The 56,864-nt window shown below is 61.2% G+C and carries 53 protein-coding genes and 1 tRNA gene (2 of these 54 only partly in view); 33 read left to right on the top strand and 21 right to left on the bottom strand.

Features of this window, described 5'->3' with window-relative positions; genetic code table 11:
- The 4 genes in view from NKH22_RS14640 to thrC are tightly spaced (at most 14 nt apart) and all read right to left on the bottom strand, a layout consistent with a single transcriptional unit that may run on beyond the window.
- On the bottom strand, window positions 1–2,766 hold the 5' portion of the coding sequence (locus tag NKH22_RS14640) for an EAL domain-containing protein (RefSeq protein ID WP_352909949.1). It extends 123 nt beyond the left edge of the window; 2,766 of the gene's 2,889 nt are visible here — the first part of the coding sequence; it begins with the start codon at window positions 2,764–2,766; its stop codon lies off the left edge, out of view.
- A gap of 3 nt (window positions 2,767–2,769) precedes the next feature.
- Window positions 2,770–3,366, bottom strand: coding sequence for a GNAT family N-acetyltransferase (locus NKH22_RS14635; RefSeq protein ID WP_023668403.1), 597 nt, complete (start codon window positions 3,364–3,366; stop codon window positions 2,770–2,772).
- 14 nt (window positions 3,367–3,380) lie between these two features.
- Entirely contained in the window at window positions 3,381–4,673 is a 1,293-nt protein-coding gene (locus NKH22_RS14630) for a M16 family metallopeptidase (protein WP_023668402.1), read from the bottom strand.
- Between the two features lie 14 nt (window positions 4,674–4,687).
- Window positions 4,688–6,085 (bottom strand): threonine synthase, encoded by a 1,398-nt coding sequence (thrC, locus tag NKH22_RS14625; RefSeq protein ID WP_023821037.1) that lies wholly within the window; start codon window positions 6,083–6,085, stop codon window positions 4,688–4,690.
- Window positions 6,086–6,213: 128 nt separating this feature from the next.
- Here thrC and NKH22_RS14620 point away from each other — a divergent pair, with 128 nt between their 5' ends.
- From NKH22_RS14620 to NKH22_RS14590, 7 genes are all read left to right on the top strand, one after another.
- Entirely contained in the window at window positions 6,214–6,945 is a 732-nt protein-coding gene (locus tag NKH22_RS14620) for a hypothetical protein (protein WP_023692064.1), read from the top strand.
- A 199-nt stretch (window positions 6,946–7,144) separates the two neighbouring features.
- The gene (locus NKH22_RS14615; RefSeq protein ID WP_023692063.1) at window positions 7,145–7,468 is read left to right on the top strand and encodes an ArsR/SmtB family transcription factor; all 324 of its coding nucleotides are present in this window, start codon (window positions 7,145–7,147) and stop codon (window positions 7,466–7,468) included.
- Window positions 7,465–7,890: an SRPBCC family protein gene (locus NKH22_RS14610; RefSeq protein WP_023692062.1), complete on the top strand. Its 426-nt coding sequence runs from the start codon at window positions 7,465–7,467 to the stop codon at window positions 7,888–7,890. The genes NKH22_RS14615 and NKH22_RS14610 overlap by 4 nt, the downstream gene beginning before the upstream one ends.
- A 57-nt stretch (window positions 7,891–7,947) precedes the next feature.
- Window positions 7,948–8,340 carry a VOC family protein gene (locus tag NKH22_RS14605; RefSeq protein WP_023692061.1) on the top strand — a complete coding sequence of 131 codons (393 nt, stop codon included), beginning with the start codon at window positions 7,948–7,950 and terminating at the stop codon, window positions 8,338–8,340.
- Between the two features lie 25 nt (window positions 8,341–8,365).
- The gene (locus NKH22_RS14600; RefSeq protein WP_023668396.1) at window positions 8,366–8,587 is read left to right on the top strand and encodes a hypothetical protein; all 222 of its coding nucleotides are present in this window, start codon (window positions 8,366–8,368) and stop codon (window positions 8,585–8,587) included.
- Window positions 8,588–8,590: 3 nt separating this feature from the next.
- Entirely contained in the window at window positions 8,591–9,049 is a 459-nt protein-coding gene (locus tag NKH22_RS14595) for a DUF1801 domain-containing protein (protein ID WP_023692060.1), read from the top strand.
- A 13-nt stretch (window positions 9,050–9,062) separates the two neighbouring features.
- On the top strand, window positions 9,063–9,494 hold the full coding sequence (locus NKH22_RS14590) for a DUF1801 domain-containing protein (protein WP_023807490.1): 432 nt from the start codon (window positions 9,063–9,065) through the stop codon (window positions 9,492–9,494).
- 5 nt (window positions 9,495–9,499) lie between these two features.
- On the opposite strand, the gene NKH22_RS14585 is transcribed toward NKH22_RS14590, so the two are convergent.
- On the bottom strand, window positions 9,500–10,186 hold the full coding sequence (locus NKH22_RS14585; protein ID WP_352789216.1) for an HAD family hydrolase: 687 nt from the start codon (window positions 10,184–10,186) through the stop codon (window positions 9,500–9,502).
- Window positions 10,187–10,374: 188 nt separating this feature from the next.
- On the opposite strand from NKH22_RS14585, the gene NKH22_RS14580 reads away from it, so the two are divergent.
- Window positions 10,375–11,508 carry a site-specific DNA-methyltransferase gene (locus NKH22_RS14580; protein WP_023687165.1) on the top strand — a complete coding sequence of 378 codons (1,134 nt, stop codon included), beginning with the start codon at window positions 10,375–10,377 and terminating at the stop codon, window positions 11,506–11,508.
- Between the two features lie 48 nt (window positions 11,509–11,556).
- On the opposite strand, the gene NKH22_RS14575 is transcribed toward NKH22_RS14580, so the two are convergent.
- Window positions 11,557–12,168 (bottom strand): HAD family hydrolase, encoded by a 612-nt coding sequence (locus NKH22_RS14575; protein WP_023692058.1) that lies wholly within the window; start codon window positions 12,166–12,168, stop codon window positions 11,557–11,559.
- Window positions 12,169–12,190: 22 nt separating this feature from the next.
- Window positions 12,191–13,312: an A/G-specific adenine glycosylase gene (mutY, locus tag NKH22_RS14570; RefSeq protein WP_023692057.1), complete on the bottom strand. Its 1,122-nt coding sequence runs from the start codon at window positions 13,310–13,312 to the stop codon at window positions 12,191–12,193.
- Window positions 13,313–13,362: 50 nt separating this feature from the next.
- Between mutY and NKH22_RS14565 the strand changes: the two genes are divergently transcribed.
- The 4 genes from NKH22_RS14565 to NKH22_RS14550 all read left to right on the top strand — a co-directional run bounded on the left by NKH22_RS14565 (window position 13,363) and on the right by NKH22_RS14550 (window position 19,832).
- Window positions 13,363–13,869, top strand: a complete 507-nt coding sequence (locus tag NKH22_RS14565) for a DUF721 domain-containing protein (protein ID WP_023687168.1) — start codon at window positions 13,363–13,365, stop codon at window positions 13,867–13,869.
- 167 nt (window positions 13,870–14,036) lie between these two features.
- Window positions 14,037–14,765: a DsbA family protein gene (locus NKH22_RS14560; protein ID WP_023692056.1), complete on the top strand. Its 729-nt coding sequence runs from the start codon at window positions 14,037–14,039 to the stop codon at window positions 14,763–14,765.
- A 69-nt stretch (window positions 14,766–14,834) separates the two neighbouring features.
- Window positions 14,835–18,293: a chromosome segregation protein SMC gene (gene smc, locus NKH22_RS14555; RefSeq protein WP_352909943.1), complete on the top strand. Its 3,459-nt coding sequence runs from the start codon at window positions 14,835–14,837 to the stop codon at window positions 18,291–18,293.
- Window positions 18,294–19,523: 1,230 nt separating this feature from the next.
- Window positions 19,524–19,832, top strand: a complete 309-nt coding sequence (locus NKH22_RS14550) for a hypothetical protein (RefSeq protein WP_352909940.1) — start codon at window positions 19,524–19,526, stop codon at window positions 19,830–19,832.
- A 117-nt stretch (window positions 19,833–19,949) separates the two neighbouring features.
- Here the strand turns inward: NKH22_RS14550 and NKH22_RS14545 are convergent.
- Both NKH22_RS14545 and NKH22_RS14540 read right to left on the bottom strand, forming a co-directional pair.
- Window positions 19,950–20,024 (bottom strand) — tRNA-Gln (locus NKH22_RS14545).
- A gap of 110 nt (window positions 20,025–20,134) precedes the next feature.
- Window positions 20,135–20,479, bottom strand: coding sequence for a VOC family protein (locus tag NKH22_RS14540; RefSeq protein WP_023670692.1), 345 nt, complete (start codon window positions 20,477–20,479; stop codon window positions 20,135–20,137).
- Window positions 20,480–20,694: 215 nt separating this feature from the next.
- Between NKH22_RS14540 and ppdK the strand changes: the two genes are divergently transcribed.
- From ppdK to NKH22_RS14525, 3 genes are all read left to right on the top strand, one after another.
- Window positions 20,695–23,400 (top strand): pyruvate, phosphate dikinase, encoded by a 2,706-nt coding sequence (gene ppdK, locus NKH22_RS14535; RefSeq protein ID WP_023670693.1) that lies wholly within the window; start codon window positions 20,695–20,697, stop codon window positions 23,398–23,400.
- Between the two features lie 174 nt (window positions 23,401–23,574).
- Window positions 23,575–24,675, top strand: coding sequence for a glycosyltransferase family 9 protein (locus tag NKH22_RS14530; protein WP_023670694.1), 1,101 nt, complete (start codon window positions 23,575–23,577; stop codon window positions 24,673–24,675).
- Window positions 24,676–24,764: 89 nt separating this feature from the next.
- On the top strand, window positions 24,765–25,535 hold the full coding sequence (locus NKH22_RS14525; protein ID WP_050485822.1) for a polysaccharide deacetylase family protein: 771 nt from the start codon (window positions 24,765–24,767) through the stop codon (window positions 25,533–25,535).
- Between the two features lie 165 nt (window positions 25,536–25,700).
- Here NKH22_RS14525 and NKH22_RS14520 read toward each other — a convergent pair whose 3' ends face one another.
- A complete protein-coding gene (locus NKH22_RS14520; protein WP_023670696.1) occupies window positions 25,701–26,090 on the bottom strand; it encodes a DUF427 domain-containing protein in 390 nt (129 codons plus the stop codon).
- Window positions 26,091–26,249: 159 nt separating this feature from the next.
- The gene (locus NKH22_RS14515; protein WP_023670697.1) at window positions 26,250–26,609 is read right to left on the bottom strand and encodes a hypothetical protein; all 360 of its coding nucleotides are present in this window, start codon (window positions 26,607–26,609) and stop codon (window positions 26,250–26,252) included.
- 342 nt (window positions 26,610–26,951) lie between these two features.
- Here NKH22_RS14515 and NKH22_RS14510 point away from each other — a divergent pair, with 342 nt between their 5' ends.
- Both NKH22_RS14510 and NKH22_RS14505 read left to right on the top strand, forming a co-directional pair.
- Window positions 26,952–28,580 (top strand): fatty-acid--CoA ligase, encoded by a 1,629-nt coding sequence (locus NKH22_RS14510; RefSeq protein ID WP_352909936.1) that lies wholly within the window; start codon window positions 26,952–26,954, stop codon window positions 28,578–28,580.
- Window positions 28,581–28,702: 122 nt separating this feature from the next.
- The gene (locus NKH22_RS14505; RefSeq protein WP_352909933.1) at window positions 28,703–29,485 is read left to right on the top strand and encodes a DUF1499 domain-containing protein; all 783 of its coding nucleotides are present in this window, start codon (window positions 28,703–28,705) and stop codon (window positions 29,483–29,485) included.
- A 4-nt stretch (window positions 29,486–29,489) separates the two neighbouring features.
- Here NKH22_RS14505 and NKH22_RS14500 read toward each other — a convergent pair whose 3' ends face one another.
- Window positions 29,490–30,398, bottom strand: a complete 909-nt coding sequence (locus NKH22_RS14500; protein ID WP_023692735.1) for an MBL fold metallo-hydrolase — start codon at window positions 30,396–30,398, stop codon at window positions 29,490–29,492.
- Window positions 30,399–30,515: 117 nt separating this feature from the next.
- On the opposite strand from NKH22_RS14500, the gene NKH22_RS14495 reads away from it, so the two are divergent.
- From NKH22_RS14495 to NKH22_RS14460, 8 genes are all read left to right on the top strand, one after another.
- The gene (locus tag NKH22_RS14495) at window positions 30,516–31,109 is read left to right on the top strand and encodes a biotin transporter BioY (RefSeq protein WP_023692736.1); all 594 of its coding nucleotides are present in this window, start codon (window positions 30,516–30,518) and stop codon (window positions 31,107–31,109) included.
- 270 nt (window positions 31,110–31,379) lie between these two features.
- On the top strand, window positions 31,380–32,261 hold the full coding sequence (rfbA, locus tag NKH22_RS14490) for a glucose-1-phosphate thymidylyltransferase RfbA (protein WP_023692737.1): 882 nt from the start codon (window positions 31,380–31,382) through the stop codon (window positions 32,259–32,261).
- 1 nt (window position 32,262) lies between these two features.
- Window positions 32,263–32,817, top strand: a complete 555-nt coding sequence (rfbC, locus tag NKH22_RS14485) for a dTDP-4-dehydrorhamnose 3,5-epimerase (protein ID WP_023692738.1) — start codon at window positions 32,263–32,265, stop codon at window positions 32,815–32,817.
- 25 nt (window positions 32,818–32,842) lie between these two features.
- Window positions 32,843–33,967 (top strand): dTDP-glucose 4,6-dehydratase, encoded by a 1,125-nt coding sequence (gene rfbB / locus NKH22_RS14480; RefSeq protein ID WP_352909929.1) that lies wholly within the window; start codon window positions 32,843–32,845, stop codon window positions 33,965–33,967.
- Window positions 33,968–34,213: 246 nt separating this feature from the next.
- Complete coding sequence (locus NKH22_RS14475) at window positions 34,214–35,080, top strand: SDR family oxidoreductase (RefSeq protein ID WP_023692740.1); 867 nt, start codon at window positions 34,214–34,216, stop codon at window positions 35,078–35,080.
- A gap of 11 nt (window positions 35,081–35,091) precedes the next feature.
- Window positions 35,092–36,381, top strand: coding sequence for a rhamnosyltransferase WsaF family glycosyltransferase (locus NKH22_RS14470; protein WP_023808025.1), 1,290 nt, complete (start codon window positions 35,092–35,094; stop codon window positions 36,379–36,381).
- A gap of 7 nt (window positions 36,382–36,388) precedes the next feature.
- On the top strand, window positions 36,389–37,174 hold the full coding sequence (locus tag NKH22_RS14465; RefSeq protein WP_081725575.1) for an ABC transporter permease: 786 nt from the start codon (window positions 36,389–36,391) through the stop codon (window positions 37,172–37,174).
- 2 nt (window positions 37,175–37,176) lie between these two features.
- The gene (locus tag NKH22_RS14460) at window positions 37,177–37,896 is read left to right on the top strand and encodes an ABC transporter ATP-binding protein (protein ID WP_023692743.1); all 720 of its coding nucleotides are present in this window, start codon (window positions 37,177–37,179) and stop codon (window positions 37,894–37,896) included.
- Window positions 37,897–38,015: 119 nt separating this feature from the next.
- Here the strand turns inward: NKH22_RS14460 and NKH22_RS14455 are convergent, their stop codons facing one another.
- Genes NKH22_RS14455 through NKH22_RS14445 form a run of 3 tightly spaced genes read right to left on the bottom strand, consistent with a single transcriptional unit; the run spans window position 38,016 to window position 41,656 of the window.
- Window positions 38,016–38,969 carry a hypothetical protein gene (locus NKH22_RS14455; protein WP_155921553.1) on the bottom strand — a complete coding sequence of 318 codons (954 nt, stop codon included), beginning with the start codon at window positions 38,967–38,969 and terminating at the stop codon, window positions 38,016–38,018.
- A gap of 16 nt (window positions 38,970–38,985) precedes the next feature.
- Complete coding sequence (locus NKH22_RS14450) at window positions 38,986–40,458, bottom strand: hypothetical protein (protein WP_023692745.1); 1,473 nt, start codon at window positions 40,456–40,458, stop codon at window positions 38,986–38,988.
- A gap of 16 nt (window positions 40,459–40,474) precedes the next feature.
- Complete coding sequence (locus NKH22_RS14445; protein ID WP_196814131.1) at window positions 40,475–41,656, bottom strand: acyltransferase family protein; 1,182 nt, start codon at window positions 41,654–41,656, stop codon at window positions 40,475–40,477.
- Window positions 41,657–42,256: 600 nt separating this feature from the next.
- Between NKH22_RS14445 and NKH22_RS14440 the strand changes: the two genes are divergently transcribed.
- From NKH22_RS14440 to NKH22_RS14430, 3 genes are all read left to right on the top strand, one after another.
- Complete coding sequence (locus NKH22_RS14440) at window positions 42,257–44,245, top strand: nucleoside-diphosphate sugar epimerase/dehydratase (RefSeq protein WP_031197947.1); 1,989 nt, start codon at window positions 42,257–42,259, stop codon at window positions 44,243–44,245.
- 138 nt (window positions 44,246–44,383) lie between these two features.
- On the top strand, window positions 44,384–45,316 hold the full coding sequence (locus NKH22_RS14435; RefSeq protein ID WP_023821040.1) for a glycosyltransferase family 2 protein: 933 nt from the start codon (window positions 44,384–44,386) through the stop codon (window positions 45,314–45,316).
- 17 nt (window positions 45,317–45,333) lie between these two features.
- The gene (locus NKH22_RS14430) at window positions 45,334–45,873 is read left to right on the top strand and encodes a sugar transferase (RefSeq protein WP_023692750.1); all 540 of its coding nucleotides are present in this window, start codon (window positions 45,334–45,336) and stop codon (window positions 45,871–45,873) included.
- Here the strand turns inward: NKH22_RS14430 and NKH22_RS14425 are convergent.
- Window positions 45,861–46,796 carry an NAD-dependent epimerase/dehydratase family protein gene (locus NKH22_RS14425; protein WP_023692751.1) on the bottom strand — a complete coding sequence of 312 codons (936 nt, stop codon included), beginning with the start codon at window positions 46,794–46,796 and terminating at the stop codon, window positions 45,861–45,863. The two genes, NKH22_RS14430 and NKH22_RS14425, sit on opposite strands and share 13 nt — an antisense overlap.
- Window positions 46,793–47,893 (bottom strand): O-antigen ligase family protein, encoded by a 1,101-nt coding sequence (locus NKH22_RS14420; protein WP_245260540.1) that lies wholly within the window; start codon window positions 47,891–47,893, stop codon window positions 46,793–46,795. Before NKH22_RS14420 ends, NKH22_RS14425 begins: the two co-directional genes overlap by 4 nt.
- Here NKH22_RS14420 and NKH22_RS14415 point away from each other — a divergent pair.
- The 4 genes from NKH22_RS14415 (at window position 47,871) to cysQ (ending at window position 52,137) form a co-directional block, all read left to right on the top strand.
- Entirely contained in the window at window positions 47,871–48,419 is a 549-nt protein-coding gene (locus tag NKH22_RS14415) for a hypothetical protein (protein ID WP_245260541.1), read from the top strand. The genes NKH22_RS14420 and NKH22_RS14415 overlap by 23 nt on opposite strands.
- Before the next feature lie 73 nt (window positions 48,420–48,492).
- Window positions 48,493–49,398 (top strand): sulfate adenylyltransferase subunit CysD, encoded by a 906-nt coding sequence (gene cysD / locus NKH22_RS14410; RefSeq protein WP_023692754.1) that lies wholly within the window; start codon window positions 48,493–48,495, stop codon window positions 49,396–49,398.
- 2 nt (window positions 49,399–49,400) lie between these two features.
- Window positions 49,401–51,338 carry a sulfate adenylyltransferase subunit CysN gene (gene cysN / locus NKH22_RS14405; protein WP_023670718.1) on the top strand — a complete coding sequence of 646 codons (1,938 nt, stop codon included), beginning with the start codon at window positions 49,401–49,403 and terminating at the stop codon, window positions 51,336–51,338.
- Between the two features lie 10 nt (window positions 51,339–51,348).
- The gene (gene cysQ / locus NKH22_RS14400; RefSeq protein ID WP_031196090.1) at window positions 51,349–52,137 is read left to right on the top strand and encodes a 3'(2'),5'-bisphosphate nucleotidase CysQ; all 789 of its coding nucleotides are present in this window, start codon (window positions 51,349–51,351) and stop codon (window positions 52,135–52,137) included.
- A gap of 1 nt (window position 52,138) precedes the next feature.
- Here the strand turns inward: cysQ and NKH22_RS14395 are convergent, their stop codons facing one another.
- The 4 genes from NKH22_RS14395 to NKH22_RS14380 all read right to left on the bottom strand — a co-directional run bounded on the left by NKH22_RS14395 (window position 52,139) and on the right by NKH22_RS14380 (window position 56,172).
- Complete coding sequence (locus tag NKH22_RS14395) at window positions 52,139–53,281, bottom strand: DegT/DnrJ/EryC1/StrS family aminotransferase (protein WP_023698144.1); 1,143 nt, start codon at window positions 53,279–53,281, stop codon at window positions 52,139–52,141.
- 297 nt (window positions 53,282–53,578) lie between these two features.
- Window positions 53,579–54,502: a carbohydrate kinase family protein gene (locus NKH22_RS14390; RefSeq protein WP_023708422.1), complete on the bottom strand. Its 924-nt coding sequence runs from the start codon at window positions 54,500–54,502 to the stop codon at window positions 53,579–53,581.
- Window positions 54,499–54,945, bottom strand: a complete 447-nt coding sequence (locus tag NKH22_RS14385) for an RbsD/FucU family protein (protein ID WP_023684581.1) — start codon at window positions 54,943–54,945, stop codon at window positions 54,499–54,501. Before NKH22_RS14385 ends, NKH22_RS14390 begins: the two co-directional genes overlap by 4 nt.
- Window positions 54,946–56,172, bottom strand: coding sequence for an ROK family transcriptional regulator (locus NKH22_RS14380; RefSeq protein ID WP_352909921.1), 1,227 nt, complete (start codon window positions 56,170–56,172; stop codon window positions 54,946–54,948).
- Window positions 56,173–56,436: 264 nt separating this feature from the next.
- Here NKH22_RS14380 and NKH22_RS14375 point away from each other — a divergent pair, with 264 nt between their 5' ends.
- On the top strand, window positions 56,437–56,864 hold the 5' end (the start) of the coding sequence (locus NKH22_RS14375) for a sugar ABC transporter substrate-binding protein (protein WP_081725578.1). It continues 550 nt past the right edge of the window; the window shows 428 of its 978 coding nt (coding positions 1–428); its start codon is at window positions 56,437–56,439; its stop codon lies off the right edge, out of view.

Below are 56,864 nucleotides of genomic sequence, written 5' to 3'. Positions count from 1 at the left end.
GCTTTCGTCGGAGATGCCCTCGGCCACCACCGACAGGCCGAGTTCATGCGCCATGTTGACCATGGATTTGAGCAGCACCGCCCGCTTCGGCGTCGCGTCGTCGACGAAGCTCTTGTCGATCTTGATGGTGTCGAAGGGGAAGCGGGTCAGATAGGCGAGCGAGGAATAGCCGGTGCCGAAATCGTCCAGCGACAGGCCGATGCCGAGCTGCTTGAGCTTGGTCAGCACATGCGAGGTCTGCTCTGGATTGTCCATGACCAGCGATTCGGTAAGTTCGAGCCGGAAGCAGCGCGGCTTCAGATTGGCGCGGGCGATGACCGAGCGGACATCGCTGACCAGGTCGCGGCGGATCAGCTGGCGGCTGGACAGATTGACCGACACCGACAGCGGGGTGTCGCCGATCTGCTTTTGCCAGCCGGCGAGGTCTTCGGCAGCCTGCTGCATGGCAAACAGCCCAAGCTGCACGATCAGGCCACAGCTTTCGGCGACCGGAATGAAATCGCCGGGCGGGATCATGCCGCGGCGCGGATGGTCCCAACGCAGCAGCGCTTCGAAGCCGGCAATGCTGCCGTCCTCCAGCCGCACGATCGGCTGGTAGGCAAGGGTGAATTCGCGCCGCTCGATGGCGCGGCGCAGATCGGATTCGAATTGCAGCCGGTCGGTGCCGACGGTGCGGAAGGCCGGCCGGAACGGCTCGATCCTGTCGCCGCCGAAGCGCTTGGCCTGGTGCATGGCAAGCTCGGCGTCCTTGACCATGTCTTCTGCCGAAGTCTGCGCCGAGGTCCAGGTGATCAGGCCGATCGAGGCAGTCAGCACGATCTCGCGCTTGGCGAAGGTGATCGGGTTGTTGATGGCGTGCTTGATGGCGTCTGCCACCGCCGCGATGCGGGAGGGTTCCTGTTCGGAGAGCAGCATCAGGGCGAACTGGTCACCGGCAAAGCGCGACAGCGAATCCTTAGGTTTCAACAGCCGGTGCAAGCGGCGCGCAATGGTGAGCAGGATGGTATCGCCGGCCGAGATGCCAAGCCCGTCATTGACCTGCTTGAAACGGTCGATGTCGATGACGAAGACGGTGGGGCGCACCTTCTCTTCGGTGCGCGCGATCGAGATGATGGCTTCCAGCCGGTTCATCAGAAGTTCGCGGTTGGGCAGGCCGGTCAGATTGTCGTGAACGGCATCGTGCAGCAGCCTTTCCTCGGACTTTTTCTGCTCGGTAACGTCGACCATGGTGCCGACGCAGCGAATCACTTCGCCATCCGAGCCGATCACCGGCCGCGCCCGAAGCAAGAACCAGTGGTAGTGCCCGTCGGCGCCGCGCAGGCGGAAATTCTGCGAGACCCGGCCGCGCCGATGTTCGAGCACCACGTCGAGGGTGGTGCGGAACGTGTCGCGGTCGTCGGCATGCAGCACCGGCAGCCAGTTGCGGGCCGCACCCCCCAGGCTGTTGGGCGCCAGGCCAAGCTGGATGCTGACGTCGGGCTTGGTGACGACGCGGTCGCGCAGCACGTCCCAGTCCCACACCGTGTCGCCGGAGCCGGCGACGGCCAGCGCCTGGCGCTCGAGATCGGAGAACAGGCCCTGATGCAGCGCGCCGCCGGCAAAGGCATGCTGCATGACGGTGAAGCCGATCAAAAGGATGATCAGGATCAGCCCGCCGCCCAATGCCGGCTGGGCGATGTCGTTGTCGAGCATGCCGGCGATCGCCATCCACGACCCGCACAGCCATAGCAGCACCATCACCCAACTGGGCACCAGCATGATCGCACGGTCGTAACCACGAAGACCGAGCAGGATGATGAGGCCGAGCCCGGTCAGCGCGGTGGCGGCAAAGGACAGCCGGGCAATACCGGCGGCGACGGCCGGATCGATGATGGCCACACCCGCGATCAGCACCAGGCCGAGAATCCAGACCAGCGCGCCATAGCTGAAATGCCCGTGCCACCGGTTGAGGTTGAGATAGGCGAACAGGAACACCACGAAGGTCGCCGCAAGCGCCACCTCCGTTCCCGCCCGCCACATCTGCTCGTTGCCGGGCGATATCTCTATGATCTTGTTCAGAAAGCCGAAATCGACGCAGATATAGGCAAGTACCGCCCACGCAAGTGCGGCTGTCGCCGGAAACATCGAGGTTCCCTTGACGACGAAAAGGATGGTCAGGAACAGCGCCAGCAGCCCGGCGATGCCGATGACGATGCCGCGAAACAGCGTGTAGGAATTGACCGAGTCCTTGTAGGCTTCCGGCTCCCATAGATAGACCTGCGGCAGCTTCGGCGAGGCGAGTTCGGCGATGAAGGTGATCACCGTTCCCGGGTTCAGCGTCACCCGGAACACGTCGGCGTCGGAGCTTGACTGGCGGTCGAGCGCGAAGCCCTCGCTGGGTGTGATCGCGGCGATGCGGGTGGCGCCGAGATCGGGCCAGAAGATGCCGGAATTCACCAGCCTGAAATGCGGCGCCACGATCAGCCGGTCAAGCTGCTGGTCGGTGGTATTGGCGAGCGCGAACACCGCCCAGTCACCGCTCGAGCGCGCGTCATTGGCCTCGACCTCGATGCGCCGGACGATGCCATCGGGGCCGGGTGCGGTCGACACCTGGAAGTTTTCGCCCTGGTTGCGGTAAATCTCGACGGCGCGCGACAGGTCGAGCGCGACATCGTCGCGGGCAATCTTGATCGGTTCGACGGCGAAGGCCGGGAGCGCCGCGCAAAGCGTGACGACAACCGCCAGAACAAAGGCCAACAGCGACCCGTTTCGCAGGAAATTCGTCAAAAATCAGTCCTTCGTTCCAGCGCCCGGCGGATCGTCCGCGATCCGGGCGTAGAGGTAGTGGTCCTGCCAGATGCCGTTGATCCTGAGGTAGGATCGCAGAAGTCCTTCGCGCCGGAATCCGGCTTTTTCAAGCACGCGGATCGACCGGACATTGTCGGGAATACAGGCAGCTTCGATCCGGTGCAACCTCAGCGTATCGAAGGCGAAGCGGCAGACCACCTTGACCGCGTCGGTCATCAGGCCGCGGCCGCCAAACCGCTCCCCGATCCAGTACCCGACATGGCCGCTTTGCGAGACGCCGTGGCGGATATTGCCGAGCGTAATGCCGCCGGCAAGCTTGCCGCTCGCCTTCTCGAAGATGAAGAAGGCGATGGCTGTCCCCTGCGCATAGTCTTCGCGGTAGCGGCCGATGCGCAGCCGCCAGGCGGTGCGGTCGAGTTCATCGGGCGTCCAGCGCGGCTCCCACGGTTCGAGGAAGGCACGGCTTTCGCCGCGCACCGCTGACCATTCGCGATAGTCGTTGGTGTAGGGCACGCGCAGCATGACCCGGTCGCCTTTCAGTGCCGGCAGGTCACGGCGAAAGAAAGGGAGCGCGAACACCGGCGCTTGAAGGCTTAGACGGCGAGCTTGCGGGCCGTGGTGTGCGTGCCCGCAAGCGAATCGAGAATCGCCTCATAGGGCGCGAGCGTACCCACCGGTCCAACCGCGGTCAGCGTCGGCTTGGTCGAAAACAGCCGGGACGAAAGGTCGGTCAGCCGCTCGACGGTCAGCGCCGACAGCCGTTCCATCAATTCCTCCTTGGCGATCGGCCGACCGAACAGAAGCAGCTGCCTGGCGATCTGCGAGGCGCGGCTGGCCGGGCTTTCAGCCGACATGATCAGGCCGGCGCGATATTGCGCGCGGGCGCGGTCGAGCTCTTCCTGAAGGATATTCTCGCCGGCCTTCTGCAGCTCGTCGATAATGACCGGCACCAGTTCGGCAATGTCGCTCTGCCCGGTCGCGGCATGAACGCCGAAGATGCCGGTATCGGAAAAACCCCAGTGGAAGGCATAGACCGAATAGCACAGGCCACGCTTTTCGCGGACCTCCTGGAACAGCCGGGACGACATGCCGCCGCCGAGGATCATCGACAGCACCTGCGAAGCGTAGAAATCGCGCACATGATAGGCTCGGCCTTCGAAGCCGAGCACGATCTGCGCGTCCATCAGGTCGCGATCCTCGCGGAAATCGCCGCCGACATACTGCGCATATTGCGGCATCGTGCTGTCGGACTTGCTGCGGAAACCGCCGAGCTGCTTTTCGACCTCGCGCACGAAATTGTCGTGCTTGATGTCGCCGGCCGCCACGATCACCATCTTCTCGGCGCCATATTGGCGCTCGATGAAATCATGCAGCTGTTTGGAGGTGAAGGATTTGACGGTTTCCGGCGTGCCGAGGATCGAGCGGCCGATCGTCTGGTGGCGGAAGGCGGTCTCGGTGAAACGGTCGAAGACGATGTCGTCGGGTGTGTCGTGCGCGGCGCCGATCTCCTGCAGGATCACATGCTGCTCGCGCTCCAGTTCCTCCGGGTCGAATTCGGACTCCTGCAGGATATCGGCAAGGATATCCACCGCCAGCGGCACATCGTCGGACAGCACCCTGGCGTAATAGGACGTCGTCTCGACTGATGTGGCGGCATTGATCTCGCCGCCGACATCCTCGATTTCCGAGGCGATCTCGAAGGCCGTCCGCCTTTTCGTACCCTTGAAGGCCATATGCTCGAGCAGATGGGCCATTCCGTGCTCGTCGTCACGCTCATTGCGGGCGCCGGACTTGACCCAGGCGCCAAGGGCAACGGATTCGAGGCTTGGAAGGGTTTCGGTGGCGACTGTCAGGCCGTTCGACAGACGGCTTACCTCAACACCCATATGGCAAGTACTCCCTAACGCGCTGCCCTTGAGTGGCGGCTCACGTAATCTTCCACCATTTTCAGGTCGGATGGAAGTACCGTGTACTTTTCGTCGGCTGACATCAAGGACCCCAGCCATGCGGGCAGGGCCGGCGACACGCCGCAGGCGGCTTCGACCGCGGCCGGGAACTTGGCCGGGTGCGCCGTGCCCAGCACCACCATCGGCACTGCACCGTCAGCCTTGCCGGCGGCGACATGCACGGCCGCGGCCGTGTGCGGATCGAGCAGATAATTGCTGGATTCGAGCGTTGAACGGATGGTGGCGGCAACCTCGTCCATATCAGCGCGTCCGGCGTCGAATTCGGACCGCATCCGGTCGATTTCCGCGGTTTCGATGGTGAAGGCGCCGGATTGCTTGAGGCCGGCCATGTAACGCCGCACCGTCTCTGCGTTACGGTCGCAGGCCTCGAACAGCAGTCGCTCGAAGTTCGACGATACCTGGATGTCCATCGATGGCGACGTCGTCGCAAACACACCCTTGGTGCGGTATTCACCGGTCGCGAAAGTGCGCGCCAATATGTCGTTGTCGTTGGTGGCGACGATCAGCCGCTCGATCGGCAGGCCCATCTTCTTAGCGGCGTAACCGGCGAAAATATCGCCGAAATTGCCGGTCGGCACGGTAAAGGAGACCGGCCTGTCCGGCGCGCCGAGCGAAAGCGCCGAGGAAAAATAATAGACGATCTGGGCCATGATGCGGGCCCAGTTGATCGAATTGACGCCCGACAGCGACACGCGATCACGAAAACGATGATCGTTGAACATATCCTTCAGCAGGCCCTGGCAATCGTCGAAATTGCCTTCGATCGCCAGCGCCTTGACGTTGGCGGCAGTCGATGTCGTCATCTGCCGCTGCTGCACCGGCGAGACGCGGCCATGCGGGAACATCACGAAAATGTCAGTTCGGTCGCGGCCGGCGAAGGCATCGATGGCGGCGCCGCCAGTGTCACCCGAGGTCGCGCCGACGATGGTGGCGCGCTGGCCACGCTCAGTCAGTACATGGTCCATCAGCCGGGCAAGCAGCTGCATGGCAACGTCCTTGAAGGCCAGCGTCGGACCGTGGAAGAGCTCGAGGATGAACGTGTTGGCGCCGGTCTGCACCAGCGGGCAGACGGCCCGGTGGCGGAAGTTGGCATAGGCTTCTCGCACCAGGCGCTCGAAGACGGGTGCGGCGATCTCGCCGCCGAGGAAGGGCGTCAGCACGCGGATGGCGAGGTCCGCATAGGGCAGGCCGCGCATGGCGCGGATCTCGGCTGCCGAAAACTGCGGCCATGTCTGCGGCACATAAAGCCCGCCGTCGCGGGCCAGCCCCGCCAGCACCGCATCGGCAAATCCAAGCACGGGCGCATCCCCGCGGGTACTCACATAGCGCATCGTCAAAGGTCCATTGCTGCCGCCGGTTTCATCCACGGCAATTGGTTAATTTTCCGAGCCGCCTCAGTCGCATTTTTGCCGTGGCGTTGCTATACGTCACCAACTTTGCGAGAGGGAAGTGCAGTTTCATGGCGTTTCATAAGTTCAACCGTCGCTTTGTCGCGGGTCTGGCGCTAACCGGCTTTATGCTTGCCGCCGCCGGTTGCCAATCGAGCGACAATGGCATCCTCAATCTCGGTTTCGGCAAGAAGACCGACCCGAATGCGCCAATACCGCCTCAGGATCCCAAGGTTCTCGCCAGCCAGTTGCAGGCCTACTGCCCGAAAGTGACGGTGCGTGACGGCACCGCATACTTCAATACCTACGCCAAGGGCGCGCCGCAGCCGAAAAAGAAAAAGGCTGATGCAACACAGGATGCCGAGGCCGCTGCCGCCGCGCAGACGGCGCCTGACGGCTCCATCGTCGATCCGAACAAGGATCCGGCCAAGATCATCTACCAGGCCTCGATCAGCGATGTGAGCCGCGATTGCAGCCGTGCCAACGGCCAGTTGACGATGAAGGTTGGCGTTGCCGGCAAGATCGTGCCGGGACCGCTGTTCGCCCCCGGCACCATCACCATGCCGATCCGCATTGCCGTCATGCACGGCCCCGACGTACTTTATTCGCAGATCCACCCCTATCAGATCCAGGTCAGCGATCCCTCGACCGCCACCCAGTTCGTGTTCACCGATCCCAACGTCGTCGTGCCCGAACCCTCCGCCCGGGATTACACTGTCTATGCCGGCTATGACGACACCGCGCCGGCGGCGGCGGACAAGAAGTCCGGCAAGAAAAAGAAGCGCGCTCCCGCGACGAACTAAGCGCCTGGGCGCCGTCGCTGCTGCGACGGTGCCGGTCAACTCTTTGAAAGATCCAAACGATCCGATCGTAATCCTGCAGGCGTGCGCCTGCGGCAGGTCGCGTCTGCGCTTTAATCTCGATCCATTCCGCCAGCGCACTTGACTCATCCATATCCCGGCGGTTATACGTCAACCAATAGCTCGCAGGTTATTGATCCCGATGCCGGACGCCCACGATACTTTGTTCAGAACGCTTGCCGACCCGACCCGGCGGGCCATCTTCGAGCGCTTGTGCCGCCAAGGTGAGCAGACCGTGGGGGCGCTGACGGCGCAGTCCGGGGTCTCGCAACCGGCGGTGTCGAAGCATCTCGGCGTCCTGAAGCTGGCCGGCCTGGTGCGTGACCGCCACGCCGGACGCCAGACCCACTACAGCGCGCAGCCCGAGGCACTTGGCCCGCTGACCGACTGGACAGTTCAAATGACTGGATTCTGGGAGAGCCGCTTCGATGATCTCGAGAGCCTGCTGAAAAGGATGGACCAGTGAGCAATCTCGAGCTGCGCACCGTCGTCGTCGAACGTGAAATATCCTGGCCGGCGGAGAAGATCTGGCGCGCGTTGACGCAGCCGCATCTGATTGAGGAATGGCTCATGAAGAACGATTTCAAGCCTGTCGTCGGCCACAGCTTCAATCTTCGCGGCGACTGGGGCGGCGTGCTCGACTGCGAGGTGCTGGCCATCGAGCAAAACAGGACGCTGTCCTACAGCTGGGATTTTGCGCATGAGGATGCCGCCTACAATCTGACGAGCGTGGTGACGTTCACGCTCACACCCACGAGCTCGGGAACCCATCTGCGCGTCGAGCAGTCGGGCTTCCATCCGAGCCAGAAGCAGGCCTATGGCGGCGCCAGGGCCGGGTGGCAGCAATTCCTCACCAAGCTGGAGCAGGTCCTGGCGAAGCCGGATTGAAGCCTGCCGGTACCATGCCCTGATCGCGGGGCACCGAATGCAAAAAGGAGTAAATCGATGAAGATCAAGCTGACCAGCGTCTATGTGGACAACCAGGACAACGCACTGCGCTTCTACACCGACGTGCTGGGCTTTGCCGTGAAGGCCGACTTCAGCAATGGGCCTTTTCGTTGGCTGACCGTCATCTCACCCGATGAGCCCGATGGAGCCGAGCTACAGCTGGCGCTCAACGACAACCCGGCCGCCAAGGCCTACCAGCAGGCCATCTTCAAGCAGGGGCAGCCCGCGCTCATGCTGTTCACCGACGACGTCAAGGGTGATTACGAGCGCATCAAGGGACGCGGCGGTGCGTTCGCCATGGCGCCGACAGAAGTGACCGGCTCGACTATCGCCCAGCTCAACGACAGCTGCGGCAATCTCATCCAGATCACCCAACTGGCGCGTTGGTAGGCGCTGGTTTCAAGAGGAAGTTGCAATGAACTTGAGCAAATGGATACGTCAAACCCATCGTTGGCTGTCGATCATCTTCACGCTGACCGTGGCAGCCAATTTCATCACCATGGCGTTCGGGCAACCTCCGGCCTGGGTGGTCTATTCGCCGCTGCTGCCGCTATTCCTGCTGCTGTTCAGCGGCCTCTACATGTTCGTGCTGCCTTACGTCGCGAGATCGCGTGGCGAGCAGGGCGCGCAAGGGTAGGACATGGCCAAGGCGCCGGGAAAATCGAAGGTCGCAAAACCGGCCCCAGACAAGCCGGAAAAGCCGGTCCTGCTTTCGGGCGGCAACCCGCAGATCCCGAAGGCCTATGGGGACGCTCCGGTGCAGGCATATATTGCTGCCATGCCGGGCTGGAAAAGCGATGTCGGGCGCTGGATCGACGCACTTATCGTCAGCGCCGTCCCCGGCGTCTGCAAGGCGGTGAAGTGGAACTCACCGTTCTATGGCATCGAGGGCGAGGGTTGGTTCCTCAGCCTGCATTGCTTCACCAGATACGTCAAAGTCGCCTACTTTCGCGGCACGTCGCTCGATCCTGTGCCTCCCGGCGGTTCCAGGCAAAAGGAAGTGCGCTATCTCGACATCCATGAAGGCGAAGAGATCGACGAAGCCCGCTTCGCCTCCTGGGTGAAGCAGGCCAGCCGATTGCCCGGCGAGAAGATGTGAACGGAGGCAGACCATGAAGATCAGCATATCGAGCAAGGATGAGGGAGGCGCCTCTGCCTCCGAGCGGATAGATGCCCGAATCCGGGAGCTGGACGATTGGCGGGGCAAGACGTTGGCCAGCCTGCGCAAGACCATCCTCGACGCCGACCCGGAAATCATCGAGGAGTGGAAGTGGATGGGCAGCCCGGTATGGTCACGCGACGGCATGATCGCCGTCGGCAACGCTCACAAGGACAAGGTGAAGCTGACCTTTTCTCACGGCGCCAGCCTGTCGGATCCCGACAGGCTGTTCAACAACGGGCTCAACGGCAAGGTGTGGCGCGCCATCGATGTGTCGGAGGGCGACGTGATCGATGCGGATGCGCTGAAAGCGCTCGTCCGCGCCGCGATTGCCTACAACAGGGCTAAGAAGAAACCGGCCAGGTCGGCCAAAGCCAAGGACTGATCGGTTCAGGCGTCCGACCACTCCGACAGAGCGGCAATCACACTTTTCAGTTCGGCCCAGCGGCGGATGACGGTTTCGGCTCCGGCTTCGGTCAGCACATCGGCATGGCCGGGATAGCTGTGCGCGGCGCCGGTGAAGCCGATCACGCGCATGCCGGCGGCCCTGGCGCCGGTGACGCCGTGCACCGAATCCTCGATGACGAAGGTGTTTGCCGGATTGGCGTTGAGTTGCTCCGCCGCGATCAGGAACACATCCGGCGCGGGCTTGGTTTTCTTGCTTGGTATTTCCAGCGCTGAAAAAATCCGGCCGGCGAAGAACGGCAGCAGGCCCACTTTCTCCAGCATGAACTCGATCCGCTCGGAGCGTGAGTTCGAGCAGACGCAGCGCGGCGCGGTCACCGCCGCGACCGCCTCGCGCACGCCGTCGATGGCGCGCACGTCGCTGCGCAGTTTGCGGTCGACCAGCTCTTCGGCGCGGTCGATCATCGAGGCCTGGAACGGGATCGCGGACTTCGCCTCGACCCGCATCATGATGTCCTTGAAGGTCAGTCCGGCATAGGTTTCGGCGTATTCCTCAGCCGAGATTTCATATCCGGCCAAGGTCAGCAATTCGGCCTCGACGCGGGCTGCGATGATTTCGGAATCGACGAGCACGCCGTCGCAATCGAAGATGACAAGATCTGGCTGGGGCATGGCAATCCGAACGAGGGAGGGTGATGGAGGCCCGGCAAGGCTCAAGCGGCGCGACATACACCAACGGGCCGGGCTGCGCAAATTGACGACGTCAGGGCTGCCTGGACCGTTGCGTCCTTCACCGAATATTTACGCTGATCGGTAACCATAACGGGGAGTAAACAGTAACGCGTGCCTTGGGTGTAAAAATGTCTGCCGTGCGTCTTCTCGCCGACCTCTCCCACGCCCCCCAGCAATCCGAGTGGCTGGACACGATCCTCAAGGGCGATTGTGTCGCCGCGCTCGACCGGCTGCCGGAAAAATCCATCGACGTCATCTTCGCCGATCCGCCTTACAATCTGCAGCTCGACGGCGATTTGCACCGGCCCGACCAGTCCAAGGTTGACGCCGTCGACGATGATTGGGACCAGTTCGAGAGTTTCGAGGCCTATGACGCCTTCACCCGCGCCTGGCTCCTGGCGGCACGCCGCGTGCTGAAGCCCAATGGCACCATCTGGGTCATCGGCTCCTACCACAACATCTTCCGCGTCGGCGCCAAGATGCAGGATCTCGGCTTCTGGATCCTCAACGATGTCGTCTGGCGCAAGACCAACCCAATGCCGAACTTCCGCGGCCGCCGCTTCCAGAACGCGCATGAGACCATGATCTGGGCCTCGCGCGACCAGAAGGGCAAGGGCTATACCTTCAATTACGAAGCCATGAAGGCATCGAACGACGACATCCAGATGCGCTCCGACTGGCTGTTCCCGATCTGCACTGGCGGCGAGCGGCTGAAGAACGACAATGGCGACAAGCTGCATCCGACGCAGAAGCCGGAAGCGCTGCTCGCCCGCATCATGATGGCCTCAACCAAGCCGGGCGACATCGTGCTCGACCCGTTTTTCGGCTCCGGCACCACCGGCGCCGTGGCCAAGCGGCTTGGCCGTCACTTCGTCGGCATCGAGCGCGAACAGGCCTATATCGACGCCGCCAACGAGCGCATCGATGCGGTGCGGCCGCTGGAAAGCGCCGATCTCGCCGTGCTCACCGGCAAGCGCGCCGAGCCGCGCGTCGCCTTTGTCAGCCTCATCGATACCGGGCTTATGCAGCCCGGCGCTACGCTTTACGATGCCAAGAAGCGCTGGTCGGCCAAGGTACGCGCCGACGGCACGGTGGCGATCGGCGACAGCGCCGGCTCGATCCACAAGATCGGCGCCGAAGTGCAGGGCCTGGACGCCTGCAACGGCTGGACCTTCTGGCACTATGAGCGCTCGGGCGGCCTGACCCCGATCGACGAACTGCGCCGCATCGCCAGGCTCGGCATGGAGCGGGCAGGGGCTTGATCTCAGGGTGTAAAGTCGTAGAGCGCTACCTTCCGGCCTCTGCGCGGCTCATACCGCGATGCCATACCGCTCAAGGTCCGCCTTGAGCGTTTTTGCATCTGTGAACAGCACAGCATTCCAGCCGGCCACCCTGGCGCCATCGATATTTCTGGGGCTGTCGTCGATGAACAGCGTGGCTGACGGTTCGAGACCGAACGCGGCGACGTGATGGTCGTAGATGGCGCGGTCGGGCTTGATCTCACGGATATCGGCCGACACGGTCACGCCGCGCGGGCGGCTAAGGAAATCGAAGCGCAGTCGTGCCTCGGCAAGTGTGTCGGCGGCGAAGTTCGTCAGCATGGTCACGTCGTGGCCGCTCTCGATCAGGCCGAGCATGATGGCGACGCTGTCCTCATAGGCATGCGGCACCATGTCGTTCCAATAGCGTCGGAAATTGCGAATGTTTTCAGCGTGATCCGGGTAATCCGCGATCAGCAGCGCTTCCGCCTCTTCCCACGTCCGGCCACGGTCCTGCTCGATGTTCCAGTCATGCGTGCAGACATTGTCGAAGAACCACTTGCGCTCTTCGGCATCGGGAATGAGGCGGCTGAACGGAATGTTCGGATCGTAGTGGAGCAAGACGCGGCCGATGTCGAACACGATATGGCGGATTTCAGTCATTTCTGGCCTTTCAAAGCGAATGCTAGTCAATCGGGCGGTGTTTTTTGGTTGCGCCCGGTATCGCTGCTTCGATGACCTTTTTCATGACCGTCGGCAGCGCTTCTCCGGAAATGTCATGGGCCAGCGACCAGAAATGCCCTTCCGGCGCATCACTTTTCACTTGAGCGTGAAAGACTTCGAGCTCGAGCGCGAAATGGGTGAAGACATGCGCGATCTCTCCAGCGCGCCGCCAGTCGGCAGGGAAGGGCGCTGCCTCCGAAGTGGTTGCACCGTCGATCCGCGCTGTCCAACCTGTGGTCGGCACCTCGGTCATGCCGCCGAGCAGGCCCTTGTCAGGCCGCTTGCGCAACAGGATGGCGCCGTCGCCGCGCTCGGCGACGAAGGCGGCACCCCGCCTGAGTGGTTTGTCGACCTTGGGCAGGCGGACCGGAAAGCGCTCGGGGTCGCCGGACAGGATGGCGCTGCAATCCTCGCGCACCGGGCACAGCATGCAGCGCGGCCGTCTTGGCGTGCAGATCGTGGCGCCAAGGTCCATCATTGCCTGGGCGAAGTCGCCCGGCCTTGTCTGCGGAACCAGTCTTTCGACGAGCGCGCGGATTTCAGGCTTTGCCTCGCTGAGCGGCGTTGCGATCGAATAGAGCCGCGAGATGACACGTTCGACATTGCCGTCGACGACCGCCGCCGGACGGTCGAAGGCGATCGCCGCGATCGCCGCCGCCGTATAGGCGCCGATCCCCGGCAATTCCCTCAATCCCGTTTCGTTGTCGGGAAAACGGCCGCCCTGGCTCGCAACCAGATCGGCGCAGGCCTTGAGGTTGCGCGCCCGTGAATAATAGCCGAGCCCGGCCCAGGCCTTCATCACATCCTCGGCCGGCGCAGCCGCCAGCGCCTTCACATCAGGCCATTTCTCGACAAAGGCGCGAAAATAGGATTTTACCGCTTCGACCGTGGTCTGCTGCAGCATCACTTCCGAAAGCCAGATGCGATAGGGGTCCGGCCGTGCACCGCCGGCCGCGGCGTGCGGCGTGATCCGCCACGGCAGTTCGCGATGGTGCGCGTCGTACCAGGCAAGCAGACGCGCGGCGATCTCTCCCGATAGAGTTGGTCCGGATGCGGCCTTGCGGGTCTGTTCGTGCAGTGCCATTGATCGCGGGCTGGCTCTAGGCTGGTGAGGAGCGTGGCTGGAGAACGTACATGGCAGGGAGAACGCCTTACGGCAATCCCGTTCCGGTGAGCGATCTCGCGACCGCGATCCTCGACCCCGTGCTGCGCAAGCGGGCCGGCATTTCGATCGGGCTGGTGCAGTCATGGGAAGAGATCGCCGGCCCCAGGCTCGCCGGCCATTCGCGCCCCGAAAAAATCCAGTGGCCGCGCCGCATGCATGAGGACGATCCGTTCGAGCCGGCGGTGCTGGTCATCGCCTGCGAGGGCATGGCCGCGCTGCACCTACAGCACGAGACCGGCGAGATCATCAACCGCGTCAATGCCTTTCTCGGCTTCAACGCGATCGGCAGGATCCGGATCGTGCAAAAGCCGGTGCTGAGGGACAAAGCCCGGCCGAAACCGACGCCGAGAGCACTGACTTCCGTCGAAAAGGCCAAATTGTCCGATACCGTCGGCAAGATCGAGGATGAAGGCTTGCGCGCCTCGCTGGAGCGTCTTGGCGCCACAATTCTTGGCCAAAGGAAGCGGCCAAGGTAATCAACCGGTAATCAGTCGGTCATGAACGCGTCATCTATCTCGCGCATTCGTGATCCTGCATGTAGAGTTTGGCGATTGGAATGGGGACGGCGATGCCTTAATTCCCGCCAACTCTCGCCTTTTCTAGCCTTTGCGTTGCAAAATCAAACCACAGTCAGGTGATTCGCATGAACCGTAGCTTGTCCCGCAGAAACCTCCTGTCTTCGCTGGCCGTCATTCCGGCAGTGGCTATGCTCGCCGCATGCAGCGATTCAGGCGAGGATGCCAAAGCAGCGGATGTGAAGCCTGCGGCTCCCGCGCCTGCTTCGACGCCTGCCACTCCGGCCGCCGTCAAGGTCCCGGAGTCTTCCGGCAATGTCGACATGGCCGAACTGCTGAAGCCCGGCGCTTTGCCCGACAAGCAGCTCGGCAAGGATGACGCCAAGGTCACCATCGTCGAATATGCCTCGATGACCTGCCCGCATTGTGCGCATTTCGCCGCGACCACCTTCCCTGAGTTGAAGACCAAATACATCGACACCGGCAAGGCGCGTTACATCCTGCGCGAATTCCCGTTCGATCCGAGCGCCGAGGCCGGTTTCATGCTGGCGCGGTGTTCGAAGGACAATTATTTCCCGATGGTCGACGTGCTGTTCAAGCAGCAGGCCAACTGGGTCGGCGTCAACAATACCAAGGATGCGCTGCTGCAGATCTCCAAGCTCGCCGGTTTTACACAGGAGTCCTTCGAGGCCTGCTTGACGGACCAGAAACTTCTGGACGATGTGAGATCGGTCCAGAAGCGCGGCGCCGATGAATTCAAGGTCGACTCGACGCCGACCTTCTTCATCAACGGGAAAACCTACAAAGGTGCGATGTCGATTGAGGAAATATCGGCCATCATCGACCCTCTGCTCTGACGTCCAGGCGGCGCCGGAGCGACTGCGCTTCGGCGTCAGCGCACCTTTGTGCCTTCCAGGCAGGCGCGAATGAAGTTTTCGCGCCTTCGCCTCCTCGGCTTCAAGTCCTTCGTCGAACCCGGCGAGTTCGTCATCGAACGCGGCCTGACCGGCATTGTCGGGCCGAATGGCTGCGGCAAGTCGAACCTTGTCGAGGCGATGCGCTGGGTGATGGGCGAAAGCTCATACAAGAACATGCGCGCGTCCGGCATGGACGACGTGATCTTTTCCGGCTCGGGAACGCGCCCGGCCCGCAACACCGCCGAAGTCACGCTGTTCCTCGACAATAGCGACCGGACCGCGCCCGCCGCCTTCAACGACGCCGATGAATTGCAAGTGTCGCGCCGAATCGAGCGCGAAGCCGGCTCGCTCTACCGCATCAACGGCAAGGAAGCCCGCGCCAAGGACGTGCAGCTTCTGTTCGCCGACCAGTCGACCGGCGCGCGCTCGCCATCCATGGTCGGACAGGGCCGCATCGGCGAACTGATCCAGGCCAAGCCGCAGGCGCGCCGCGCGCTGCTCGAAGAAGCCGCCGGCATTTCCGGCCTGCACACGCGCCGTCACGAGGCCGAGCTTCGGCTGAAGGCGGCCGAACAGAATCTGGAACGGCTGGACGATGTCGTCGGCGAACTGGAGAGCCAGATCGAAAGCCTTAAGCGCCAGGCGCGCCAGGCATCGCGCTTCAAGAACCTGTCGGCCGATATCCGCAAGGCGGAAGCCACGCTCTTGCATCTGCGCTGGACGCTGGCCAAGACCCAGGAGGGCGATGCGCGGTCGGCGCTGGCGGTTGCCACAGCTCTGGTCGGCGACCGCGCCGCCGCCCAGATGGCTGCCGCCCGGGAGCAAGGCATCGGCGCCCACCGGCTGCCGGACCTGCGTGACGCCGAGGCCGCGGCTGCCGCCGCCTTCCAGCGCCTGTCGATCGCCAAGGCGCAGATCGAGGAGGAGGCGGGCCGCATCCGCGCCCGCCAGGCCGAACTCGAGCGCCGGCTGCAGCAGCTCGACGGCGACATCGCGCGCGAAGAGCGCATGGTGCGCGACAATGCGGATATTCTTGAGCGCCTGCGCGAGGAAGAAGCCACGCTCAATTCCGAAAATGCCGGCGCCGCCGAGCGCGAGGCCACGACGCGGGCCGCTTTCGAGCAGGCCGGCGCAACGCTGTCGCAGAGCGAAGCCAAGCTCGCTGCGCTAACCGCCGAACGCGCCGAGGCCGCCGCCGCGCGCAATCAGATCGAACGCACGCTGCGCGAAAACGCCGAACGCCGCGATCGCTTTGCCCGCCATCTGGCCGATGTCGACCGCGAATTGTCCGAGATTATGTCGAAGGTTGCGGGCTTGCCCGATCCCGCCGAGAAGCGCGCTCTGGTCGAGGACGCGCTCGCCCGGTTGGAGGAGGCCGAGGCCGGCGCCATTGCTGCCGAACAGGCGGTCGCCGAGGCGCGCGCCACCGAGAGTGCCGCCCGTCCGCCGCTGCAGGATGCCAGGGCCGAACTCGCCGGCATCGAGACCGAAGCCCGCACGCTGGCCAAGATCCTCAATGCCGCCAGCGGCGATCTTTTCCCGTCGGTGCTGGAGCAACTCAGCGTCGAACGCGGCTATGAGACGGCCCTTGGTGCTGCGCTTGGCGAGGATCTCGACGTGCCGCTCGACCGCAGCGCGCCGGTGCACTGGGGCGAAAGCCAGGTTCAACCAGGCGATGCGGCCTTGCCGGAAGGCCTCAAGAGCCTCGCCAGCGTGGTGCGCGCGCCTTCGCAGCTTGCCCGCCGGTTGGCGCAGATCGGCATCGTCGATGCGGCGGACGGCAAACGCCTGCAGACGCTGCTTGCCCCCGGCCAGCGGCTGGTCAGCCGTGACGGCGCGCTGTGGCGCTGGGACGGGCTGACCGCCAGCGCCGATGCACCGACCGCGGCCGCGCAAAGGCTGGCGCAGAAGAACCGGCTGGCCGAGCTCGATGCCGAGGCGGTGCAGGCGACGCAGATCATGCGCGAGGCAGAGGCTGCCCTTGCCCAGGCCGAACATGCACTCCGCCAGGCGAGTGAGGCCGAACGCAATGCCCGCCAGGCCGGGCGCGATGCCCAGCACGGCCTGGACGCCGCCCGCAGCGCGCTGGCCGAGGCCGAAAAGGCCGGTGGCGAGCTGGCAAGCCGCCGCGCCGCCCTGGACGAGGCGCGCGCACGAATCGTCGACAGCCATGAAGAAACGGCCGCCGCCTTCGCCGAGGCCGAAATGCTGCTGCAGGACGCCCCCGATCTCGGCGACCTGCAATTGCAGCTTGAACAATCCGCCGCCAATGTCGGCAGGGACCGCGCAACCTTGGCCGACGCGCGCGCCGTCCATGAAGGCCTGCGCCGCGAAGCCGAGGCGCGCACGCGCCGGCTCGACGCCATCGGCGCCGAGCGCAGCAACTGGTTGCAGCGGGCCGAAAACGCCTCGCCGCAGATTGCCTCGCTGGGCGAGCGCAGGGCCGAGGCCGAGGCCGAGCGCGAAACGCTGGCCGACGCCCCCGACGAGATCGACGCCAGGCGTCGCGCGCTGCTGTCGCAGCTGACCGAGGCCGAGACCTTGCGCAAGGCGGCCGCCGACCGTTTGCAGGAGGCCGAGAACAAGCAGGCCGAGCTGGACAAGGCCGCCACTGCGGCCATCCAGTCGCTGGCCGATTCCCGCGAAACCCGCGTCCGCGCCGAAGAGCGATTGACCGCCGCCGATGAGCGCCGGCTCGAGGTCGAGGCGCGCATCCAGGAAACGCTGAACACGCCGCCGCATCTGGTCATTCGCCATACTGGCCTGGAAGCCGACAGCCCGATGCCGGAAATGGCCGAGATCGAGCGCCAGCTCGACCGGCTGAAGGTTGAGCGCGAGCGGCTCGGCGCCGTCAATCTGCGCGCCGAGGAAGAGCAGAAGGAATTGTCGGACCGGCTGGAGACCATCGTCTCCGAGCGCGAGGACATCATCGAGGCGATCCGCAAGCTCAGGCAAGCGATCCAGAGCCTGAACCGCGAAGGCCGCGAACGGCTGCTTGCCGCTTTCGAGGTGGTCAACGGCCATTTCCAGCGGCTGTTCTCGCATCTGTTCGGTGGCGGCACGGCCGAACTGCAGCTGATCGAATCCGACGACCCGCTCGAAGCCGGGCTCGAAATCCTGGCACGTCCGCCCGGCAAGAAGCCGCAGACCATGACGCTGCTGTCCGGCGGCGAGCAGGCACTGACGGCGATGTCGCTGATATTTGCCGTGTTCCTGACCAATCCGGCGCCGATCTGCGTGCTCGACGAAGTCGACGCGCCGCTCGACGATCACAATGTCGAGCGCTTCTGCAACCTTATGGACGAAATGGCCGCGACCACCGAGACGCGCTTCGTCATCATCACCCACAACCCGATCACGATGGCGCGCATGAACCGCCTGTTCGGCGTGACCATGGCCGAGCAGGGCGTCAGCCAACTGGTCTCGGTCGATCTGCAGGCCGCCGAGGCGATGCGCGAGGCGAGCTGACGCAGCATGCTTTGTTGATTTCGTCGGCGATGGCCTCGATCCGACTGTTGCAACAGGACCGTCGCCCTTGCGACCTGCTTGCGACGCGCATTCTGTAAGGTTCGAAGAGAAGGAATTTAAGCGCCACCTGAGAGCGAACGCCAAAGCCCACATGCAAAGCGCCGGCCAACGCGAAAGCGATGCCTACAAGGCGCAGATGGCAATAGGCTCCGACAGCAATTCAGCTGCCACGTTTATCGGAAGCCCAGGAAGCTCAGTATCGCAATCACGATAACGACTGCTCCGATGAGCCAGATTATGTTGTTCACCGTATCTCTCCCGAACTAGTTGCTGGGAGTGAACTCGTAAGAGCCTACTAATGTTCCCGCATTTTCTGCGTCGAAACAAAATGGCGGCCATCGCTTCGTCGATTGCCAGACCAAGGTCCGAACAGGGTATGACTGAAGTCCTGACGTCGGAGCCATAGGCCCGAAGGCGGGCAACCTATGCCCTCCCGATACATTGGAACCCGGCTGCCGAGCATGAGTCCCTTCATCGGTGGTCAATCGGGTGCCCGCCATTCCTGAGAGGTTAGCGGGCACCCGATCGTCGTGACACCGCCAAGCGGTGTTCGTTCAATAGAGAGGCTGACAGTGACCTTTGTCCAGAGATCAGTGCGTGACGGCGCAACCCGACCCGCAAACGACAACGACAGTCCTGCGGAAGTTTCTTCCGTTCTTGACCTCATACCATCGGCTGACGACGACAAGGTCGCTGAGCTTGTCAGGCGAACAGAGCGCCTGGCAATCGCAGTGGTTATCGGAATCGCGGTTCTGCTGATCTTGGCGCCGGTGGTTTACCTTGCACTTTCTTACGGGATCTGAGACGGCCCGACCTATGGGATCTGAAATGGCCTGATTGGTCTCGTAAATCTCACAAATTGTGCCGACGGTCTTCCTCGCAAGACGGGTGTTTTCCGTCACAGATCAGGAGATCGAACGCGACGACATAGAAGGGTCCTGTGCAGCGCTCCTTTGTCGAGTGGCGTAACCCTGGTGGTCGGCTTGAAAGAGCGCCTTTACCAGAAGTTGCCAACAGGAGCTGCTGTCGCAACTTCTTCTTTCGATACGCCGTGTTGCACGGGAGCAGCCGTCACTGATCGCGCCCGTGGACCGACGACGCTACTCGGAACCAAAGGGATGGGACGCGGTTATCCCCGCGAAGGGATAATTAGCAGGTGGAGATATTACAATGAAAACAATGATCGTGAGCGCCTTGGCGCTGTTCATTGCCATACCGACGATAGCTCCGGCAGCCGAAGCTGACGTGGTCATCACGACCCACCATCGACATCATCACAGGAGCGTAAAGGTCATCAATGACCAGGGTCAACGCCTTCATCACCGCAGACACGGCACGGTTGCCTTCTACGACCACGGCCGCAGACATCATCGCCGGGATACGGTCATCGTGACCGGCTCGATCGAGCGCAGCCATCATCGCTATTATCGACATCATCGGCATCATCCCGTCGTCATCCAGGACGACAACGATTACTGATCCTCTCCGCACGGCCCCGGGTCTGTCAACGGAGTCGGGGTCGCGTGGGAGTCAGATAGCTCCTGACGGCAGCCATCGATAAGGTCGGTAAATCATTGATTCCAAAGGCATGTGATTTGGCTGGGGCGCCAGGATTCGAACCTGGGAATGTCGGTACCAAAAACCGATGCCTTACCACTTGGCGACGCCCCAGCAAGCGAGCTTTGCCCGTTGCGCGCGGCCTTATAGGACGAGCGGCACGAAAGCTCAATGCCGAGTTGGCCACTGTGCAAAACTGATCCACCGCTTGGCGCGGGGGCGCGCTATTCGCCCCAGACCGCCAACTCGTTGCCAGCGGGATCGGTGAAATGGAACCGCCTGCCGCCCGGGAACGAGAATATCGGCTTGACGATCGTGCCGCCGGCGCTTTCGACAACGTCGAGCGTTGCTTCCAGATCCTGCGAATAGAGCACCGGCAATGGTTTCGCCGGCGCCTCCGCCGCATCGGCCTGGAAGCCGCCATCGAGCCCTTCGCCGAAGGCCGAATAGGTCGGCCCGTAATCGGTGAACGACCACGAGAAGGCGGCGCTGTAGAAAGCCTTGACGCTGTCCAGCGTCGCGCCGGTCGCGGGCAGTTCGAGATAGTCGAGTTTTCCGTTGAGTTTCATCACGCTGCTCCCAACTTGTTCCCTATATGTTCTATATCCTGGGCAGCGATCCGGCAAGTCTTTTCGACGCAGCTTTTGCTTAATCGATTGTAGTCGCCGGGCTTCGCTGCCACACCTTGCCTTTCGCACTGCAGCATAATAACGCTCGGGTCGGAACGCGGGGGAACCGGGTCTTGGCCCCGGTGTTCTATCTTCCGAGGACTTGGAGGGCGAGCATGACCAAATGGGTCTACACCTTCGGCGATGGCGCCGCGGAGGGACGTGCGGGCGACCGCAACCTTCTCGGCGGCAAAGGCGCCAATCTGGCCGAGATGTGCAGTCTTGGCCTGCCCGTGCCGCCGGGCTTCACCCTCACCACCGAAGTCTGCAACGCCTATTACGCCAACGGCAACAGCTATCCGGCCGCGTTGCAGGCCGATGTCGTCAAGGCGCTGGACCATATCGGGCAGCTGACGGGGCGCCGTTTCGGCGATCCGTCGAAGCTGCTTCTGGTCTCGGTCCGCTCCGGGGCCAGGGCCTCGATGCCGGGCATGATGGACACCGTGCTCAATCTCGGCCTCAATGACGAGACGGTCGAGGCGTTGGCAGCCGATTCCGGCGATGCCCGCTTTGCCTATGACAGCTACCGCCGCTTCATTCAGATGTATTCCGATGTCGTCATGGGTCTCGACCACGAAGTGTTCGAGGAAATCCTGGAGGACCAGAAGGCGAGCCTCGGCCACGAGCTCGACACCGAACTGACAGCGCAGGAATGGCAGAGCGTCATCGCCCTTTACAAGGCCAAGGTCGAGGAGGAACTCGACAAGCCGTTTCCGCAGGACCCGCACGAGCAGCTGTGGGGGGCGATCGGCGCGGTGTTTTCCAGCTGGATGAACAACCGCGCCATCACCTACCGGCGCCTACACGACATCCCGGAAAGCTGGGGCACGGCGGTCAATGTCCAGGCCATGGTATTCGGCAACATGGGCGAGACGTCGGCCACCGGCGTCGCCTTCACGCGCAACCCCTCGACCGGCGAAAAGATGCTCTATGGCGAATTCCTGGTGAACGCGCAGGGCGAGGATGTCGTAGCCGGCATCCGCACGCCGCAAAACATCACCGAGGCGGCGCGCATCGCCGCCGGCTCCGACAAGCCGTCGCTGCAGAAACTGATGCCGGACGCGTTCCGGTCCTTCGTCGACATCTCCGACCGCCTGGAACAGCACTACCGCGACATGCAGGATCTCGAATTCACCATCGAGCGCGGCAAATTGTGGATGCTGCAGACGCGTTCCGGCAAGCGCACCGCCAAGGCGGCGCTGAAGATTGCCGTCGAAATGGCGCGCGACAAGCTGATCACGACGGAGGAGGCGGTCGCCCGCATCGATCCCGCCTCGCTCGATCAGCTGTTGCATCCTACCATCGACCCCAAGGCCGCGCGCGATGTCATCGGCGTCGGCCTGCCGGCTTCTCCGGGCGCCGCGACCGGCGAGATCGTCTTCTCGTCCGCCGATGCCGAGGATCTGAAGACGCAAGGTCGCAAGGCAATCCTGGTGCGCATCGAAACCAGCCCCGAAGACATTCACGGCATGCATGCTTCAGAAGGCATCCTGACCACGCGCGGCGGCATGACCAGCCACGCCGCCGTGGTCGCGCGCGGCATGGGCAAGCCTTGCGTTTCGGGCGCCGGCTCGCTGCGTGTCGACTACAAGGCCGGCACGCTGATGTCGATGGGCCAGACCTTCCGCAAGGGCGACATCATCACCATCGATGGTAGCAACGGCCAGGTGCTGAAGGGCGCCGTGTCGATGCTGCAGCCGGAACTGTCGGGCGATTTCGCCGCCATCATGGAATGGGCCGATGCGGTGCGCCGCATGAAGGTGCGCACCAATGCCGAGACGCCGCTCGATGCGCGCATGGCGCGCTCCTTCGGCGCCGAAGGCATCGGCCTCTGCCGCACCGAGCACATGTTCTTCGACGGCGAGCGTATCGTCGCCATGCGCGAGATGATCCTGGCCGATACCGAGAAGGACCGCCGCACCGCGCTTGCCAAGCTGTTGCCGATGCAGCGCTCGGATTTCCTCGAACTGTTCGAGATCATGGCCGGCCTGCCGGTGACGATCCGGCTGCTCGATCCGCCGCTGCACGAATTCCTGCCCAAGACGGAAGCGGAGGTGGCGGAGGTCGCCGCCGCCATGAACGTCTCGCTCGACAAGCTCAGGCAGCGCACCGAAGCCCTGCACGAGTTCAACCCGATGCTCGGCCATCGCGGCTGCCGCCTCGCCGTCTCCTATCCCGAGATTGCCGAGATGCAGGCGCGCGCCATTTTCGAGGCAGCCGTCGAGGCCGGCAAGAAAGCCGGCGCGCTGGTCGTTCCCGAGATCATGGTGCCGCTGGTCGGCCTGGTGAAGGAGCTCGACTACGTCAAGGCGCGCATCGATGCGGTCGCCAAGGCTGTCATGGACGAGACCGGCGTCAAGATCGACTATCTCACCGGCACGATGATCGAGCTTCCGCGCGCGGCGATCCGCGCCCACGTCATCGCTGCTACGGCCGAGTTCTTCTCCTTCGGCACCAACGACCTCACCCAGACCACTTTCGGCATCTCGCGCGACGATGCGGCGTCCTTCCTCGAGACCTATCGGCAGAAAGGCATCATCGAGCAGGACCCGTTCGTCTCGCTCGACATCGAGGGCGTCGGCGAACTGGTGCGCATGGCTGCGCAAAAGGGCAGGGCGACACGGCCCGACATCAAGCTCGGCATATGCGGTGAACATGGCGGCGATCCGGCCTCGATCCGCTTCTGCGAAGAGGTCGGCCTCGACTATGTCTCGTGCTCTCCCTACCGCGTGCCGATCGCGAGATTGGCCGCAGCCCAAGCCGCGGTGCAGATTGCCAAAACAGCAGTGCCGCGCCCCAAAAAGAGCGCCGCGGCATCCTGATTTCGACACAGTCCTTTCGGTATCGATGAAACGGCCACCCGTGGGTGGCCGTTTGGCGCTAAGCTTACGATTTTGTAAGCAAATTCACGCTGATGTGCGCGCCCCAACACGCAATCCCGACATCGTTTCTTCCCAATTTCACGGCCCCCCAACCCGCCCGGTGCCGAGAAAAAGATGTTACAGATTTCGCCCAGACCCTTCCGCTCGATCCTGATTATTCAGACCAAGTTCATCGGCGATATTGTTCTGTCCTCCACGCTCGCCAAGAACCTGCAGCTCGAATATCCCGGTGTCAGGATCGTCTTTCTCTGCGAGGCGCGCCTCGCCAGTTTCGTCACCGCGCACGGCATCGCCGCCGAGGTCGTCAGCTTCCGCCGCGCCGCCATGCGCGGCACCCCGCTGGAGCGTGGGCGCGAGCTCTATTCTATGATCAGCAAGCTGCGCCAATTCCGTTTCGACCTGACCATCGACCTCACCGATTCAAAGACATCGCGGCTCATCGTCAGGTTCCTCAACGCCAGCACCCGCATCGGCTACAATCCTCCGGAAAGGCCGCTGCGCTGGCATGAGCGCCAGCCCGCCAATGTCTTTGCCGAGCCGTTCGGTTTTGGCGAACGTCACTATCTCTACCGCTACCTTTCGCCGCTCGAGCCGCTCGGCGTCGGCCTGCGCGTGCGGGTGCCGTCGATTCGGCCATTGCCGATGGAGACGGCGAGGGCCCAGGCATTGCTGGACAAACACCATTTGCGGCCAAACGGCTTTATCGCGGTGCATGCCGGCGCAAGTTTTCACGGCCGGCGCTGGCAGCATGAACGCTTTGCCGCCGTGATCGACACGATTTCGCGCGAAACCGGACTGGATTTCGTACTCGTCGGCGGCCCTGACGAGCGCAAGCCGGCCGAGCAGATCCTCGCCAGTGCCGCGTCGATCGTCAACCTCGTCGGCGCGCTGTCGCTGGAAACGCTGCTGGCGGTGTTGCAGCAGGCGCGGCTGTTTGTCGGCAATGAGAGCGGCCCCATGCACATGGCAGCAGCGGCCGGAACGCCGGTTGTCGGCCTTTTCGGCCTGACCAGCCCGGCCGTCTGGGGACCGGTCGGCGTGCCCAGCCTCGCCTTGCAGCCATCCATGCCGTGCAATTGCGTGGCGGGCAGCCTGTGCAATCCGCTCGATCCCAGCAAGGCCTGCTGCGTCTGGCGCCTCGAGGTCGAACCGGTCGTCGCGGCCGTGCGCGAAGTCCTGTCACGCACGCATGTGGAACTGGAACACGCCGTCTGACGGTGCGCGGCGGTCACATTGTCGGGATATCAGCTTTCTCACGGCCACTATCCCGATTTCCGCCTTGTTGCGGGTCCTGGGATGCGGCTATGACAGCGCCGATTCTCAGACAAGACAGGCATCCCTTGCAAAAGCTGTTTTGCGCCTTGGCGCTATCTATCGTGGCCGTGTCCTCGGCCCAGGCCGCGCCGCTTGTCGAGCCGGCGCTGCATCTGAAGGCTGAGGACGGTAGCAGTGTCGGCCGCGTCGCGCTTACGCTCGACGCCTGCGGCGGCCAGACCGATACGAGGATCCTGTCGGCGCTGGTGGAGAACCGGATTCCGGCGACGATCTTCGTCACCGGTATCTGGCTGAAGCGCAACGCCGCCGCCGTCGAGATCATGCGCGCGCATCCGGACCTGTTCGAACTGGAAAACCATGGCGGCCATCACATCCCGGCCGTCGACACGCCGCGCAAGATCTATGGCATCCGCAGCGCCGGCAGCCCGGAAGCGGTGCAGGCCGAAGTCGAATCGGGCGCTGCCGCTCTCGCTGGCACCGGCGAGCCGGCGCCGAAATGGTTTCGCGGCGCGACCGCCGAATACAGCCCGTCGGCTATCGCCATGATCCGCAAGCTTGGCTTCAAGGTCGCCGGCTTTTCGATCAACGGCGATGGCGGCTCGTTGCTCGGCGCAAAAGAAACCGCCCGGCGCATCGCCGCCGCCAAGGATGGCGATGTCATCATCGCCCACATCAACCAGCCGACCCACGCCGCCGGCGAGGGCGTCGTGCAAGGTCTGCTCGCGCTGAAGGCCAAGGGGCTGATGTTCGTGCGGCTGGATGACGCCGACGGTGTCGGCAACGACGGGACGACTGATTAGGATCAGGCGGCGGCAGGCAGTTTCACCGCCTTTGGACTGACGTCGCCGACGTTTGAGATTAGCCGAGGCCTCTGAGCTTCGTCATCCCAGGATGAAACAGGAGCGAAGCTCCGTCGCGAAGACCCTGGGATGACGAAGCGAGCAACGGCGGCTTGAGTCGCTTGCTCAGGCCGGTGCTGCTTCGATCGTCACCCTGTCGGGATAGAAGGCGCCGTGGTCGCGAATCTCAGCCATTTCGTCGAACGGCTGCTCATAGCCCCACATTGCGTCCTTGCCGGTCTCGCTGGCCGGCAGCACGCTCCAGTAGCTGGCGTCGCCCTTGTAGGGGCAGTGGGTCGACAGGGTGGTTTTGCCGAGCTGGGTGAAGTCGATGTCTTCGAAGGGGATGTAGAATGCCTGGCGGTAGGGCGGTTCGGACAGAAGCTTCGCCCGCGTCGATGAGGCGATCACCGTATCGCCGGCACGCACGACCACGGTACCGCGATAGGGTTCGACGGTGATGACCTTGCCGGGATTGCTCTGAAAGCCGGGGGCGGGGTTGGCGATCTGGTCCATGCGGGGTTCTCCTTGTTCGATTGGGAGCACAGTCCGATTGAGAGCGTGCGGGATGCTTCCCATGTCTCTAAAATGTGTCTGGAGAACCCGTTGCGCAAGCCTTCGCCAGTAGCCCAGAGCTGGCCTTCCGATCACTAAAAACGATCCCGCGTGGAATGCTCAGGCTGCGGTCTTGAACACGTCCATGAGGCCGGCATAGGCCGCGGCAATACCGGCTACCGGGTTGGTGCTTCTTGACGTCGTCTCGACCTTCAGTGGGCCGCCGCCTGTCGGCAAGGTGAGCAGCAGGAACTGGCGATTGCCGCCATCGCCGATCGATGCGGCGGCGACATGCTGGCCTTCGCCTTCGTTCTGGACGCACATTTTGAACAGCAGCGTGCCGCCGACCGCTTCAAGGGCGCCGCCGACCACCTCGACAAATTCGTCTTCGGAGACCTTTTTGGCCTCCGGCACGAGATCGGCCAGACTTGCGGCAAGCGTGTCTTCAAGCTCTTTGTCGTCGAGTTGAATATCGTCCAACTGCACGTCTTGGGCCTCGCTGTCATCCAGCTGCCTGTCGTCGATCTGCCTGTAATCGATCTGCTTGCCGTCGATCTGCTTGCCGTCGATCTGCTTGCCGTCGATCTGCTTGCCGTCGAGCTGCGTGTCCATGCGAACCTCTTTCAGTCGCCAATCCGCACCCCTACCCCGTTAACGAACCTTAACGTCGACGATGGCCGGATTGTGGCGGTTTTCCCCGCCTTTCGATCACTGCTTGCTTCAGCCGTTAACGGTTGGAGACGTCATGGCTGGACAATCCGTCCGTTCGTCCCACAATGGAACAAAAGACGGGAAAAACGAGGAAGCAATGGGAGGAACCAGATGCTCGGACTGATGCAGGAATGGCCGCTGCTCTGCCACAAGCTGATCGACAATGCCGAGCGGCAGCACGGGACGCGCGAGATCGTCTCACGCTCGATCGAAGGTCCTGTCGTTCGCACCACCTATGCTGAAGTTCATCGCCGCGCGCTCAAGGTCGCTCAACGGTTGGAGCGCGATGGCTTTGTGCTCGGCGACCGCATCGCGACCCTGGCCTGGAACACGGCGCGCCACATAGAGGCCTGGTACGGCATCATGGGCATCGGCGCCATCTACCATACGCTCAACCCGCGTTTGTTCCCCGAGCAGATCGTCTGGATCATGAACAATGCGCAGGATAGAGGGATCTTCGTCGACCTGACCTTCATGCCGCTGCTGGAAAAGATCGCCGGCGCGGTCAAATCGCTGAAAAAGGTGATCGTCCTGACCGACAAGGCGCATCTGCCTGAAACGACGCTGTCGAATGTGGTTGCCTATGAGGACTGGTTGAACGAGGCCGATGGCGACTTCGCCTGGAAGGTTTTCGGCGAAAACACCGCAGCCGGCATGTGCTACACCTCCGGCACGACGGGCGATCCCAAAGGTGTGCTCTACAGCCACCGCTCGAATGTGCTGCATGCCATGATTGCTGCCATGCCCGACGCCATGGGCCTCTCCGCGCGGGACACGATCCTCCCCGTCGTGCCAATGTTTCATGCCAATGCCTGGGGCCTTGGCCAGAGCGCGCCGATGATCGGCGCCAAGCTGGTCATGCCCGGTTGCAAGATGGACGGCGCCTCGATCTACGAGCTGCTCGACACCGAGAAAGTGACCTTCAGCGCCGCCGTGCCGACCGTCTGGATGATGCTGCTGCAGCATCTCGAAGAGACCGGCAAGAAGCTTCCCCATCTCAGCAAAGTCGTCATCGGCGGCTCGTCCTGTCCGCGCGCCATCACCAGGAAATTCCAGGACAATTACGGCGTCGAAGTCATCCATGCCTGGGGCATGACCGAAATGTCGCCGCTCGGCACGCTGTGCACCATGAAGCCGCAATATCAAGCGCTCGAGGGCGAGGCCCGGCTCGATATCCAGGGCAAGCAGGGCTACCCGCCCTTCGGCGTCGAGATGAAGGTGACGGACGATGACGACAAGGAACTGCCCTGGGACGGCAAGACCTTCGGCCGGCTGAAGGTGCGCGGTCCAGCCGTCGCCAGCGCCTATTATGGCGGCGTCGGCGCCGAGCAGTTCGACAAGGACGGCTGGTTCGACACTGGCGATGTCGCCCATATCGATTCCGGCGGCTACATGCAGATCACCGATCGCGCCAAGGACGTGATCAAGTCGGGCGGCGAGTGGATATCGACCATCGACCTGGAAAACCTCGCCGTCGGCCATCCCGATGTCGCCGAGGCCGCGGCGATCGGCGTCCATCATTCGAAATGGGGCGAGCGGCCGTTGCTGGTCGTGGTCGCCAAACCCGGCAAGGAGCCGAGCAAGGCCGATATACTGGCGTTCATGGACGGCAAGGTGGCGAAATGGTGGATGCCCGACGACGTCGCTTTCATTAGTGAAATCCCGCACACCGCCACCGGCAAGATCCAGAAGATCACCTTGCGCAAGCAGTTCAGCGACTACCGCCTGCCGACGGATTGACCGGGACCGTGCGTTTCCTTGACCTTCAAGCTACCGGCGGCAAAAACGTTAGGGCAGGGGATGTTCAATTTGAGCATCCTTTGCTCTAAGCGTCTGTGCGGGTTGGGGCGGTGCTGAAGACAATGGAAATTGACGAGCGGCAGACATCGAAGGCGGCCGGCTGGTCGCGGCGCACGGGCGCTTTTGCCCTGGTCCTGCTGCTGACCGTGCTGGCCGGCCATCATTTCGAACTGGTCGAAACGCCGGCCTTCCTGTGGGTGCTGGCGATCGTCGCCTTGCTTGCCGCGTTCGCTTTGCTGTTTGCCGGCCTCGCTTTGTCCCGGCTGTGGCATTTCGGTGACCGTGGCGGCCGCGACCTCTCGGTCGGCGCCCTGCTGGCGCTGCTGGTGCTGACGCCCTACGGCTTTGCCACCTATTTGGCGGCGACCACGCCGCCCCTGAGGGACATCACGACGGACCTCAACAATCCGCCAGTGCTCGACACTAGCGACCGCACCAAGGACATGAACGTGCTCGCGCTGCCAACGCCGGGCGAAGCGCGCCTGCAGGCCGACGCCTATCCGCTGGTCACCGGGCATAGCTACAATCTGCCTTTCGAAACCGTCGTCGACGCCGTTGAAACCGTGCTCGACCGCCGCGATTGGCAACTTACTGCGCCATATCCGGTGACGGACGGTCAGGACGAGGTGACGATATCGGCCGTTGCCCGGAGCTTCGTGGTCGGCCTGCCCGCCGACGTCGCCATCCGGGTCAGCAATGACGGCGACACGATCGTGGTCGACATGCGCTCAGCCTCCCGCTACGGCCGCTACGACCTCGGCGACAATGCGGCGCGCATCGTCGGGTTCCTCGCCGAACTCGACCAGGAGGTTGCAGGGCAGGTGGGTGCCGCGCCGGCTGAATAGTTCTCTACCCCACCGGCACAAAAACGCCGTCGATGGCCGGGTCACCCTGGGTAGCAACCAGGCCGCGCGCCACCAGGTCTTCGAGATGGGCAAGCACCGACAGGCCGGCGGCGCCATGCAGGCGCGGGTCGGTGTCCCGGTAGATAGCCTTGACCATGTCCGGGATCGTCCGGTCGCTGTCGCGGATCCGCTCGAGGATCGCCCGTTCGCGCATCTTGCGATGGGTCTTGAGGCCGCGCATGAAGCTGCGCGGCGCGGTCACCGGGCCGCCATGGCCGGGCAGCAGCAGGCGATCGCCGCGCGCGATCAGCCTGTCGAGCGAGGCCATGTAGTCGGCCATCGCTCCGTCCGGCGGCGCCACGATCGATGTAGCCCACGCCATCACATGGTCGGCTGAAAACAGGATGCCGGTGCCTTCGAGCGCAAATGCCGCGTGATTGGCGGTGTGGCCCGGCGTCAGCACCGTCCGGATCGTCCAGTCATCGCCCTCGACCAGCGCATTGTCGGGCAACGCGATCTCCGGGACGAAAACCGTGTCGGCGCTGGCGTCGAGCGGGTTGATCTCGCCGATCCGCAGCGGCCTTGCCGGGCGGTGCGGGCCTTCGGCCAGTACAATAGCGCCGGTGTGCGCTTTCAGCCGGGCTGCCAGCGGAGAATGGTCGCGATGCGTGTGGCTGACGAAGATATGGCTGACCGGCCGGTTTGCGATCACCTTGAGCAGCGTCTGGAAATGCGCCTCGTCATCGGGGCCGGGATCGATCACCGCCAGCGTATCGCGCCCGACGATGTAGCTGTTGGTGCCGTGAAAGGTGAACGGGCTGGGGTTTTTGGCGGTGACGCGCAAGACGTCCGGCGCAACGGTGACGCCCTCGCCATAGGCCGGATCGAAGCTGGTGTCGAATTTGAGCGCCATGGCGGTGTCGTTGAATCTCTGTTCAGGAAGACGGCAAAACTGATTGCCGCATAACACGGAAGCCAATATAGAAAAACGCAAGGCCGCGATCTGCGGCAATCCGGATTGGGGAAGACCATGGCACTTGCAACGACGATGCGCCCGCTTGTTTCTCTCGCTTTGCCCCAGGAGGGCGCGCAGCGCCTGGCAACCCAGCTTTTGCTGGCGATCGCCGGAACGCTGCTTTTGACCCTGTCGGCCAAGACGAAAGTCGTGCTCGGGCCGGTCGACATCTCGATGCAGACGCTGGCCGTCCTGCTGATCGCCACCGCATTTGGCCTGCGGCTTGGCGTCGCTACCCTGCTTCTCTACATGGCCGAAGGCGCCATGGGCTTCCCGGTCTTCCAGAGCACGCCTGAAAAGGGCATCGGCATCGCCTACATGATCGGCGGCACCGGCGGTTATCTCGCCGGCTTCATCGTCATGGCAGCCATTGTCGGCTGGGCCGCCGACCGCGGCTGGGACCGCCACCCGATCAAGTTGTTCAACGCCATGCTGGTCGCCGAAGTCGTCATGATGGCCATGGGCTTTGCCTGGCTGGCCACCCTCATCGGCGCGGAAAAGGCGTGGCAGTTCGGCGTTTTGCCGTTCGTCCTCGGCGACCTGATCAAGGTTGCGCTCGCCGCCAGCCTGGTGCCGGCGGTATGGTCGCTGCTGCCCAAGCAGCCCTGAAACCGGACAAATGAATGAGCCGGCGGGTCCAAGGCCCGCCGGCTTTTGTTGTCACGCGTCCGCCAGCCGATGGTGCAAGCCGGTTGCCAAATCGCCACGCCAATTTGCATCGTCAGCTTGTGGCTGGTAGATCAAATTGCCGCGAGACGGCAGATGCAGAGCAATTCTGGCGCCGATCCACGGCCGAGATTGAATTGACAAGCCATTGCGCGAAACCTAAGCACGAGCAACTTGATTTCAGGGCGGGGGCCGGCAATTCAAGGAGAGCTTGTGAAAGGAATAATCCTTGCGGGAGGCAGCGGGACGCGTCTTTATCCCCTAACATTAGCGATCTCTAAGCAAGTCCTGCCGATATACGACAAGCCGATGATTTTTTATCCGCTGAGCGTCTTGATGCTCGCCGGTATCCGCCAGATTTTGATCATTTCGACACCTCGCGACTTGCCGGTGTTTCGGGAGTTGCTGGGCGACGGTTCGGAATTCGGGGTCGAATTCTCCTATGCCGAGCAGGCGCAGCCTAACGGGCTTGCCGAGGCCTTCATCATCGGCCGCGACTTCATCGGCAAGGATAATGTGTCGATGATCCTCGGCGACAACATCTATTTCGGCGAGGGCCTGTCGCAGCTCTGCCGCGCTGCCGCGCAGCGCCAAAGCGGCGCGTCGGTGTTCGCCTACCATGTCGAGGACCCGCAGCGCTACGGCGTGGTGTCGTTCGACAAGCTCAGCGGCACGGCTTTGACGATCGAGGAGAAGCCGCGGGAGCCGAAGTCCAACTGGGCGGTCACCGGCCTCTATTTCTACGATAACGAGGTCGTCGACATCGCTTCGACGATCAAGCCCTCGGCGCGTGGCGAACTCGAGATCACGGCGGTCAACAACATCTACCTCGAGCGTGGGCAGCTGCATGTGCATCAGCTCGGCCGCGGCTATGCCTGGCTCGACACCGGAACGCATGACAGCCTGCATGAAGCCTCTTCCTTCGTGCGCACCATCGAGCACCGCCAGGGCATCAAGGTTGCCTGTCCTGAAGAAATCGCTTTCGAGCAGGGGTGGCTGACCGCCGACAAGGTGCTTGAACGCGCGACCCGCCTGGGCAAGAACGAATACGCCGCCTACCTGCGCCGGCGTGTCATCGAACTGACGGAGAACTAGAATGCTCGAAATCAGGCAGCTCGGTTTGGACGGCGTACTGGAGATCGTCCCGAAGCGGCACGGCGATGCGCGCGGTTATTTCATCGAAACCTGGAATGCCGAGGCCTTTGCCGAGGCCGGCATCGATCTGCGTTTCGTCCAGGACAATCATTCCTATTCGGCTGCCGCAGGTGTCGTGCGGGGGCTTCACTATCAGCTGCCCCCACGCGCGCAGGACAAGTTGCTGCGTGTGATCAGAGGCAAGATCCTCGACGTCGCGGTCGACATCCGCCGCAGCTCGAAAACCTTCGGAAAATGGGTCGCGCTCGAGATATCGGCCGAGAAAGGCAACCAGATCCTGGTGCCGAAGGGTTTCGCGCACGGTTTCGTCACGCTCGTGCCGGACACCGAGGTTCTGTATAAGGTCACCGACACCTATTCGCCGGCGCATGATCGATCGATCCGTTTCGACGATCCTGATATCGGCATCGATTGGCCGTCGCCGGCCGGCGCCTTCGAGCTCTCGGCCAAGGACCTCAAGGCGCCGACGCTTGCCACGGCCGAGGTGTTCGCATGACGCGCGACGATATGAGGAGAGCGTCATGAATTTTCTGGTGACAGGCGGTGCCGGCTTCATCGGCTCGGCGGTGTGCCGGCATTTGTGCGCCAATCCGGCCTACCATGTGACCAATCTCGACAAGCTCACCTATGCCGGCAATCTCGCCTCGTTGCGCATGATCGAGAATGCGCGCAACTACAAATTTGCGCAGGCCGACATCTGTGACGAGCGGGCGGTTCTCGACGTCCTCCACCGCGACGAGATCGACGTCGTCATGAACCTCGCCGCCGAAAGCCATGTCGACCGCTCGATCGACGGACCCGACGCCTTCATCGAGACCAACATCGTCGGCACCTACCGGGTGCTGAATTCTGCGCTCGAATATTGGCGCGGCCTTGGCGAGGACAGGAAAGCCCGCTTCCGCTTCCACCATGTCTCGACCGATGAGGTGTTCGGCGATCTGCCCCTCGACGGCGGCATGTTCGTCGAGGAAACGCCTTACGCGCCGTCCTCGCCCTATTCCGCCTCCAAGGCGGCGTCCGACCATCTGGTGCGGGCCTGGCACGAGACCTACGGCCTGCCGGTCGTGCTCTCCAACTGTTCGAACAATTACGGGCCCTATCACTTTCCCGAAAAGCTGATCCCTCTGGTCATTCTCAATGCGCTCGAAGAAAAATCGCTGCCGGTCTACGGCGCCGGCGCCAATGTGCGCGACTGGCTGTTCGTCGAGGATCATGCGCGCGCCCTGGAACTGGTCGCCACCAAGGGTCAGCCGGGCGAAAGCTACAATGTCGGCGGCAATTCCGAACGCACCAATCTTGGCGTCGTCGAGACGATCTGCGACCTGCTCGACATCAGGCGTCCGCGCGGCGGCGGCAGGAGCTACCGCGATTTGATCAGCTTCGTCACCGATCGCCCTGGCCACGACCGCCGCTATGCCATCGATGCCTCCAAGATCAGCAGGGATCTCGGCTGGGCGCCGGCGGAGAGTTTCGACAGCGGCCTGGCAAGGACGGTCGACTGGTTCCTCGACAACAAATGGTGGTGGGGGCCGATCCGCGAGCAGCGCTATGGCGGCGAGCGGCTGGGCAGGAAAGGGGAACTGTTGGATCGACGAGAGCCAAGTGATCTGCGTCGATCGTCCCCCACATTTGGAAAATTGGGTTGATGAACTGCTGACAGCTTTGGATACAATCTGGTTTGCGGGATGGGTTCATGACCCTTTCGTAAGGCGCAGAATTTCTCTACAAGGCCACGCACCTAGTCTGCTGAACATTGGGCAATGCATTTTATGGAACGATTCTGTCGGCATGACGCCAATTGTTTCGACCGGACGCTAAGGGAAAATTGGCCGGACGCCGATCACTTTGTTGATCGGTTCGCACTAGTACCCTCTTAAGAAGGATATAAAAGTATGGCGAAGGTGCTCGTAACTGGCGGTAGCGGGATGCTCGGTGGTTACGTGTCCAAGGCATTGGAGCACGCTTCTCATGTCGTAGTCTTGGCGGATCGTGCAAAATTTGATCTAGCTGATCCCGATGCAGCTTACGACTACGTCCTGGCAGAAAAGCCGGCCGCGATTTTGCATTTGGCAGCCGAGACAAATGTGGATTTATGCGAATTAAATCCGCAACAAGCCGGCATACGAAACCACCTATCGACCGCCAGCATTGCAAAGGCTGCGGAAAAATCCGGCGCCTGGATGTTGTACGTTTCAACATCCAACGTGTTTGGAGAGCGGGGCAGCTTCGAACACAACGAATTGGATCTGCCGTCGCCTGTAAATTACTATGGTCGTTCAAAGCTGATGGGCGAATACGCGGTCCGACAACACTGCCCATTGAATCACTTGATTGTGCGCGCAGGTTGGATGATCGGGGGTGGCGCAAGCGGCGATCATAAATTTGTCGGAAAGCTTATACAGCAAATCAGGGAAGGAGCCGTTTCGCTTCGGGCGGTAGGTGATAAATTTGGGTCGATTACCCGGGCGTCCCTACTTAGTGATTTCATCGTCTGGGCGCTGGAGTCACGTTGTACCGGCACTTTGCATTATACAAGCAAGGGTACGGTAACTCGATTCAATATCGCTCAAATGATCGGTGAAATCATCGGTAAGGATGTAGTTATAACATCTGTGAAGTCTTCGGATTTTCCTCTCTCGGCCCCCCGGCCATTTTCAGAAGGAATGAGTTCGATATATACGCCACTCTTGACGGCAGCACCCCAGCCAGGCAATTGGCGCGACGATTTGGCCAGCTACGTCGCCACCTTCCTTGATTAATGCGAGACATCATGCTTCTAAAACTGCGCCTGTTTCTTGCTTACGCCCGCCAGTATGGCTGGAGTAATGCAATTATATTCTCACTGTTCAAGATATTTCCGAGGAAATTTGTTCTGCTCTCCCGAAAGCTCGGCGGAGCATCCAGCAGCGTTTCCCCCCTTGTTGCTGCTTTGGATTATCGGGCCTCGTTTGATTCGGTTTATGACTACGTTCCTTGGACGAAGTTTGGAGGCGCGGAGAAGGCTGCGAAGCCGAGAAGCGACAAGCCGGTGTTTGTCTGGTTCGTGCCCGATTGGTCGAACGTTTGGGGCGGAGGCCATTTCACGCTATTTCGCTTCGCGCATCATTTTTCGAGTTTCGGGTGCCACAACATCATCTACATTTATAACAACGAGCGCCATAGTAATCCAAAGGCCCTTCAGGCTGAACTCAATGAAGTCTTCGAAAATTGCACGTTGGAGGTGATAACAGACCCGAAGAATTTGCCGAAGGCCTATGTAGCATTAGCAACGACATGGCAATCGGCGTACCATGTCCGGGCATTTCCTTTCGCTCTGAACAAATTCTACTTCATGCAGGACTATGAAAGCCAATTCTATGCATATGGGACGGCATCAATGCAGGCCAATGCCACATATACCTTCGGGTTTAGAGGCATCACGGGGGGCGGCTGGCTGAAAAGCCGTTACGAAGCCCATGCTGGGAAGGGAACCGCGCAGAACTATAGATTTGCAGCTGATAAGACCATTTTTTTTCCTGCAGATCCCGGTGGGAAAGTCCGATCGAAGGTCAAACGCCTATTCTTCTACGGGCGCCCCTCGACAGAAAGGCGCTGTTTCGAGCTTGGCATGGTTGCCTTGAAAAAAATTGCAGATCACTATCCCGATGTCGAGATTGTAATCGCCGGCTTAGATCTTGCGATGGAGCCGCCTTTCAAGGCTACGCTACTTGGCAATATGACCCTTGCGAAGACGGGGGAACTTTACCGAACGTGTGATTTGGGTATGGCCTTCTCTGCGACCAACCTGTCCTATCTGCCAGTTGAGCTCATGCAATCTGGCGTTCCAGTAATTTCGAACAACGGCAATCACATTGAATGGCACTGCGAGCATGGCAAGAATGCTTACCTTGTGGATCCTGCCCCACAGGCGGTACTTGATGCTTTTGCCGCCCTTTATGATAGCCGACAGCTTCGCCAGAAGTTGGCCGATGGCGGTCTTAAGACGATGGAGCCCATCACATGGGATGACGAAATGACCAAGATCTATGAGTACGTAACGGCGCATTCCGTTGCCAGGTGAGTGGCTTATGAATACTGGCAATTTAACCGCTGAGCTTGTCGCACTCAGACGACGATTGCCCCTTGCGATCAGTCTCGCAGTGAGCGAGACAAAAGCACGCTATCGGCGAAGCGTACTAGGCCCATGGTGGTTGACTCTCGGTGCGGGAATAGGCGTTCTAGGTCTGGGGATCGTTTGGAGCGCCCTTTTGAACCAGGCGCCAAGCGAACTGATGCCCCGCTTGGCTATCGGGCTCGTTTTGTGGCAATTCATTTCTGGTAGCCTGGTAGAGGCCTCGAGTGTTTTCATAAGACAGGCGCAGATAATTAGAAATTACAATTTGCCGCTTATAATGCATCCGCTCCAGCTTGTGATGCGCCAGCTAATAACTTTGGCCCACAATATTGCAATTGTGCTCCTCATGATTGTATGTTTTCCTCATGCGTTTTCGTTCTATGGGTTGGTTGGAATTTTGGGTTTGATCATCGTAACTGCCAACCTATTATTTATTGTTATAATAATAGGCGTTGCCGGTACAAGGTTTCGGGACTTGGATCCACTGGTTCAATCGCTTATGCCTCTTCTCTTCTTTGTAACACCAGTCATCTACGAACCAAAGAATTTGGGGATCAGCCAATTTGTGATCTGGTTGAACCCTTTTACTTATTTTATGGAAATTGTCCGGGCACCTTTCTTTGGAAAAATACCATGCCTTTGGGTCTATGGAGTGTCGTTTGTTAGCATGGTCGTTTGTGGCATCGTAGCCATTTCGTTGTTGAGTGGCCGAGGACGGCGTCTGGCGTTCTGGCTCTGAGAATGGCAAAGTTAGAGTTTGATCGCGTAACCGTTCGCTATCCCATTTACAATGCTCGTTCGATGTCAGTGCGTAATCATTTGGTGCGCTTGGGTACCGGTGGACGCATAGGTGCCGAAGCTGGGAATGTTGTAACAGTCACCGCGCTAGACGACGTATCTTTTAGCCTGAGCGATGGTGACTGCGTTGGCCTTGTTGGACACAACGGCGCGGGCAAGAGCACCCTACTGAGAACAATGGCGGGAATATATGTCCCCCTCCACGGCAAAATTGTCCGGGAGGGATCGATCGGAACGGTATTCGAGCTTGGCGCCGGAATGGATCCTGAACTTTCAGGATACGACAACGTCACCAGAGTCATGATGTTGCTGGGTCGAACCAAGAGGGATGCAAGGGAAATCTATGAAGAGATCGCCCAATTTACAGAACTCGGCGACTATCTTGACTTGCCTGTCCGGACTTATTCGGCGGGGATGATGACTCGTTTGATGTTTGCCGTTTCGACCATGTATGCTCCGTCGATCCTACTGATCGATGAGGTGTTTGGAACGGGAGATGCCGAGTTCCAGGAGAAAGCAAAACGACGTATAGAAACTATGATTGATGCCGCAAAAGTTTTGGTATTTGCCTCTCACAACACCGAGCTTATCAAACGATTTTGCAACAGGATTTTCAAACTCGACCACGGCTCTGTTGCTGAAGTGCCCCTTACGGAGCTCTAAGATTACAGTAGCTATTGGATCGCCGGTCGAACAGCATCCAGCGCTGCGTGGCTGAGGCGACTGGCGCGTCACCACTACTGCCGGCTCCGTACCCTCGGCAATCGCACCATCAACGCGGCTTAAGAATCACCGTAGGACTCCAGTATCCTTCTTGCGTCCGCATGAGGGCGACCGAATTCTCTCATGATCAAACGAAACTGCGCCTCGGAGAATGTGAATGTGCCTTCGTAACGCAGCGTGGGCTCGCGCACATCTCGCCGGTGGGAAAAATGCTCTGTTTCCGGGATGTGATCGTTGACCCAAGAAATGGCGGGCGAGAGCCTTTCCCAAAGCTCTGACTGGCGTTCTACGGACGGTCTCAGATCGTCAGCCCTCACCAGGGGCAATTCGTTGCAAAGGAAGTCAGACAGAAGGTGGCCTGACGGACCCAGTTCAACGTTGAGCATCCGCTGGGCTTCTAGCTCGGGGAACGTCATTGATCGATTAATGACTGATACTGGAGGGAGCGGCAGAGTGCCTGGGACAATGCCTAACCAACGCTCAGTCTTCTGGAGGACTGCGTCCGAGCACGCGGAATAGTTGAATACAGTGAGCACGACCTTCGGGATGGAATTAAGAAACTCAATTACTCGTTTCACTTCTGAAGGCATGCTCTCGTGTTCAAAGAACATTGCGATGTCGCCAGTGTAGCCGTCTCGCTTGACCGCCTGCTGATATTTCGAACATGCGTAATCCACTGGATCTCGTATGAATAGGAGCACTTCGATCTGGCAAAAGTAGTTTGCAAAGCCTCCGAAGTATCGCTGAAACTCATGTCCAAGCAGTTCGGTAAACAGGAGCTCACTGCTGTACAAGTCCGCCGGCGCAGTTGGCGGCCGGTTGTCCAAGACGAGCTGCCGAAGCAGCATGCCATTTCCTGATGATATTTTTCCTTCCGACGCCCGACCTGAAAAATCCGGATGTCGATAGGTGATTCCCGAGGCTTCTAGGGCAGCCACGCCTAAAGCGAGGCTCGACTGGATATAGCTGGAGCCCGTCTTGTAGTGACCAATATGAAGTAACAAACGAGACATTCGAAAGCCGACACTCCTACTTCACATATTCGGTGTCGGGAGATTTGCGGAGCAGGATGCGGGCTAGTACCGCATCCTTGCGCGCGCTGACGAGTTCACTGTTGATCAGGTTTCGCCCGGAATCTATCGGCTGGGCCTCGACGTGAATATTGAAGAATTTGATCGCAGCTACCCTCGCTCTGGCGTACATTTTTAGTGCGACTCGGCTTTTTCTTAAAAGTCTCCTGACTGGCCCCTTGGCAGGGTTGATAAGGAGGTGCTCACCGGTCGATACTGTCGCCCGGCTCATATTCGAGGTCGGGAGCTGGGACATCTGTTTAAGGTACGCCACGGTTTCGTGACACGCACAATCTGCGTAAGGCGACTTGTCGTTATCCAGTTCCTTCAAGAGATTATCGTAGGTGATTTCGCCGTCGGAAAACAGAACCGCAGCCGCAAAGCGGGGATAGAGTTCAATGGCCTTAACTAAGTATCTTGGTAGATTGATTTCGATATCCATTCCTGTTGCATAGTTATAGAACGCATCGTTGCATAGTGGCCCGTTCCAAACGTCGTCGCTTGCAGAAATGTAATCCTTGTAGAGGAATGTTAATATCTTATCCCAAACTATGCCGCCCTTCTTGATCCGCAATGAATACGGCTCGAAGGCAAGATCTACGTTCCCCGCCGCCTTCAGCTTGGACATGTAGAATTCATGTGCGCTGATCATGTCCTTGAAGTGTGCACGAGAGCGCCTGACGCCACTGAAATGGATGAAAGCGACCGGTTGGTCCAGGGTATCTATGTAGAATGCGTCCCCATATTTAATCACCGAGTAATGCTCCGCGTTCCATGGGGCAAGGTTGTACGTGGGGAGCCGAAGGATGTGAAAGCCCTCGAAGTACACCGGCAGGAATTCCAGCCATCGCTGGTCAACGAAAAGTCCGTTCTTCTGGTCCGCAACACATTGCCATTTCAATTTCTCGCGCCACCAAGCGACCATACGGATGGCCTCGGGCGTGTGGTTCAGGGCGAGGAAGCCGAGATTGAAAATTCCTACTTGCAGGAAGATCTTGTCACCGCCCGCAATAGCGGCGTTCATAGGAGATATCGAGCGTAACGCGTGGGGAGTCACGATGCCGTTCGCGCCGCCGGAGAGGAGGTCATCGACCTCGGTCATTCTCCGAAAAATATAGAGGTCTGGGTCAACATAAATAACGCGACCGTACTCTCGATCGAACAATGCCTGGAAGCAGTGAGGGCGAAGGCTTGTTGCCAACTCAACGTTCAAATAGAAACACAACCTTTGCTCCAGGTCGTCGGCCTCGACGATGTCTCCGACATAGATAACTTGAATGCCGTTATCGAGTTCTTGCGGCTCCCCCGTTCCGACCATGAAGAGAAAGAGGTCGGCTTCCGGATAGTGGTGACGAACGCTCGAGAAGAGCACGGACGTCATGTCCACATAGCTTGGATCGGAAATCGAGAAGAAGGCCAGCCTTTCGGTCACTGCTTATCCATCGTCCTTACGTCACTGCACCGTGAGTTTCTAATGCGTTGTCTATTGTGACGACGATGGGGACGGGATTGACGTAGCCTGCCCGCCTGAGAAGGCCAACAATCCAGCTAGAAAGCCGAGTACCTAAAGCGATTGATGGTCGCTCGATGTATTTCTCAGCGCATGCAGAAATCGGCAATGAGATTAAAATAACTATTAAACCAAATATGATGCCTTTTGATAGCATGTGAATGCCTGGTTCGGCGTAAATAGATGAGTACAAAGCCATAGATATTCTAAGAATAATGACGTTCCATAAATATAAGCTGAAGCTTATCCGGCCAAAGAATTGGGATGTGGGGGAGGATAGGAAGCTTTTCAAGCTGCTGGCACCTCCATGATATAAGGCAGAAACAAAGATGAAGCCCAAAAACCCTTGGACGAAAGAGCGACCAACCCATTGTTCTGCAAGGAACGTAGGCAGGAAAAGAAATACTATCATGGCTAAATATATATTTGAAATACGACCTGTTAATTCACCGACCTTAGAATTTACGGCGTAGCCAAAAGCAATATATATTAAAGAGAATAGGGTCATAAATCCATGCGTCGAGGTTGGAATAAAGTGAGCTGCAATGGAAATCGTAATAATGAAAACTATACCCCACTTAGTTCCGTATAGATGAGATATAAAAGCTGATATCGTAAGCGGGATTATGGCAAGTATCTCAACTTGCAATGTCCAAATTGCGCCCTGCAGGTTTGTGTTCGTCAGCAATGAGTTTGATATTACGTCATTCAGATCGAATACGCCAAACAAGGAAGGGCGCACGGAGGAAAGAACAATTAATATTCCGGCAGACCACCACAGGCACGAGATATTACTCGGGTAGATGCGCAGAAGTCTTTTTACCGGAAATGAAATTACCGTCTCCCACGCCGGAGAACTTGCAAATGACCTTCCCAGTGACCTTCCCAAGACGAGCCCGCTCAAGACGAAAAAGAGGATGACGGCGCTCTCGCCGCTTAGGAGCGTCATGACAATTTTAGCATATACCCAGCGGGCAGAGGTGGCTTCGAAGAAAGTGGCGGGATACACATCTCGAAGTAGATTGGGATTCATCCATCCAATGGTGTGATGCAATATCACAACGCAGGCAGCCCAGCCTCGAAGGCCATCTAACGCGGTCGATCGAGAGAGTTGTCCCATCAAGAGCATCATACCAATATAAATTATCACGGTAGAACGAAAAATATCGTTATTTCTATGCGAATACCCAGGCGGGTAGCATCAGAAAAACCGACGAGTCGCTACGTCCATTACCAGATCAATGAACCTCTGTTCAATGAAAAATGCATCATGGCATTTATCACCGTGACGGTGTGCGAATTTCTCTCAACCAGAGATTGTTACTATGTAGACTGCGTCGAATATCTTGCAACGGGCCTCTGTCAGTGGCTGCTACCACGCAGTCAGCCGGCCAGTGCAAACAATCACTAGGAGGCTGTGAGCGAACCAGTGAATCTGACCCCAGGCCTCTTCCAACCTTTTCGTCTCGCCGTAATGTGGCTGGAGCGCCCATCGCTTCGGCAGGACCACCCTCGAAAAGAGTGCCTCTTTGAGCACCCGATTCACCAATCGGCCGCGTCGCCAAAAAAATATCTGGCGATGACCGTGACTCCGCGCTATGCGATACGGGCAGCGGGGGATGGGGATTGGCACTCTAAACAGGTGGTCGGTGACGAATGATATTCGCCCTCGCACTACGTTAGTGTCCAAGTCCTTGCGCCTGGAGTTCAGTACTACCCAATGACATCCTATGTAGAGGTCGTGTCCGGACTTCGGCCGAAGATGCGGCGCGCCATTATAATGATCCAGGATCTGGTCATGGTCCTGGTCGCGGTGGCGCTGAGTCTGGGGCTTTCTCAGTCGAGACTTTCATTCGACGCGCTCTCCACGGCCGGCCTGGCGTGCTGGGCAAGTATTGTTTTTCTCAGCCATATGCTGTTTCGCTATTGCGGCCTCTACAACACCGTGTGGCGTTTCGCCTCCACGCCGGACTTCTTCAACATCCTGAAGAGCTGCGCCATCCTGACCGTCACGCTCTATGTCGTCTCGCTGGCGGTTCGATCGTTTCAGCCGGTGACCGGCCTCAACGAGCGCCAGTTCATCGTCTTTTTCCTCGTCTCCTTCACCATCATATCGGCGCCTCGGCTCTATTACCGCTTCCTGCGCGACGGGGCGAGCTGGCGAATCCTGAGCCGCAACGCAAACAATGCGGCGATCAAACAAGCGCTGTTCGTCGGCAGGCTTGGCGAAGCAGACGTCATCATCCGCTTCACACGCACGGCCGAGCCGGCCGAATATTCCATCGCCGGCATCATGGCCATCGAGAACGGCGCGCCGTTGGGCACGCAGATACAGGGCGTTCCGGTGGTGGCCGTGCGGCCCCGCCTGGTCGAGGTCCTCGAAGAATATGCAAGAGGCACCAAAAGCCTCGACATGCTGATTTTCGGCAATGGCACCGAACGCGAGATCGAGGAATATTCGGAACTGGTCCGTGTCGCCCGTCACAGCGGTATCGCCGTTGTCCAATTCTCCGGCGTTTCGGAGCTCGGCCAAGGCGGAAAGCTGGTACTCGACGCTGTCGAGATGGAAACCATCCTGCGCCGCTCCACAGTTGCTTCCGATATGGAGCGGATCGGCGGCTTTATCGGTGGCAAGCGCGTCCTGGTCACCGGCGGCGCCGGCTCAATCGGTCGCATCCTGGTCAAGCGGTCGCTGGAACTTGGCGCCGAGGCGGTTCTGGTCGCCGATATCTCGGAGTTCGGTATTTTCCAGCTCGACCAGCAGGTTGACGAAAAGGACCATGTCCGGCTCAAGAGCCGCATCGTCGATGTCACAGACCGGCGCCAGATCACCCGCGTCGTCAGCGATTTCAAGCCCGACATCATCTTCCATGCCGCCGCGCTCAAACATGTGCCGCTGCTCGAGGAAAATTGGGAATCGGCGATCCAGACCAACATTTTGGGCACCCTCGTCTGCGCCGAGGTTGCCGCCAAATGCGGGGTGCCGCAGTTCCTGCTGATTTCCAGCGATAAGGCGGTCGATCCGACCTCGGTGCTCGGTATGACGAAACGCGCCGCCGAGCAGATCGTCTCTTCGCTGCACGAAACGCACGCCACCGGGCCCAGCGGCCGTCGCTCCGGCACCAAGTTCATCGCCGTGCGGTTCGGCAATGTCTTCGGCTCCAATGGCTCGGTCGCCACCATCTTCCAGGCGCAGATCGAGGCCGGCGGTCCGGTCACCATCACCGATCGCCGCATGACCCGCTACTTCATGACGGTGGCCGAAGCCGTCGACCTCGTCATCATGTCGGCGGCCGACGCCGAGCGGCGCCAGGGCAAGGACGACTACGCCATCTACATGCTCGACATGGGCAAGCCGGTGCCGATCCTCGAAGTCGCTGAAACCATGATCCGCATGGCCGGCAAAAGCCCCTACACCGACATTCCGATCCGTTTCACCGGGATCAGGCCGGGCGAGAAGCTTCACGAGGTGCTGCATGGCGGCAATGAGGAGATCGTCGCGCTGGATATCCCCAAGATCTTCGGCCTCAGGACCGATGTCGTGGGATGGCCCAAGGTCCAGGCGGCGCTGACATTGCTGCAGGCGGCCATGCGCGATCAGGACAAGGCCTCGGCGCTCGCCGTCATGGCCGGCCTCTATCAGGCGGAAGAGCCTCCAAGTGACGCACGCCGGGAAACCGTTGCGAAAACAGTCGGGCAAGCTGGTTAGAGCAATTCCAGGAAAAGTGTGGAGCGGTTTTCAGTCCGGGATTGCGTCAAAACAAAGAGCCTGTCCTGATCGACCGGGATTGGCTATTGAAACCGATCCGATGGCCGTTCCCAGGCGTTTGCAGATGATTTTGAACCAGTGAGCAGACAAGATCAGCGCGTGGCCGTGCTGCTGGGCACCAAAGATGGCGCGGCTTTCCTTGACGAGCAGCTCGCGTCGCTGGCTGCGCAATCGCATCCTGTTGTCGACCTCTGGGTTTCCGACGACGGTTCGACAGACGGCACTTCGGCCATTATCGGCGCCTGGCAGGGCCGCTGGTCCAAGGGCCGGTTGACCCTGTCGAATGGTCCTCGCCAAGGCTTTGCCGCCAATTTCCGCGCGATGATCATCGATCCGCGCATCGAGGCCGACTACTACGCCTTCTGCGACCAGGACGACATCTGGGAGCCGGACAGGCTGGAGAGCGCCATTGCCTGGATGCAAGGGCACGACGCCGGAACGCCGCTGCTGTTTTGCTCCAGAACCGCAACCATGTCCGAAACCGGAGCAGCGCAAGGGTATTCGCCGCTGTTCCAGCATCCACCCGCATTTCGCAATGCGCTTGTGCAAAGCATTGCCGGCGGCAACACGATGATGATCAACCGCGCCGCGCGAAAGTTGCTGGCAAAGGCATCGGCAAGGACCGAGTTCGTCAGCCATGACTGGTGGACCTATCTGATCGTCACGGCTGCCGGCGGCATTGTCCGCTATGACCCGCGACCGCTGGTGCGCTACCGCCAGCATGAGGCAAACTTGGTCGGCGCCAACGTGTCGTGGAAGGCGAGGCTGTCGCGGCTGGGGCGCCTGTTCAGGGGCGAGTTCGCCGTCTGGACCGATCACAATCTGAGCGGCCTGGCGGTCAATCGCGACATCCTCTCGAGGGATGCCGCCGCCTGTCTCGGCCTGTTCATCAGGGCACGAAAGGGCGGTATCCTGCGACGCCTGCACCTTCTCAGGAAAAGCGGCGTCTACCGGCAGACGCTGGCTGGGACGCTTGGGCTCTATCTGGCGTTCATCTGGCGGCGGATCTAGAGCATGCAGACACGGCCATGAAGGGACCCAAGCGAGCTTTCGACCTGGCGGTGGCGGCGCTGCTGCTGCCACTGGCCTCGCCTTTCGTCCTGCTTGCCATGCTGGCAATCAGGACGACGTCGCCTGGACCGGCACTCTTCTCTCAAACCCGTGTCGGCCAGCACGGGGTGCCGTTTGCCTGCCACAAGCTGCGCACGATGGTTGTGGGAACGCCGTCTCTGCCCTCGCATCAGGCGCCGGCAATTTCCGTCACTGCCGTCGGCAAGGTGCTGCGGAAATTCAAGATCGACGAGCTGCCGCAGCTCTGGAACGTGCTCAAGGGCGAGATGAGCCTGGTTGGGCCGCGTCCATGCCTGCCCACGCAAACCGAATTGATCGAACGCCGCAGGCAATTGGGTGTGCTTGCCGCACTTCCGGGCATTACCGGGCTGGCACAGATGAAAGGCATCGACATGTCGGATCCGAAACTCTGCGCCGAAACGGATGCCGAATATCTCAGGGGAGCCTCGATCGGACTCGACGTCAAAATCCTGCTTGGCACAATCTACCGGACCTGACGGGCCTGTCGTGCAAGTTCCTCAATCCGGCCGAGCGTGTCGGTTTCCGGCATCCAGCCTTCCGAGATCAGCAGTGACGGGTCGCAAATCTGTGTCGCCATGGAAGCGTCGTACGCTGCTTTTCTGCCAAGCAGTGTGGCGAACATCCTGAATGGCCAGGCCGGCACAGGAACGAGCCGGGTCGGAACGTCGTATCCGTGCCTGAATGCAGTCAAGATTTCGAACATCGCAACGGGGGAAGCATCGCCCAGGACATAGGTCGGGCGCGGTGGCGTGGGACGAGTCAAAAGATGCGCCACGGCGCCAGCCACCGCGTCGCGCGATATCAGCGAACGAACTGCGGTGAAAGCGCCTAAGGGCAATGGTAAGGCAATGGCGGCAGCCCGCATCATTTCACGCAGGTTTCCCTTCATGCCTTCGCCATAGACCGGCGGCAGGCGCAGCGCCGTGGCATCGGAGGGCCTGGACGCATAGGCTTCCAGTGTCTTGATCTCGCCTTCGCGTTTCGAGCGCCCGTAGGCGCATTGTGGGGCAGGGAGCGTCGCCTCGCTGATCGTTCCGCTGAAACCGGGACCGGCTACTGCCCGGATCGACGACAGATAGATGAAGCGCCCGCTTGTCCGCGAGGCGGCCGCGCGCGCCAGCTGTGCGGTCAGTGTCGCGTTGACGGCCATGAAGTCGGCTTCGCTCGCCTTGCGGTCATTGTTGAGCGCCGCACAGTGGACGACATGGGTGACATCTCGCATCAGCGCCTGGAATGCCTGGGCCGGCGCCTCGAAGTCCGGCAACAAAACCGCATCGCTCACGGGATCGAGCCGTTCCGGATGGCGCGATGCCATGCGCACCTCGAACCCGGCTTCGCGAAGCTGATTGACCACCTGCCTGCCGATGAAACCCGTCGCGCCTGTGACCAGCACTTTCACGGCCGGCTTGCCTGGGGCGCCGGGGCCGGTTGTTCCGGCAGCATTTGTTGCCGGCCCGATGCAAGATATGTCCCGGACACCAGAAACACCATCAGTGTGGCATCGAGGATGTCGTGGCCGACCAGGATGCCGGTCAGGCCGCTGATGAGATAGGTGATCACGGTGACGACAATCATCGTGGCGCCGAACCGCTCGATCGCGTCCGTGCTGGTGCGCAGCACGATGGCCGCGTTTCTCGCGGCAACGACGAACACAGCCGCGAGCGTTACGGCTCCAAGCAGGCCGGCCTCCACCAATGCGGTCAGGAAGCCGTTGTGAAAATGGCTGAATCCCGTCGACGGCATGTGGAACTGATTGTGGAATCCATCCTTTATCAGCTCGCGGCTTGCACCAATGCCGTGACCGAAAATCGGCATGTCGTGGAAGGCGCTCAGCCCAATCTGCCAAAGTGCTGCGCGCAAGCCGAGCGCGGTCGTGTGGTCGCCCTTCGTGGCGAGCCCATCCCAATCGCTGAACAGGAAGGCCGCGCGCTCGGAAATGATGGGGAGACCGATGACAGCGATGACGATGCCGATCGCGCCCGCGATCAGCAAAAGCCGAATGGCGTTTCTGTTGTTGAGCTTGCGCCGGTTGATCAGCAGGACCGCGATGCCGGCCACCAGCATCGCCAGCCAGATGATCCGCGATCCCGAATAGACAATGGCGACCGCGCCGGCCAGTGTCGCGCAGGCCAGCAAAGCCCTGTTCTTTTCGACACCCGATAAGGCGCCTGTCAGGCACATCATCATGCTGAGGCAGGCGACGGTCGCGAACACGATCGGATTGCCGGCGCCGCCTTCGGCCCTTATGCCCAGCCAGTAATATTGCACGACCGCCAGCAGCACGGCGCCAAAACAGGCGGCGGCGCTCGCCAGCACGACGATGCGCGTCAGCGTGGTTTTCTCGGTAATGCTCCAGGTCGCGTATGAGACAGGGAAAAACAGGAAGGTGATCAGCCCTGCCAGATGCGGCGCATCCCTGGCGATCGAATTGTTGACGATGGAGGCGAGCACGCTTGCTGCGCAATAGGCATAGATGGCCACCGTCATCGCGGTCATCGGCCGGTCAATGTTGAAACGCCGTCTTTTCAACGCAAGCAGAAGCACCGACCACAGGCCGCCACCATTGAATAAAAAGCTGACCGCCGATCCCAGCACCGGCGGGAAAAAGAAGCACAGAATGGAGAAGGTGATGTTGATCCGTGACGGCGAAACGTGCTGCTTGATGGCGGAGATCGGGGTCAATGCTCTGGTTCACAATGCGCTGGGTCGCGTGGCGACGGACAATGTTTGGCGCGGCATTTGCGGCATGCCGCCCGGCGCAGGTTCAGGAGCCGGTATAGCGGCTGGGTGCGGTTTTCGAAAGTGCGACGAGGTCGGGCCGGCGTTTCTTTCGGTCCAGGCAAGATTTTTCCCGGCCTTTGAAGGCTATCGCTCCGTCGGGCAGGAATTTCCGGATTCTGGGCTTTTCATGGAAAATTCGTTGCCGATCGGTGTGGCCGCCGCCCTTTCCAGCGTTGTTATATCAGGTGGCGATCTGCTAGAACGCCGGCACGAACCGATAGTGTCCAGCAGTGAAGCTTGAACCGGGCGGCTGAAAAGGACGCCCGATCCATCTGATGCAAGGTCTGGATTGCACGAGAGAACGCTCACAGTCCATGAACATCGCGCTTACGCATCTGCAGCGGCTCGAGGCCGAGTCCATCCACATCTTCCGTGAGGTTGCGGCCTCCTTCTCCAAGCCGGTGATGCTCTATTCCGTCGGCAAGGATTCCTCCGTGCTGATGCATCTGGCGATGAAGGCCTTCTATCCGGCCAAGCCGCCTTTCCCCTTCCTGCATGTCGACACCACCTGGAAGTTCCGCGAGATGATCGCCTTTCGCGACCAGATGGCGCAGAAGCTCGGCTTCGACCTGCTGGTCCACGTCAATGAAGACGGCGTGCGCGACGGTATCAACCCCTTTGACCATGGCTCGAACACCCACACCCATGTGATGAAGACGGTGGCGTTGCGCCAGGCGCTCGACAAATACGGCTTTGACGCTGCCTTCGGCGGGGCGCGGCGCGACGAGGAGAAGTCGCGCGCCAAGGAGCGCATCTTTTCCTTCCGCAACGCCCAGCATGTCTGGGACCCGAAGAACCAGCGGCCGGAGATGTGGAAGATCTTCAACACCCGCATCGCGCCGGGCGAATCGATCCGCGTGTTTCCGCTGTCGAATTGGACCGAGCTCGATATCTGGCAGTACATTCTGCAGGAAAACATCCCGATCGTGCCGCTCTATTTCGCCAAGGAGCGGCCGGTGGTCGAACGCGACGGCATGCTGATCATGAAGGATGACGATCGCATGCAATTGCGCCCCGGTGAGACGGTGGAGAGCCGCATGGTGCGTTTCCGCACGCTTGGCTGTTATCCGCTGACCGGCGCCATCGAATCCGACGCCGACACGCTCGAAGCCATCGTCGGCGAGATGCTGACGGCGCGCACCTCCGAGCGCCAGGGCCGCCTCATCGACCGCGATGAAGCCGGCTCGATGGAAAAGAAGAAGCGCGAGGGGTATTTCTGAGCATGCGCCATATCCTGGCCAAGAGCCTCGCCCCGACCGACGGCGTGCGCGAATACATGGCGGCGCAGGAGAAGAAGTCGCTGCTGCGCTTCCTCACCTGCGGCTCGGTCGACGACGGCAAGTCGACGCTGATCGGCCGTCTTCTGTCCGACACAAAGCAGATCTTCGAGGACCAGCTCGCCGCACTCGAGCGCGATTCCCGCAAGCACGGCACCACTGGCGACGACATCGACTTCGCGCTTCTGGTCGACGGCCTCGAGGCCGAGCGCGAGCAAGGCATCACCATCGACGTCGCCTACCGCTTCTTCGCCACGCCCAAGCGCAAGTTCATCGTCGCCGACACCCCCGGCCATGAACAGTACACCCGCAACATGGCGACCGGCGCATCGACTGCCGATCTCGCCATCGTGCTGATCGATGCGCGCCAGGGTGTGCTGCGCCAGACCCGGCGCCACTCGATCATCGCTTCGCTGCTCGGCATCCGCCATATCGTGCTTGCCGTCAACAAGATCGACCTCGTCGATTTCGACCAGGCGGTGTTCGACCGTATCGTCGAGGATTACCGGCAGTTCTCGCACGAGCTCGGCTTCCAGACGATCGTGCCGATCCCGATGTCGGCCCGCTATGGCGACAATGTCACCAGCCGCTCCGGCAAGACGGCGTGGTATTCCGGCCCGTCGCTGATCGAGCATCTCGAAACCATATCGGTCGACGAGGCCGCGGTCGAACTGCCGTTCCGGTTTCCGGTGCAGTATGTCAACCGGCCCAATCTCGACTTCCGCGGCTTTGCCGGCACCATCGCGTCCGGCTCCGTCGCGCAGGGCGACGAGGTGGTGGTCGCCAAATCCGGCAAGGCCTCGCGGGTCAAGCGCATCGTCGCGCAAGGCGGCGATCTTGCCCAGGCGGTGGCCGGCCAGGCCATCACCCTTGTGCTCGATGACGAGGTCGAGGTCTCCAGAGGCAACATGCTGGTGTCGCCGGCGGCACGGCCGCAGGTCGCCGACCAGTTCGCCGCCAACATCGTCTGGTTCGACGAGGCAGCGCTGCTGCCGGGACGCTCCTATATACTGCGCACCGAGACCGACCAGACCAGCGCCACCGTCACCGACCTGAAATACCGCGTCAACGTCAACGACTTCGCTCGCGAGGCGGCGAAGTCGCTCGAGATGAACGAAGTCGGCATCTGCAATATCTCGACCCGGGCGCCGATCGCCTTCGACACCTTCGCCGACAACCGCGATACCGGCGCCTTCATCCTGATCGACCGCATCACCAATGCCACGGTCGGCGCCGGCATGATCCTGCATTCCTTGCGCCGCGCCGAAAACATCCATTGGCAGTCGCTCGATGTCGGCAAGCGCGGCCGCTCCGACCTCAAGAGCCAGCGCCCCGCCGTATTCTGGTTCACCGGTCTTTCCGGCTCGGGCAAGTCGACCATCGCCAATCTGCTTGAGAAGAAGCTGTTCGCTTCGGGGCGTCACACCTACATTCTCGACGGCGACAATGTCCGCCACGGCCTCAACCGCGATCTCGGCTTCACCGACGCCGATCGGGTCGAAAACATCCGCCGTGTCGCCGAAGTGGCAAAGCTGATGGCCGATGCCGGGCTGATCGTCATCGTCTCCTTCATTTCCCCCTTCAGCGCCGAGCGGCGCATGGCCAGGGAGTTGATGGCCGACGGCGAGTTCGTCGAAGTGTTCGTCGATACGCCGTTCGAGGAATGCGCCCGACGCGACCCGAAAGGCCTTTACGCACGGGCGCTGAATGGCGAGATCAAGAACTTCACCGGCGTCGATTCCCCGTATGAAGCTCCCGAAAATCCCGAAATCCATCTCAAGACACTCGGCAAGACGGCCGAGGAGATGGTAGAGGCTCTGGAACACTGGCTGAATGAGCGCGACATTGCCGAAGACCAATATGACAGCGGCGGCGGCATCTGACGACGAAGTGATGCTCGACGTGTTCGAGCGCCTGGCGCTCGAAGCCGGACGCGAGGTGATGCGGGTCTTCAAGGCCGGCTGCGCGGTCGACAGCAAGTCGGACTCCTCGCCGGTCACGGAAGCCGACCGCGAGAGCGAGACGATCATCCTCGCCGGCCTGCGTGCGGCCTATCCCGATATTCCCTGCGTGGCCGAGGAAGAGGTCGCCGAAGGCATTGTGCCGCCCGATCTGGATGGCGCCTTCTTCCTGATCGATCCGCTCGATGGAACGAAGGAATTCGTCAACCGCCGGACCGATTTCACCGTCAACATCGCGCTTGTCCGGCACGGCGTGCCGGAGATCGGCGTCGTCTTCGCACCGTGCAGCGGGCGGTTCTTCTCTGGACGGCCGGGCTGGGCCGAAGCAATCGAGGTCGATGGCGACTTCCGTATTGTCGGCCGCCGGCGGATTTCGGTCAGGAGGGCGGTCACGCCGCTGGCGGTCGTTGCCAGCCGCTCGCACAACACCCCGGAGACCGAAGCCTTCATCAAGGATCTCGGCGCCGCCGAGATCGTCTCGGTCGGCTCATCGCTGAAATTCTGCCTGCTCGCCGCAGCCGAAGCCGACATCTATCCGCGCTTCGGCCGCACCATGGAATGGGACACGGCGGCCGGCGACGCCGTACTGCGCGCCGCCGGCGGCATGACGCGCACGCTGGACGGCGAGCCGCTCACCTATGGCAAGCGCAAACAGAGCGACGACGAGGATTTCGCCAACCCGCATTTTATTGCGAGCGGGAAGGCGGCGGACGCGGCGTAACTTACGCCGCCGCTACATGCGCCGAGTTCGAGCCAATGTAGTTGCGGATCGTCTCGATGATGCGGTCCTGGTCGGCTTCGCTGAGATAGGGATGCATCGGCAGGCACAGGATGCGCTTCGGCAGTTCCTCCGAAACCGCAAGCCCGGTCGGCGTGCGCGGATAGTCGCGATAGGCGACCTGCTCGTGCAGCGGCTTCACATAATAGATCACCGAAGGGATGCCCTTTTCGCCGAGATGCGCCCTCAACCCGTCGCGCTTCGGCGTCTCGATGGCGTATTGCGCCCAGGCCGAGCGGCCACCGCCCAGATTGCGTGACGCCTTGACGATGTCGCCGAGACCTTCGGCGTAGCGCTTGGCCACCACCTGGCGGGCGACCATCTCGTCTTCGAGGATGGCGAGTTTCTCGATCAGGATCGCCGCCTGGATCGTGTCGAGGCGTGAATTGATGCCGACGCGGACATTGTCATACTGCGTCTCGCCCTTACCGTGGAACGCAAACGAGCGCAGCTGGTCGGCCAGCGCGTCGTCATTGGTGAACATCGCGCCGCCATCGCCGTAGCAGCCCAGCGGCTTGGCCGGATAAAAGCTGGTCGAGCCGACATGGCCGAAGGCGCCGCACATTGTGCCGTCGGCCGAACCGCCGATCGACTGCGCCGCATCCTCGATCACCAGCAGCCCTTCGCGCTTGGCAATCGCCATGATCGCCTCGTAGTCGGCGGCAAGCCCGAACAAGTCGACGGGAATGATCGCCTTCGGCTTCAGCCGGCCTTCCTTCTTGATCATGGCGATCGCCGCCTCGAGGCTGGCGATGTCGATGTTGTAGGTCTCGGCGTCGACATCGACGAACACCGGTTCGGCCTTGGCAAGCGCCACCACTTCCGCCGTCGCGGCAAAGGTGAAGCTCGGCACGAACACCGCGTCGCCGGGGCCGATACCGGCGGCAAACAGCGGCAACAGCAGCGCGTCGGTGCCGTTGGCGCAGGCCACGACATGCTTGGTGCCGATATAGGCTGCGAGCTTGTTTTCGAATTCGGTGACTTGCGGTCCGAGGATATAGCGGCCTTCCTCGACGACATTGTCGATCGCGGCCTTCAGCCGGTCGCGGATACGTTCGCGCTGCGCGCCAAGATCGATGAACTGCATGTCGGCCTCAAAACGGTGTGGTGCGGGCTGCCCCGGGGACAATGACACGCACAGAAACAACAACTTAACCGGGCCGCTGGTACCAGAGTTGGGCCGGTCTAGAAAGCCGGACCGGCCGCGGGACGGATTGTCTAGGTGTCGCAGCCTGTTACTTCAGGCTTTCCCTGCATTGCCGCAAGATGCCGGAAATCCGGGCTTCGCCGCCTATTAATCCGGCTGATTCAGTGCGTCTTTCCGGCTCGCGGAAACATAAAGTGATCGGCTGCTTGCAGCGGCTGGCGGCGGACTAAGCGTGGATCAGGCGATTTCGTGCCGCCAGGGCGGGTTGGCGCCGGCCCGCGACACGGTCACCGCCGCCGCTTTGGCGCCGAGGGCCAGCGCCTGACGGATGGCGTCCTCCGAAAGGCCGCCGATCCCGGCCTTGGTGAGCAGGCCTTGCTCGTGCAGCGAGGCCAGAATGCCGGCATTGAAAGTGTCGCCGGCGCCGACCGTGTCGACCACCTCCACCTTATGCGGCATCACCGTGACCTTGTGATCCCTGCTGTAGCCGACTGCGCCTTCGCTGCCATGGGTGACGACGATCAGCTTGGGGCCCCGATCGAGCCAATTGCGGATGACGTCCTCATGCGAGCCGGCCTCGCCGAACCAGTGCAGATCCTCATCCGATAGCTTCACGATGTCGGCCATCGCCATCATCGAGCGGATGCGCCGGAGGTGCTTGGCTTTGTCGGGGATGAAGTTCGGCCGGATGTTGGGGTCGAGCATCATGACGCGGCGTTGGTGCTCGCGTTTCATGAATTCTTCGTAGGCAGCACCCGCCGGATCCGAAATCAGGCTGATGGCGCCAAACAGCATGGCTTCGATCTCGGCGCCCAGTTTCGGCAGATCCTCTGTCGTCAGCATGCGCCCGGCGGTGTTTTCGTCGTAGAAAGTGTAGGTCGCCTGGCCGTTGGTGAGCCGCACGAAGGCGAGCGTGGTCGGGCGAGGGGAGGTGTGCGCATAGGTGGAGCTGACCTTGCTTGCGCCGAGCGCCTCGCGGAACTGGCCGCCGAACAGATCCGACGACAGGCCGGAAAAGAAGCCGGCGGGCGCGCCGAGGCGGCCAAGCGCGATCGCCGTGTTGAACACCGCGCCGCCGACATAGGGCGCAAAGGCCGGCTCGCCCTGTGTCGTGGTGCGCGGCAGCATGTCGATCAGGGCTTCGCCGCAGCAGAGGATCATGATTTCTTGTTCTCCGGCGGATAGATCACGCCCTTGCGGATGATGATGTTGGCGTAGAGCCGGGGTTCGCTGGTCCCGACGATCGCATATGCCGACCGGACGCGTGCATAGAAGTCGGCGCCCGCCAGCGCAACCACCTTGCGGCCCGGCGCGCGCCTGGTGCAGATCGTTTCGATTTCATGGTGGACCGGATCGGCAACCGAGGGATCGCCTTTGACCGAGGCACGAAACAGCGCTTCCGGCACGAAGTCGTCCACCGGCAGCACGCTCAAAATGGCGTCAAGCACCGGTATGAGGTGAAGACCGTCGGCGCGGATCAGCCTGTTTGCCTGTTCTTCCGCCGGATAGTTGCCGTCGACAAGCGCGATCTCGTCGCCATGGCCCATGGCGCGCAATGTCGCCAGAAGCTCCGGACCGAGCAGCGACGGAATACCGATCAGCATTCAGGTGCTCCGGGAAATGGTGTTCGAACCGATGAGGAAGCGTTCGGACAGCGGCAGGCTGGCGCCGCCCAGCGCCCGGGCATGGATGCCGACGGTGCCTTCGCGCACCACCGGAAGCTTCAGGCCTTCGCCGTCAATGGTGCCGATCGCCTGCCTGACGGCATCGACGAGCCGGCGGCGTACGGCGAGCGGCATCCAGCCATCGATCACCGCGGCCTCGAAATCGATCACCGAGGACGCCGCGACAATGGCGTAGGCAAGCGCCTGCGAGGCGGTGGTAATCCAGTCGTCCAGATCGGCGCCGATCTCGCCCCATTCCTGCGGCGAGGTCCAGAGATAGGAGCCGTCAATGCCGCGTGCGTTAAGCGCCTTTTCCAGCATGGCGATCGAGGCGACGTCGATGAGCTGCGTCGGCTTGCCGTCTGGTCCCGGCACCGGCATCGAACCCAGCGCCCCGGCATTGCCTGTCGGTCCGCCAAAAAGCCGGCCATTGAGCACGATGCCGCCGCCGGCAAAGGCGCCGATGTAGAAATAGACGAAGTCGCGCGCGCCGCCGGTCTGGCCGAACACCAGTTCGGCGCCGCAGGCCGACGTCGCGTCATTCTGCAGATAGACCGGGAATTCGCATTGCGCCTGGATATCGGAGCGAATGTCGCGATGGCGCCATTCGTCCATGATGTCGCGTGGCGCGCCGGCGGTGTCGGCCCAGTTCCACAGTTCGAACGGCATGGCGATGCCGAGCCCGGCAATGCGCTTGTCCTGCGCAGGTGTCAGTTCGGCGCGCATCGTCGTCATGCCTGATGTCACGAACTCCACCGTCTCGCGCGGCGCCGGATAGCGGTAGGAGTGCTGCAGCATGGAACGCACAGTTCCGAGGAAATCGATCAGCACCAGTTCGGCGCTGCGGCGGCCGATCTTGAGGCCGATGAAGAAGGCGCCTTCGGGGTTCAGCGCCATCGGGATGGAGGGCTGGCCGATCTTGCCGCGCAACGGCGCCTGGCGCAGCAGCAGGCTGTCTTCCTCCAGTTCGCGCATGATGACCGAGACGGTCTGCGCTGAAAGCCCGGTCATGCGCGCAATGTCTGATTTGGCCAAGCTGCCGTGCTGGCGAACCAACGACAGCACCAGCCGCTCATTGTGGTCGCGCATGCCGCTCTGGTTGGTGCCACGGTGGAGACGGCTGGCGGCCGCCTCGGGCGAACCGTGCCTCGCAATGCCGGTCTCCACCCTTGTTCCTTCCCTTGGTTTATTCTTACTGCTTTTGCGGCAGAATGAGTGAACCGCGCAAAGCTGTCAATAATAAATAAGAGTGATTTAATTATTGACAGGCGGCTCCCGCTGGTGTCATTTGAGGGCGCGTCCACACTGGGAGAACTTCAGTGGATGCGCTCGAGATGCCGGTTGGCGGCATCCGCATAGTTCCATGGGAGGAAGATCGTGACCAAAGCATTATTGAAGTCCACCGTGTTCGCCGCGGCGGGCCTCGGCCTGATGGCGTTTGCTTCGACAGCATCGGCCGCCGGCGTCGGCGCCTGCCTGATCACCAAGACCGACACCAACCCCTTCTTCGTCAAGATGAAGGAGGGCGCGACCGCCAAGGCCAAGGAACTTGGCGTCGACCTCAAGACCTATGCCGGCAAGATCGACGGCGATAGCGAGAGCCAGGTGGCGGCGATCGAAAGCTGCATCGCCGACGGCGCCAAGGGCATCCTGATCACCGCGTCCGACACCAAGGGCATTGTGCCGACGGTGAAGAAGGCGCGTGACGCCGGCCTGCTGGTGATCGCGCTCGATACCCCGCTGGACCCGATCGATGCCGCCGACGCGACCTTCGCGACGGACAATCTGGAAGCCGGCAAGCTGATCGGCGCCTGGGCAGCCGCGACCCTCGGCGACAAGGCCAAGGACGCCAAGATCGG

The sequence above is a fragment of the Mesorhizobium sp. M1252 genome (assembly GCF_040318265.1).
In the GTDB taxonomy this organism is placed as follows: Bacteria; Pseudomonadota; Alphaproteobacteria; order Rhizobiales; family Rhizobiaceae; genus Mesorhizobium.
This window is presented reverse-complemented; position numbering and strand designations above follow the sequence as displayed.

Excerpts from the sequence above, each read along its gene's own strand:
- NKH22_RS14530 (WP_023670694.1), top strand. The coding sequence starts at position 23,575 with ATGTTACAGATTTCGCCCAGACCCTTCCGCTCGATCCTGATTATTCAG.
- NKH22_RS14395 (WP_023698144.1), bottom strand. The coding sequence starts at position 53,281 with ATGCAGTTCATCGATCTTGGCGCGCAGCGCGAACGTATCCGCGACCGG.
- NKH22_RS14580 (WP_023687165.1), top strand. The coding sequence starts at position 10,375 with ATGTCTGCCGTGCGTCTTCTCGCCGACCTCTCCCACGCCCCCCAGCAA.
- NKH22_RS14595 (WP_023692060.1), top strand. The coding sequence starts at position 8,591 with ATGGCCAAGGCGCCGGGAAAATCGAAGGTCGCAAAACCGGCCCCAGAC.
- NKH22_RS14430 (WP_023692750.1), top strand. The coding sequence starts at position 45,334 with ATGAAGGGACCCAAGCGAGCTTTCGACCTGGCGGTGGCGGCGCTGCTG.
- NKH22_RS14585 (WP_352789216.1), bottom strand. The coding sequence starts at position 10,186 with ATGCCCCAGCCAGATCTTGTCATCTTCGATTGCGACGGCGTGCTCGTC.
- NKH22_RS14600 (WP_023668396.1), top strand. The coding sequence starts at position 8,366 with ATGAACTTGAGCAAATGGATACGTCAAACCCATCGTTGGCTGTCGATC.
- NKH22_RS14455 (WP_155921553.1), bottom strand. The coding sequence starts at position 38,969 with ATGTCTCGTTTGTTACTTCATATTGGTCACTACAAGACGGGCTCCAGC.
- NKH22_RS14500 (WP_023692735.1), bottom strand. The coding sequence starts at position 30,398 with ATGGCGCTCAAATTCGACACCAGCTTCGATCCGGCCTATGGCGAGGGC.
- smc (WP_352909943.1), top strand. The coding sequence starts at position 14,835 with ATGAAGTTTTCGCGCCTTCGCCTCCTCGGCTTCAAGTCCTTCGTCGAA.
- cysD (WP_023692754.1), top strand. The coding sequence starts at position 48,493 with ATGAACATCGCGCTTACGCATCTGCAGCGGCTCGAGGCCGAGTCCATC.
- thrC (WP_023821037.1), bottom strand. The coding sequence starts at position 6,085 with ATGCGCTATGTGAGTACCCGCGGGGATGCGCCCGTGCTTGGATTTGCC.
- NKH22_RS14550 (WP_352909940.1), top strand. The coding sequence starts at position 19,524 with ATGAAAACAATGATCGTGAGCGCCTTGGCGCTGTTCATTGCCATACCG.
- NKH22_RS14630 (WP_023668402.1), bottom strand. The coding sequence starts at position 4,673 with ATGGGTGTTGAGGTAAGCCGTCTGTCGAACGGCCTGACAGTCGCCACC.
- NKH22_RS14415 (WP_245260541.1), top strand. The coding sequence starts at position 47,871 with ATGGCCACCGTCATCGCGGTCATCGGCCGGTCAATGTTGAAACGCCGT.
- NKH22_RS14510 (WP_352909936.1), top strand. The coding sequence starts at position 26,952 with ATGCTCGGACTGATGCAGGAATGGCCGCTGCTCTGCCACAAGCTGATC.
- rfbB (WP_352909929.1), top strand. The coding sequence starts at position 32,843 with ATGAATTTTCTGGTGACAGGCGGTGCCGGCTTCATCGGCTCGGCGGTG.
- NKH22_RS14520 (WP_023670696.1), bottom strand. The coding sequence starts at position 26,090 with ATGGACCAGATCGCCAACCCCGCCCCCGGCTTTCAGAGCAATCCCGGC.
- NKH22_RS14540 (WP_023670692.1), bottom strand. The coding sequence starts at position 20,479 with ATGAAACTCAACGGAAAACTCGACTATCTCGAACTGCCCGCGACCGGC.
- mutY (WP_023692057.1), bottom strand. The coding sequence starts at position 13,312 with ATGGCACTGCACGAACAGACCCGCAAGGCCGCATCCGGACCAACTCTA.
- NKH22_RS14590 (WP_023807490.1), top strand. The coding sequence starts at position 9,063 with ATGAAGATCAGCATATCGAGCAAGGATGAGGGAGGCGCCTCTGCCTCC.
- NKH22_RS14440 (WP_031197947.1), top strand. The coding sequence starts at position 42,257 with ATGACATCCTATGTAGAGGTCGTGTCCGGACTTCGGCCGAAGATGCGG.
- NKH22_RS14475 (WP_023692740.1), top strand. The coding sequence starts at position 34,214 with ATGGCGAAGGTGCTCGTAACTGGCGGTAGCGGGATGCTCGGTGGTTAC.
- cysN (WP_023670718.1), top strand. The coding sequence starts at position 49,401 with ATGCGCCATATCCTGGCCAAGAGCCTCGCCCCGACCGACGGCGTGCGC.
- NKH22_RS14615 (WP_023692063.1), top strand. The coding sequence starts at position 7,145 with ATGCCGGACGCCCACGATACTTTGTTCAGAACGCTTGCCGACCCGACC.
- NKH22_RS14525 (WP_050485822.1), top strand. The coding sequence starts at position 24,765 with ATGACAGCGCCGATTCTCAGACAAGACAGGCATCCCTTGCAAAAGCTG.
- cysQ (WP_031196090.1), top strand. The coding sequence starts at position 51,349 with ATGCTCGACGTGTTCGAGCGCCTGGCGCTCGAAGCCGGACGCGAGGTG.
- NKH22_RS14575 (WP_023692058.1), bottom strand. The coding sequence starts at position 12,168 with ATGACTGAAATCCGCCATATCGTGTTCGACATCGGCCGCGTCTTGCTC.
- ppdK (WP_023670693.1), top strand. The coding sequence starts at position 20,695 with ATGACCAAATGGGTCTACACCTTCGGCGATGGCGCCGCGGAGGGACGT.
- rfbC (WP_023692738.1), top strand. The coding sequence starts at position 32,263 with ATGCTCGAAATCAGGCAGCTCGGTTTGGACGGCGTACTGGAGATCGTC.
- NKH22_RS14420 (WP_245260540.1), bottom strand. The coding sequence starts at position 47,893 with ATGACCGCGATGACGGTGGCCATCTATGCCTATTGCGCAGCAAGCGTG.
- NKH22_RS14470 (WP_023808025.1), top strand. The coding sequence starts at position 35,092 with ATGCTTCTAAAACTGCGCCTGTTTCTTGCTTACGCCCGCCAGTATGGC.
- NKH22_RS14620 (WP_023692064.1), top strand. The coding sequence starts at position 6,214 with ATGGCGTTTCATAAGTTCAACCGTCGCTTTGTCGCGGGTCTGGCGCTA.
- NKH22_RS14465 (WP_081725575.1), top strand. The coding sequence starts at position 36,389 with ATGAATACTGGCAATTTAACCGCTGAGCTTGTCGCACTCAGACGACGA.
- NKH22_RS14505 (WP_352909933.1), top strand. The coding sequence starts at position 28,703 with ATGGAAATTGACGAGCGGCAGACATCGAAGGCGGCCGGCTGGTCGCGG.
- NKH22_RS14560 (WP_023692056.1), top strand. The coding sequence starts at position 14,037 with ATGAACCGTAGCTTGTCCCGCAGAAACCTCCTGTCTTCGCTGGCCGTC.
- NKH22_RS14605 (WP_023692061.1), top strand. The coding sequence starts at position 7,948 with ATGAAGATCAAGCTGACCAGCGTCTATGTGGACAACCAGGACAACGCA.
- NKH22_RS14495 (WP_023692736.1), top strand. The coding sequence starts at position 30,516 with ATGGCACTTGCAACGACGATGCGCCCGCTTGTTTCTCTCGCTTTGCCC.
- NKH22_RS14385 (WP_023684581.1), bottom strand. The coding sequence starts at position 54,945 with ATGCTGATCGGTATTCCGTCGCTGCTCGGTCCGGAGCTTCTGGCGACA.
- NKH22_RS14460 (WP_023692743.1), top strand. The coding sequence starts at position 37,177 with ATGGCAAAGTTAGAGTTTGATCGCGTAACCGTTCGCTATCCCATTTAC.
- NKH22_RS14565 (WP_023687168.1), top strand. The coding sequence starts at position 13,363 with ATGGCAGGGAGAACGCCTTACGGCAATCCCGTTCCGGTGAGCGATCTC.
- NKH22_RS14390 (WP_023708422.1), bottom strand. The coding sequence starts at position 54,502 with ATGATCCTCTGCTGCGGCGAAGCCCTGATCGACATGCTGCCGCGCACC.
- NKH22_RS14445 (WP_196814131.1), bottom strand. The coding sequence starts at position 41,656 with ATGGGACAACTCTCTCGATCGACCGCGTTAGATGGCCTTCGAGGCTGG.